The sequence below is a fragment of the Vibrio sp. A1-b2 genome (assembly GCF_021726015.1).
Classification (GTDB): Bacteria; Pseudomonadota; Gammaproteobacteria; order Enterobacterales; family Vibrionaceae; genus Vibrio; species Vibrio diazotrophicus.
Map to the genome: position 1 here is coordinate 807,398 of NZ_JAKKCI010000001.1, position 57,671 is coordinate 865,068.

The following is a 57,671-nucleotide window of genomic DNA, read 5'->3' on the forward strand; positions in this document are numbered from 1 at the left end:
CAAACAGCAAGTTCACTTTGGTTAGTAAAGACGTTCGCTCTGCGCAATATGTTGCTTTAGTCGATAGCGGCCGCAACAACATCGAACCTATTCATGCACGCCAAAACGTTCGTATCGCTTTGGAGAATGCACTTTCAAGCCAATTTGATTCTCAAGGCTTCACTATCACAGTTAACAGCGAAAACATGCTGACGCTTGAAATCCAAGAAGCCTTAGTGACTGTGACTCATACCATCATGGAAAATGAGATGAACGGTAAAGTTCTGCTACAACTGACCGCAGAAACACCAAAAGGTAAGTTAGTGAAGAGCTATACAGGTACTGCAAAACGTACTGGTGCCCTAAGCGCTTCAAATGAAGATATTGAACAAGTTCTGAATGATGTTGTGAACCTTGTTCTTAAAGAAATCGCAGCAGACACAGAACTACAAAACTACATGAAGGAGCGTTTCCATGGTTAAAACTCTATCCATGGTGAAAAGAATGTCCATGGTGAAAGGCTCTTTGGCAGCGCTCGCTATTGCAGCGAGCAGCTATGTTTGGGCAGGGCCTCAAGTGGAAGTTGAAACCACTTTAGGCACTTTCACCATTGAATTGAATGAAGAACAAGCACCAATCAGTGTTGCTAACTTCCTTCGCTACGTTGAAGACGGCAGTTATGTCGGTACTATCTTCCACCGCATCATCCCGGGCTTTATGGCACAAGGTGGCGGTTTCGATACCGACATGAAGCAAGTCAGCACCTATGCTCCAATTCAAAATGAAGCGAGCAACGGTTTACGCAATGACACCGCGACAATTGCTATGGCTCGTACCAACGATCCAAATTCAGCCACGCGTCAGTTCTATATCAACCTCGTTGATAACGATTTTCTGAACTACGGCCAACGCCCACCGGGCTACGCTGTGTTTGGTCAAGTCACTAAAGGTTTTGAAGTCATTCAAAAGATGGCTCAACAACCTACTCGATCAATTGGCTACATGAAGGATGTTCCTGTAACACCTATCATCATCACCAACGCCACTCTGATTAAATAACACCTAAAGCTCCGATTTATTCGGAGCTCTTTTTCCGACAAGGAAAGGTCCATGCAACAAGAAAATCAATCTCTCACTTGGGTTGAAACTATCCGTAGCTACTTCGATAAACGTCTGCTTTGGGTATTGATGCTCGGATGCTCCAGCGGTTTCCCTTGGGTGTTGATTGGCTCAAACATGTCTGGCTGGTTAAAAGATGCAGGACTGACTCGCAGTGCCATTGGCTATTTCGGCAGTGTGTTTGCGGTTTACGCGATTAACTTTCTATGGGCACCCGCGGTTGACCGAGTCCGCTTACCGGTTCTGCACTCTCTGCTTGGGCAGCGCCGCAGTTGGATACTCCTTTGTCAGGTTCTGATTTTAATCTGTACGCTGTTTATTGCTGGCGTAAACCCAGCGACAAACCTGATGCTGACATCCATGCTCGCCCTAGGTATTGCGATAGCTTCTGCAACTCAGGATATTGCGGTTGATGCGTTTCGTATTGATACCTTTCCGAAATCGGAATCCAGTAAACTGCCACAAGCTTCTGCTATGGCAGTGATTGGTTGGTGGACAGGCTATTCGGTTCCCGGCTATCTGGCATTTATCAATGCTGATTCAATGGGCTGGAATGGTGTGTACTACGGCATGGCTGCCATCGTGGGCGTGTTGATTCTGTTTACCCTGCTGGTTGGCGAGCCTAACACCAACCGTGAAGCGCTACAGAAACAGGCTGAGCAACGACACAACAAAGTAGTTAATTCAAAGATATTGGCCTGGTTGAGTGTAACTGTACTGGAGCCATTCATTGATTTCTTCCGCCGCAACGGCACTTCGGTAGCTATCACACTGCTGTTGTTCGTTTTCCTATTTAAGATTGGTGAAGCGTTCCTCGGTCGAATGTCTATCGCGTTTTACAAAGAAATCGGCTTCAGCAACGAGCAGATTGGTTACTACTCCAAATTGATTGGCTGGGGTATTACTATGCTGTTTACCCTGCTTGGCAGTATGGTCAACGTACGCTTTGGTATTGTCCGCGGATTGATGATTGGTGGTATCGCCATGTCAGCAAGTAACTTAATGTTCTCTTGGATTGCTCAGGTTGGTCCAAATGAACATCTTTTCCTTGCCACTATTATTGTCGATAACTTCACCACGGCATTTTCTACAGTCGCCTTCGTCTCCTTCTTAACAGTGATGACGGGGCAAGCCTTCTCTGCAACTCAGTACGCCTTGCTAGCCTCATTAGGTAACTTCGGCCGCACTACACTGGCCTCATTCAGTGGCGAGCTGGCAGACTACTTAAATGACTGGTCGCTGTTCTTTATTCTGACCGCTTTGATGGTTATTCCAAGTTTGATCATGCTGTATACGCTGCGTCATTACTTTACTGACCTGTTAAACAAAGCAAGAGATCACAAAGAAGAACTGGTAGAAGATAAAATAGTGAAATAAAAACAAGAGGGAACCTAAGGTTCCCTCTTGTTTACCCACTGAGTTATTCGTAGTCATCCAAATGAATGCGCGGTGCTCTTGCGGCATTCACCGCGCAGATAAGAGCAAGAGTCCCTGCGAGCAAAAAACCCGTCTGGAAAGCATTAGAAATCACAGGCTGCGGTGTATTGAGTAACTCACTGAGTGAGCCTTCTGCACTGAAATTCGGAATCAGTGAGTAAATTAATGTACCAAACACCGCTGTCCCTACAGAAGCACCGACAGAACGGCTTAGCGATCCCATTGATGTGATTCGGCCTAAATTTTCTTTTCCAGCAATGGTCTGAATTTGCAGTTGAGTCGACGGCATAACCGTTCCGAAACCCAATCCACATAAGCAACCAAATAAACTCACAACATAAGGCCCGAAATCAAACATCGCCAATGAGAAAAATGCCAGACAGCTTAACGACATGCCCATCACCGGCATCCATTTAGGGATACCCGTTTTGGCGATAACCTTACCTGTAATATAAGAACCACTAATCATTCCCGCAGACAACGGCATCAACAGTAGTCCAGCAGTCGCAGCCGAAGTGTTAAGACCCACCTGAAGATAAATTGGTAAGAAGAACACTAATGAAAACAAGCACGCTGCAAATAAGAAGGTGGAAGTCAGTGGAATATAGATTTCTTTTTGCACTAATAGCCGCAAAGGAAGAAACGAGTGAGAAACCCTTTTCTGTTGCACGACAAGCACAACTAGCAAGACAGCGAAAGTGGCCAACAACGTAATGCTGGTTGAGGAACTCCACGAGAAGTAATGTCCACCAGCAGACAACCAATAAATAATTGCAGTCATCATGCTTGGAAATAGTATTAATCCAAAGAAATCTATTGGCTTTTTCTCGGCTTTACGGCTGACTTGCTCCAGTTTTGCTAAACGATACAGTGCAAATCCAATTAGGGGTAAGTTAAACCAAAACAACCAATGCCAAGTTAAATAGGTCACCACAACGCCGCCAAGCACGGGGCCACAGATACTGGATAAAGCAAACAAAGAGGCAAAATAACCTTGGAACTTTGCTCTTTGTCTGGGCGGAACATATTCACTAATCAAAGCTTGAGACAGACTCATTAAGCCGCCACTCCCTAGCCCCTGAACAATTCGGCCAAACACTAAACCATGCATACTCACTGCTAACGCACAAACTACAGAGCCAACAGCGAAAATGCAGAGCGCAATCATCAACATCTTTTTACGACCATACTGATCACCAAGCCAACCATACACAGGTACGGAAGCCGCACCCGCAAGCATATAACCAATTGCAATCCACGATGAAAGCTGAATATTACCCAAATCTCTGACCATGACGGGTGTTGCGGTTGCTAGCAGTGTTTGATCGATAGCCGCCAAAAACATCGGCAAAAAGACTGTGGTAAAGATGGTAAGAAAGGTTTTCTTATCTATCGGCTCCGCCATGGTATTCCTTCATTGATAACCAGAGCCAACATCATACACTGAAATAGTGTTTTATTAATCTTATAGCCTCCAATAGGTCCACTTCGATACTTGATATAAGCCACTGTATAAAAAGATTAAACCAACACATTTAATAAAAATAACTTGCACAAATTATTTTTAAATGAACAAAACAAACCTTTCATTTCCTGCCTAGATTGACCACAAAAAAAAGCTGAATAAAGTCGATCACGAAGACAGACAAAAGCCCCAAAACTTATATAAAACAAGGCTTACAAAACAAGTTTAATACCAAATATAAACCAACTGAATATTTAGCAATACATCATCTCCCAAGCTTTATTAACAAAAAGTGTTGGTTAATCGATCTGCTTCAAAAACAACAATTGGAAAAACTTGAGTGACACAAATCACATTAAAAATGCAATAAAATGAAATATGAATTTAGTTCACTTTTTATTTAAATTAATTAGATCTAACTCACAATGTTTATCTACTTTTGCAACTTTTCTCACTTTCAATTGAGATTTAAATCGCTATCATGCACCCAAATTGGACAGGCGGTAATCAAGCCGCTCCTGAATTGATACAAAACATAGAGAGTTACCCTTATGCGTAAATCACTTCTTACTCTTGGCCTATTAGCAGCAACTTCTGCTCCAGTTATGGCTGCGGATTACTCAGATGGCGACATCCACAAAAACGATTACAAGTGGATGCAATTCAACCTAATGGGTGCATTTGATGAGCTTCCTGGTAAATCTAGCCATGATTACCTAGAGATGGAATTTGGCGGCCGCTCAGGAATCTTCGACCTTTACGGTTACGTTGACGTTTTCAACCTAGCAAGTAACCCAGGTAGCGATAAAAACGGTAAAGAAAAAATCTTTATGAAGTTCGCGCCTCGTATGTCTCTAGACGCGCTTACTGGCAAAGACCTATCTTTCGGTCCAGTACAAGAGCTATACCTAGCAACTCTTATGGAATGGGGCGGTAACTCTGGTGTTAACTCTCAAAAAGTTGGCCTAGGTTCTGATGTTATGGTTCCTTGGTTAGGTAAAGTAGGTATGAACCTGTACGGTACTTACGACTCTAACAAGAAAGACTGGAACGGTTACCAATTCTCTATGAACTGGTTCAAACCTTTCTACTTCTTCGAGAACGGTTCATTCATCTCTTACCAAGGTTACATTGATTACCAATTTGCAATGGAAGACAAATACTCTTCTGCTAGCAACGGTGGTGCAATGTTCAACGGTATCTACTGGCACTCAGACCGCTTCGCTCTAGGTTACGGTCTTAAAGGTTACAAAGATATCTACGGTATTAAAGATACTGATGGCTTCAAGTCAACTGGCTTTGGTCACTACATCTCAGCAACTTACAAATTCTAATATTTGAAGTCTAAATTGCTCGAAAGGCGCCGATTGGCGCCTTTTTTATTGCTTTCCCAGTCCTGCTCATTATCCTTAGCCGCAGAGATTATTTAGCGGTGATTCTGGGGAAATATGAATATCGTCATTGTTGGTCCGGGTGCAATTGGCAGCCTATGGGCGTATAAGCTGCATCAGGCTGGACACAAGGTTTCCTTGTGGGGCACTAAACAAAGTCAGCAATGGATGTTGGCAGCGGATGATTCCCCTGAAATTCTATTTAGCTATAACCAACCACAGACTCTTATCGATGCGGATCTCTTACTGGTCACAGTAAAAGCATGGCAGGTTGAAGCCGCCATAACTCCACTCCTCCCCCATGTGAACAAAGATGCCATTTTGCTTTTTATGCATAATGGTATGGGGGCTGCTGATAACATCGCAGAGCTGATATCCGAATATCCGGTCGTCATCGCCACCACGACCCACGGCGCACTTAAAGTAGACGCTCACCATGTAAAACACACGGGAATTGGCCAAACTCAGCTTGGCGCTTTCAACCTAAAAGGCAGCCAGTGTACCTTTCTGGTTGACGTGTTGAACCACGCTTTACCGACAGTATCGTGGAACCCAAACATACAGTTTGCTCTGTGGAATAAATTAGCCATCAACTGCGCAATCAATCCCCTGACAGCCATTCACCAATGTCTGAATGGTGCACTAGCAGAAGAGAAGTTTCGTCCAACACTGGACGCTGTAATTGACGAGTTAGCATCCGTGATGCAGGCAGAAAAGATTCCCGTCGACAGGAACCAACTGACAACCACCATCGACAATGTCATTCGCGCCACAGCAGCGAATAAATCATCAATGCATCAAGATATTTTCTATCGTCGTCAAACCGAGATAGACTTCATTACAGGCTACCTTGTACGTAAAGCTCAACAACATGGCATAGAAGTGCCAGCCAATAGTGAGTTGTACAAGCAAATCCAATTATTAGGAAAAAACGGAAAACATCATGACTAAACGCATACTTGTTCCTATCGCTCCGGGTACGGAGGAAATGGAAGCGGTAACCATCATTGATATTCTGGTACGTGCTGGCTATCAGGTCGTGGTTGCGAGTGCCGATTTTGAAGGCAAACTCACCATGAAGGCGTCTCGTGGCGTGACCTTAACAGCCGACTGCAAGTTGGTTGATATCGCAGATGAAGAGTTCGACGCTGTTGTTCTACCGGGCGGCGTACAAGGCTCCGAGAACTTCCGTGACAGCACCGTTTTGGTTGAAATCATCAAGCAACAAAAATACGACGGACGCTTAGTTGCTGCTATCTGCGCAGCACCTGCAGTCGTTCTAATTCATCATGATCTTTTCCCAGGTGCGTTAATGACAGGCCACCCGAATTTTAAAGACCATATTCCTGAAGATTTATGGCGCAACCGTCGCGTCACTTACGATGTGAACAACAACCTTCTCACCAGCCAAGGTCCAGGTTCAGCGTTAGAGTTTTCTATTGAAATTATTGCCCTGCTTTCTGGCAAAGCGTTAGCTCGTGAAATTGCACTGCCTATGGTTCCAGTACCACAGCTGAACTATGAAAAATACGGTGAGGCATAAATGCTGGATATCAACGGCATTCGTGCGCAATTTCCAGCCCTGTCTCAGAACATCAATAATGAACCCTTGGTGTATCTCGATAGCTCAGCAACCACTCAGAAACCTCAAGTCGTCATTGATGCGATTACTCATTACTACAGCGCGCAGAATGCCAATGTGCATCGCGGCAGTCATAGCTTAACCGCGCACGCCACCAGCCAGTTTGAAGCAGCAAGAGATAATGTCGCTCAATTTATTGGTGCGAAGAGCAGTAAGAGTATTATCTGGACTCGCGGCGCGACTGAAGCGCTCAATCTTATCGCTCAAACTTACGCAAGAAATACGCTCAAAATTGGTGACGAAATACTGATTAGTGAGATGGAACATCACGCGAACATCGTGCCTTGGCAAATCGTCGCCCAGCAAACGGGTGCAACGATTGTAAAAGTACCAATGACGCAAAATGGCGAATTCGATTTAGCGGCGTTTCATCAGTTGCTGACCACTAACACCAAGATCGTCGCATTAGCTCATATCACTAACGTGACTGGCTGCCGTCAACCGATTGAGGAAGTGATTCAAGCGGCTCACGATAAAGGGGCGGTTGTCGTTGTCGATGGCGCTCAAGGCATAGTGCATGAAAAAGTGGATGTCTCTGCATTAGACGCGGACTTCTACGTATTCTCTGGCCACAAACTCTATGCTCCAGCGGGGATTGGGGTTCTTTACGGAAAGTTAGCTCTGCTAGAGGCGATGCCACCTTGGCACGGCGGCGGAAAAATGGTCGAGAAAGTATCATTCTCTGGCACCACTTTCTCAGGCTTACCTGGCAAATTTGAAGCGGGTACTCCAAACGTAGCCGGAGCGATTGCTTTAAGCTGTGCAATTGACTGGTATGAGAGCTTTGATAGAAATGACATCGAAGATCATATTCATCGGCTCCAACAGAAAACTTATCAGGCGTTAAGTGCGATTGATGACATTCGTGTATTGGGCTACCAAAGTAACGCCAGCGTCTTGAGTATTGTTATGGATGGTGTTCATCATCAGGACTTAGCGACTTTGCTTGATCAACAAGGTATTGCGGTTCGCGCAGGACATCATTGCGCCCATCCTTTGATGGAAGCGTTTGGTGTAAAAGGAACCGTGAGAGTTTCGTTTGGTATCTACAATACGGATGAAGATGTCGAACGCTTAATTGCCGCCATAGAAAAAGCTGTCGACATGTTGTAAGTCCGCCGCTTTTAGCTGTTTCTTTGCCTTATTCCTCCATTCAATTGGAACTATGTTCAGCTATTGCCAGACAGGACGTCTGGCAAAGTGTTGACGGACACAGGATGTGGCCTTCAACACGGTAGCTCGAAACAGAGTGGAAATTGGATGAAAGAGAGGAATATCGGCAAACGGGCTTTTTGGTGACTTTTTTGCCTGTAGAAAAAAGTCACATAGCCACGACAGTGGCTATCAATAAATGAAACCTAAACAGCGATCTCTTTTACTTTATCGATGATAGCCTTCAACCCATTCCCTCTGGAAGGACTCAAATGCGTGATGAGTCCGAGCTGTTCGAAATATCCATCCACATCAAAATCTTGGATCTGTTGAGACGTTTTGCCTTCAAAAGCGGCCATCACTAGGGCAATCAAACCACGAACGATACGTGCATCGGAATCGGCGCAGAAATGCCAGATACACTCTTCTTGCTGACTAACCAACCAGACTAAGCTTTCACATCCCGAAACCGTTACTTGTTCACTTTTCAGTTCTTCTGGCATCACAGGTAGCTTTTTGCCCCACTGAATCACCTGACGGTAGCGGTCTTCCCAGCCTTTAAATTGTTGCATGGTCTGTACTATATCTTCGCTGGTGATTTCTGTGCCAAAAGGTGAGGCTGGAAAAGCAGTCATGAACAATACTCCAGTGATTACTTACTGTGTTTCTGAATGATTTTTTCTACGATACGCGCAACAGCAACAAAACCGAATGTTGCGGTAACGACGGTAGCAGCACCAAAACCAGACGCACAATCCATACGTTTAGGACCTTCTGCGGTCGATTTGGTCGCACAGACTGAACCATCCGCTTGTGGATACTTGAGATGTTCTGTTGAGAAAACACAGTCGATACCAAACTTGCGCGCCGGATTGGTCGGGAAATTATGGTGCTGACGCAGACGATCTTTGATCTTCTTCGCCAGAGGATCTTGAATGGTTTTAGTCAGATCAGCCACTTTGATTTGCGTAGGGTCGGTTTGACCACCAGCGCCACCAATCGTAATCACTTTGATCTTGTTGCTGCGACAATAAGCAAGCAAAGAGGCTTTCGCTTTCACACTGTCAATCGCATCCAACACATAGTCATAATCTTTGGTCAGATACTCATGCTGGTTGTCAGGCGTGATGAAATCATCAATCAAATTAACTTTGCACTCAGGGTTAATTAGCTTAACGCGTTCTGCCATCACTTCAATCTTGCTCTGACCAACAGTGCCAGACATAGCATGAATTTGACGGTTAATGTTGGTCACACAAACATCATCCATATCAATCAGCGTCAATTCACCAATACCTGTTCTTGCCAACGCTTCAACAGCCCATGAACCCACACCGCCAATACCAATAACACATACGTGCGCCGCACGTAGGATATCTACTTCGCTATTGCCATACAGTCGACGAGTACCGCCGAATCGTTGGTTATAGCTATCTGAGGCTGGAGTATCGAGTTCACGCATGACAACAATCCAAATTAAAGAGGGTTCAAAAAGAAAGAGTGCGATTTATACGCACTCTTAATATAAATGTCCAGACCATCACATCCAAACTCCGCAAAAGTGATTGGCGTTGCAGGCAGACGATAACTAGCAGGCTGAAAAGTTATTCCAATTTTTCGGGTGGTAATGCCCAAGGCGCCTGCAGTGGCGAGTTCTCAAGACCTAACTTCCAAACTCGGCCAAAGTGTTTGTAGTGCCCCGCTTCGGTACCCGCTCTTGGTCCCATACCATGATAAAGGTCGAGATGGTTCTGTTTTACCGCGCCACCTGTGTCTAACACAATCAGCAAACGTAATTGGTGAGCGCCAGACCAAGTGCCATCCGCATTCAACAAAGGCACTTCCGCCAAAATAGGTGTGCCCATCGGAAACAGAGTGCGATCGCCCGCTACCGATGCCATTGGTAATAAAGGAATACCTGCCGTCCCCGTTACAGGTGCAGCCGCTCTTGGTTGGAAAAAGACATAAGAAGGGTTCTGTTCCAGAAGCTCTTTCACTGTTGCTTCATCATTCGAGTGAGCCCACTCATTGATGGCTTTGAGTGACATCTTTTCCCGTTCAACCAATCCTCGCTCAATCAGCACTTTGCCAATGCTCACGTAAGCTTTATTATTCTTACCAGCATACGCAAAGTACTCTAACGTATCGTCATCACCGAAATGCACAAAGCCACTGCCCTGCACTTCCATAATAAAAGGATCAATTCGGTTGGCCGCATATCCTAGCTCAAGCCCTTGTCCATCAAGTGCGCCATCATAGATTTGCGCTCGTGTCGGACACTCAATCTCACACTTAGGCATGCTGTGAACGGGATACTTAAAGGTTTCGTCAGGAGTATGACGCAGCTCTATCACCGGAGAAAAATACCCTGTGAACAAGACATTGCCTTTACTATCACCGCCGCCTAACTGAGCAGACTGGATACCAAACTGAGAGAGCTGAGTAGTATCGCCACTTTCTATTACCCACTCGTTGAGCTTCTCATAGAGAGGGCCAAAGGTTTTAGCCATAGAAGGAGAATTGACAACCACTTGCTCACTTTGCTTGGCAAATTCAGTAAAGTCGCGCGGTTTATTGGATTCCACCACATCCACTTTATTCAGTGTTCTGGTAAAAGGTTCATCTAAGTATTGTTGCGCTCTGTCAGTCGGTTGAGCACAACCAAACAGAAGCACTAAGCTGGCAAGAGAAAGAAGGCGTTTGTTCACTGAAGGCATCCCATATTGAATTCGACCGAAAGGATGACAAACTAACTACCGAAGCGCAATTGCGAAATTGTTAAATTAGTTTTTTCCTGACATTCGGAAAATGGGTTTGTAATGAGCACTGGTTATCTGCTTCATTTCCGTGTTCTCAGGGTTCGTCATTTGAAACTTGTATTCCTGCCCCGCAACCTCGAAGGTTAAATAGTGTCCGTCGAAATCATACCGCGTGGTATAAACACGCCCTTCCATCGTAATACCGTCAGGACCAATTTCCAGCCTACGAGTTGAGTAATAAGCCACATCTTGCTCCACCCAGACTCCGTAAATCTCTTGTTTCGGCGCAAGAGTGCCTTTTATTCGGTCAATCACATTTCCGTAAAGAATCGCCGCTACAATACTTCCCAAAACCAAGAGTAAGATTAGGAAGAGTTCCAACCGTTTTCTATTTTTCACACCACTGCCATTCGCGGCAGTGTCTTGTTGTGAATTATTAAACATTTGGTCTCGATTTAATTTAGCTGCTTTAGGCATCGTATCTCTTACTTAGAACTTATTTAAATCAACACTGCCAATACAGCGTTACAAAAAAATAGTCGCGTTAACCTACTAAAAACCACTTGCTCACAGATGAATAAAAAGTCATTATTCAGACATATTTAAACAACCATAAACATAAAGAGTGCCATCAGTGAAAATTCGTAGTACCGCTCTTGTTAAAGGCTTTAGACAATCAGCTCCGTATGTTAATGCTCACCGTGGAAAAACCATGGTTGTTATGGTGGGCGGTGAAGCGATTGCCGATAAAAATTTCGCGAATATTATTAGTGATCTGGCTCTGCTACATAGTCTCGGTGTCAAAGTAGTGCTTGTTCACGGCGCACGCCCACAGATAAATCAGATTTTAGAGACAAACAACCGCACCACTCCTTATCACAAAGGCATTCGAATCACTGATGAAGAAGCGCTGGGCTTGGTTATGCAAGCAGCAGGTCAGCTTCAACACGCGATAACCGCACGCCTTTCAATGAGCCTAAACAATACGCCAATGGCCGGAACACAACTCAATGTGGTCAGCGGAAATTTTGTTATCTCTCAACCACTAGGTATAGATGATGGTGTCGATTATTGCCACAGCGGGAAAATTCGTCGAATTGATATCGATGGCATTAACCGTATGCTCGACCAAGGTTCTATTGTACTGTTAGGTCCCATAGCTAGCTCAGTGACTGGCGAATGTTTCAACCTGCTTTCAGAAGAAGTTGCGACACAAGTTGCGATAAGATTAAAAGCTGAAAAGCTGATCGGCTTCTGTTCTGAACAAGGCATAATGGACAGCGAAGGTAATTCAATTGCAGAACTGTACCCTGCTGAAGTGAATAACCTGATTGAGAAAATGGAAGCTGAAGATAATTCCAATGGTGAGGAGAGGTCGGGAACCCTGCGTTTCTTAAAAGCAGCCGTAGCCGCTTGCCGAGCTGGCGTTCCTCGTAGCCATTTAGTCAGTTACAAGGAAGACGGAGCGTTAATCCAAGAACTGTTTTCTTTTGATGGTATCGGTACACAAATTGTAAAAGCGAGTACCGAGCAACTTCGCCAGGCACAGATCGATGATATCGGCGGTATTTTTGATCTGATTCGCCCACTGGAAGAACAAGGCATATTGGTGCGTCGTTCACGTGAGCAATTAGAGCAAGAGGTTCACAAATTCACCATTATTGAAAAAGATGGTCTGATCATTGGCTGTGCGGCACTTTATCCTTATCCAGAAGAGGATATGGCTGAGATGGCGTGTGTGGCTATTCACACCGAATACCGCGATGGTGACCGTGGTGCTTTACTGCTTCGCCATATGAAACAACAAGCTAAACTCATGAATATAAATAAGTTATTTGTATTAACCACCCACAGCTTGCACTGGTTCAGAGAGCAGGGCTTCATCGAGTACGGTGTCGATGCACTGCCAATGTCAAAACGTCAGCTTTACAACTATCAACGTCGCTCAAAAATACTCATTCTTAAGCTTTAGTCACATAAACATAATCAATCAATAGCAGATGCAATATTTATATCTGCTATTGATTGAATAATTAGTATATTAATTTGTATTTTAGATGTTCATTAATTAATCACTTTTCATACAACACAGAGCTGTGTAAAATCTCGCCACTCGTGACATAGATCACCTTATTGCATTGAGTTGGAATTCTACCTAAGGGCTTAACTTAGGGAGAGCACGGATTGCTTCAACGATAAATAACTTATTGAAGAGCAAACTAATTTATATGAAAACCGTAATTTGTAATTCGCTACAAAGCTTCTGGGATATGGCAGATCATAACTTCCTAGAAGGTCTAGATGTACATTGCGTGTTTCCCGTCAGTGACTACCTAAAAAGCTTTATCTTAGGCTCACAAACGCGCTATAAGATCCGCAATATCACTTTTTCAAAAGCTGTTTGCTAACACCTTTTGTGGATTCGCTAGGCAGCCAAGGAAGGTTGCCAGAATCTCTGCCTACGTCCTTATTAACTAAACATTAGTAACGACTCATTGTCTCAACCAGAACCGTGAAATTACCCTTTTAAGCGTTCAACCAATCCACTCGCTCGTTCAGTCTTAAACTGAATACCTCGTTTCAGCACACCAATATCACAATACAAAGCCAGACGCTCTTTTGCTCGGGTAATACCTGTATAGATCAGTTCACGCGTCACTATCGGACTGTACTCTGGCGGCAAAATCATCGCGGTGAATTCAAACTCACTGCCCTGTGATTTATGAATCGTCATCGCAAACGCGGTTTCATGTTGAGGAACTCGGCTTGGCAATACAGCTTTTACGCTACCATCAGGAAGCTCGAAATAGACCTTCAGCCTTTGCTCGGCATCCTCTTCATCTCGCATACATATGCCTATGTCACCGTTATACAGACCAAGGGCGTGATCGTTCAGTGTCACCATCACAGGGCGACCGTGATACCAAAGCTCCTGTTGAGTCTTGATCAAATTACGCGCCGCCAAAGCACGCTCAATACGATGATTCAGCCCCACCACACCAAAGTCACCCTCGCGCACAGCACACAATAAACGGCTTTGACTGAATGCTTTTAATACCGCTTTGGCTTTACTCGCCATCGTTTCAAGTTGCAAGCTTTCAACAGCATCAGTTGTAACATCAGCTTTGGTGCGCTTACCTGCCCGTTGAAGATAAACAGAATAAGCATCCACCAAAGATTTGATCATCTGGTTATAGTTGTCACTGCTTAACGGGTAGTGGTTAATATCCGAGAAATCTTGATTCCAGACTTCATCCACCTTCGCGGCTCTGCCGCTGTTTATCGCTTTAGCCAATTGCCCAATACCGGATCGGGCATCAAAACGGTAGCTTTTTTGCAGCATACACAAGCTATCTGCAACGCTGCTGTGCGAAGCCTTGGAGTGGGTAGATGAAACTGAATTGCCCAAGGTGTGGAAGCCGGTCAGTACAGAGAGCAACTTGCCTTGCGCGGCGCTGTATCCGTTATCAATAAATGAGCAGATATCACCCAACACTGCGCCCGCTTCAACGGAAGCAAGCTGGTCTTTATCACCAAGTAAAATCAAACGTGCATGGCTAGGCAGTGCATCGACCAGTTTGACCATCATGGATAGATCCACCATGGAAGCTTCATCCACCACCAGCACATCTAAGTGCAGCAGGTTTTTGTTGTGATGACGAAACTCAGCGCTGCCCGGAATGGCCCCAAGCAGGCGATGAATGGTGCTGGATGAAGTTGGAATAGCAGACTTTAACTCCGGCTCTACAGCTAAACTTTCTACCGCTTTACCGATAGATTCAGTTAAACGAGCGGCTGCCTTACCCGTTGGTGCGACCAACTTAATGTTCGGTGTATGACCTTGCTGCTGCGATTGGCGAATTAAAGCTGCAAGCAATTTGGTGACCGTCGTGGTTTTACCGGTTCCCGGTCCTCCGGAAATGACCGCAAAACGACGAGTCAAAGCCACTGCGGCTGCTACTTTCTGCCAGTTTAAACAACAGCTCGCAGGAACGAGCGTATCCAGCGGCTGAAGATCTTCCATTCGCTGAACGCTAATAAGCACGGCATCAATTGCAGTCCAGTCCAGTTGGCCATCGTCGACCACATCAAGGAAATCACACACCATTCGCTGACGACTGACCTGAGAAGTCTCAATGCTTTTCAAAGCTTTAAAAAGAAAGCGGTAGTCGCGTTCAAATAACACATCGAGCAGCTCCCTGAGTTTTTGAACTTGAATAGGCTTTTGTACATCAGTAGGCTTTAAGATCATCGGTGACCCAAAGCTCTGTAATCTGTCTGCCAGAGTCACTTCATAATGCCAGTAACGATGCAAATAGAGCCTCTGCCCATCAAACATCAGCGGAACAGCTTCCCCTTGCAAGCCAACCAGCTTTGAGTTTGGCAGAATTCGATTCCAATCCGCATTTACCCAAAGAGGATTCACCGCTAAAGCCGCTTCGCCATACAAACCCAGTTTGGCAGACAGATCAACGCTGCTGCCGTGACTGTCCCACAGAGCTAGACAAATATTGCCTTTGCCCAGTTCCGCGCTGACGGCTGCCACCAATAAAAGAAAGGCACTTTTTTCCTCTGCACTCAACTCGTCGCTAGACAAAAGCGAAGCGACAAAACGAGCAAACTGGTAATCAAGCTGGCGAATACTGCCCTGCTTAGCCAAACGCGCTAACACATCCAAAGCTTGTGTGCTCATAATCCTAGCTCCATTTGCCCAGCAGAGTTTGTTCGTTCATCCGGCTCTTTACCTTGTATCAATAAATCCAGTTCTTCTAACATTGTTTGGCTTGGTTTTGCATTGAAAATACCGTGCTGCGCTTTGCCATCCATACCGCGCAGGAACAGATAGTAAACACCACCGAAGTGTTTGTTGTAGTCATAATCCGCTAAGCGACTTTGTAAAAAGCGGTGCAGCGCTAATGCATACAACTGATATTGCAGATCGTATCTGTGTTCTGCCATTGCTGAAGCCAAGCGTTCACCGTGGTAAGCCTCGACTTCATTGCCTAAATGATTCGATTTCCAATCCAGAACATAGTATTTGCCTTCATGCTCAAACACTAAGTCGATAAAGCCTTTCAGCATCCCCTGAACGGTGTAGAACCCCAGATCACCCGCCTTAGCAGAAAGAGGATCATGGCGTTGAACCACACGGTTTAACGCTGGTGCGTTGAGAACTTCAATTGGCAACAAAAATTCCATCTCAACCAATCTCTGATGAGGCTGTTTTTGGTTAAGCAGTAACTTTTTACCATCTAGCGGAGTCGCCAACACATCGTTTACCAGCTTTTGGATCACAGGTAACCATTCCATCTCTAACTGTTCAAGTTCCAGCAGATGACTGATGATTCTCGTGTTGTGCTCGCTGGTTGCAGATTCAGTGAACTCAACCTCTTCAAACACGGTGTGCAAGAAAGTACCAGGGCGGGCACCACGCGGAAAAGTGAAAATAGTTCGTTCTATTTCCGTCTCTGTCAGGTCATCGTGTTCATCCGCAGAATCCACATCGAAACCCGCAATCTCAATTGTTGCGTCATGTTCTTTTTGATGACTGCCCTGCTTCACCAAACCCGAGTAACTGGTAATACGCCAAAAACGGTCAATCTCACTTCGCAGCTCCTTGGCTTTAAGAGCAGGCAGTGTTTGTTCTGACGGCGTAAATACGGTGTCATGTGCTTCTGGAGGCGAAGTAACAGAGACAGAAGATAAGTGTTTTGCATGGGTTTGAACGGACTGGGTCAGGAGATCAATCCCCCCTTCCTGCCCGTTTTGCAGCAGATAGCCGATAGCGCTGTGATGAACACCTGTTGGCTCTTTGGTTGAGCGCCCATTACGTAAAGGGGCAACACCGATAAAACAGCCATAAACCGAGCGGGTTAATGCCACATAAATCAAACGCAAATCTTCCGCCAAACGTTCTTTGTCTGCCTGTTGCAGAGCCTGTTTATCACCAGTGATATCCAGCAGGGTTTCACCGCTGGCAGTGTCGTAAAACTTACCTTCGCTCGCTTCTCGATAGCTGACCACAAACGGCAAAAACACCAAATCATATTCCAAACCTTTGGATTTGTGGATGGTAACGATCTGCACCAGATTTCTTTCTGACTCCAAACGCTGAATCGCATCGTCATTCCCCCCCATTCCTTGCTCGGCATCGGTGATCGTTTGAGCCAACCAACGTAACAAGCCGTGGTCACTATCGATATCTTGAGTGGCTTGTTGCAACAGTTCGCTGATGTGCATGAAATCGGTAAGATTTCGCTCTCCATCTGGCTCTTCCAACCAACGTTCTGCAATATGACGAAGGCTTAAAACAGATCGAAGCATTGGCAGCACGCCACGCTCAAGCCAAAGCTGTCGGTACTGCTTAAACTCGTTAACGGCTTTTTCCCACTCGTTTTCATCGTTATTGAGTGCATCAAGCTGCTTCGAATTCAGCGCAAACAATGGCGATGCTAAAGCCGCGCGTAGCGCTCTGTCATTCTCGGGAGTAAGCACGGCTTGCAGTAAACGTTGAATATCTTGAGCAATAGAACTGGTAAACACGCTATCACGGTTAGACAGATACACACTGGCAATACCCTGTTTCGCCAGTGCTTCTTTAATCATTCGCCCTTCATTACCTGTGCGAACCAGTACGGCGATGTCACCTGCTTGAATCGCTTTGTCTTTGCCACTACTAAAGTGGGCTTGACCTTGCTGCGCCGCCGTTAAAATGGTTTGAATCTGGCTCGCTGTAGCCTGCGCCATAACATCCAAATAACTCCCTTTGGTAACTGGCGAACCTTCCGTTTCTTGCAACCAATAAGTCAATGCGGGTTGTTTCTCGCCGTTTAACAGCCACTCTTTTTTAGCGGCGTACGGGTTTGGTTTAACAGGTAAGAAAGGAATATCTGCATCATAAATAAACGGGCTGTCAGCCAGCTCAAATACTTGGTTAACCGCCTCTACCATATCGGCGCTTGAACGCCAGTTGGTTCCCAAGGTGTAATGGGCAGCGACCTGATTACGCGCTTTAATGTAGGTAAAAATGTCAGCGCCGCGGAAGGCGTAAATCGCCTGTTTAGGGTCACCGATCATAAACAAGCCACACTCAGGATTGTTCAGATAAATGCGGCTAAAAATGCTGTATTGCAGCGGATCGGTATCTTGGAATTCATCGATCATTGCCACCGGATAAAGATGGCGAATGCGCTCTGCTAGCAAGCCTTGCTCATCGCCGTCGATAGACGCAGAGAGTTGACTCAACAGATCATCAAACGACAACCACTGTTTGCTCGCTTTGGCTTTCGCCAACATAGCGCGGCAATGATGAATGGCGTGAGCAACTAAAGGTGCTTCAATCGTTATTGGCTCTGCTAAGAACTGTTCAATAACGTTAAAAATCTCAAGTTGAGGCGGATTACCTTTCTTAGATTTCTCTGCCAGTTTGCTTTGAGCAAACTCAGATAACGCTTCAGGCACCAACAAATCATGAGTGGCGGAGCTCGCCCACTGAGTCAGACTTTCGATACGTCTCAATAATGCATTTTGAGAATTCTTATGCAGGTCGGAGCCAGTAATACTTGGCTCAATATCCTCCAGCGCAGCAAGCCATTGCTTTTTGATAGCATCAATTTTCAGCAGATTGTTTTTATGCAGTTCCGCTAGATCGCCGTCCATCATCGGAGTGGTCAGTGACAATGGAATACCCGATAAATAGCCACCAATTTTTTCTAACAATGCAGCGGGGGACGACCACAAGCGTCGAACTTCGGCCGCCAAATTTAATGGCAAAGGATAGAACTGACGACGCCAGTAGTCGGCGACGACTTGTGCTTTCAGATGACTTTCATCGGTGACAAATTCATTGTTAAAGCGGCTGCCTGATTCAAAAGCATTTTGCGTCAGCATTCGTTGACAGAAACCATGAATGGTATAAACCGCCGCTTCATCCATCTGGCGTTCAGCATCTAGCAGAAGCTTGGCTGCGTATGCGTGATCCGCAAAATCGTTGAGTAAAGGTTCAATCACGGGGTCGTCGCTGTGACCACGAGAGAAGGCTAAGCGGGCATCATGAATACGCGCTCGAATACGGTCGCGTAGTTCAGCGGTCGCCGCTTCAGTAAAGGTCACCACTAAGATTTGCTCAACGGTTAAAGGTACTTGATGGCGACTTTCTTCACTTCCATGTCCCAACAACAGGCGCAAATAGAGCCCGGCTATGGTGAAAGTTTTACCTGTACCCGCAGAAGCTTCTATCAAACGCGCGCCATGCAGTGGAAACGTCATGGTCTCTAGTGGCGTTGCTACGATACTGGAAGGAAGATTCATTCGTTATTATGCCTTTCGTTAAACCAATAATTGTGTCGCAAAATTTATGTGATCTTGTTTAAGAATTTATATGTTGGTGAATGCAAGCGTCAGCGCTCAGATAGTTATGCGAGCAGCTTCACAGAACGCACCAACTTGGAACATTACACTGCACCCACTTAATGCAAACTTAGTTTATAAAATAACCACTTATAGGTTATACAAACTATCCGTTTTAAAACGCTGCCTGCATTAACACCGAATTATGGTCCCTCTGACCTGTGGCCGTACAGCGAACGCCCTACACCAATAATGATTTTCTGGCGGCCACTTATTCCTGTACTTCTGTTACTCATTTGCACTACCCACCGCATCAGCACTCTCCACTAACTGCAACCTAGGTGCTTGTAGCACTAAGCAGGAAAGCAGCCGTGCCTGCTGAGCAAGTTCGTCATTCCAAGTTGGCCAGATTCGTGCGATATACGCGTTATTACCTTCACCAGTTGTGGCGTATCCGTCGTTAAAACATTCGGACATTTTTTTCAAAGATTTCTCTTCATCTTCTACCCATTTTCCACGGCTGAATCCGGCTTCAATACAGGCTAATGCCGTTTTCGGGAAATAGGCGATGGGTGATGTCATTCCCTGATAAAACAGACGGATAAGCTCATCCAGCAACTGTTTAGCCTGCTCGCTGCTTTCAACCGGAGGCAGAATCTGGTGCACAACACCTTCTTTGCGATCATAACCAACCAAGTGAGTTTTGCTGACAATCCCCATAGCAGCGTGGCACAGGTGATCTATCCAAGCTGCCAGCAAATCTTGTGACCGAATGGAACCACTGCGATAACGAACTAAACCGGATTGAAAGCGCTTAGTTAACCATCCGGTTAACTGAACTGGCTTAGATTCTCCCAGTACCTGACTGGTGATATTGACTTCAAAATCATCCAGCGGTGACTGACATAAGAAGTGGATTTTCTCTAACACCTCTTCGGTTTGAACTCGGTTTGCTTCAAACTCCAGTTCACCAAAAGCACCGACAGGCAATTTGCCCTGAGCACGTTGCTGTTGAATAAACTGCTGTAACCTTGCTTCTTTATCCGCCTGAACATCAACACTGAGCAACACATCAAGCAAACTATCGCGCAGCTGATAGCTGTTCAAACCATCCAACGCAAAAGGTTCATCATCTTCCATCACCGCTAATGGCGGTTCAAAAACCACTTTTAAGCGACGATTGAAAAAATACTGCACCGGAAGTCGCCAAAAACGTTGTAACTCAACCAAATCAAGTTCTAACGGATAACTCACATCCAGTAAATAATCATCCAGCGGCAAATTAAATTCACCACTTGGCGTGCCCAGACGCAACGCTGCTGGCAGCCATTCTTTGGCGTAACTGCCCGCTTCACTTAAGAAAGTTTGTGGACTAAACGGCACCATAGTGTGAACAGTGGATATCTTATCCACCAGCTTTTTGCCTGAATCGTCACTTGGCAGCGCTTCATCACCCGCTAAACAATAGTTTTGCTGACAGTATTCCAATAACTCACTCACCAGCACTGACGGTACGCGCTCAGTGTTATCTTGAATTGAGCGACCAACATAGCTGATATACAGACTTTGCTGCGCAGAGAGCATAGCTTCCAGAAACAGGTATCTGTCGTCGTCTCGACGTGAACGGTCGCCTCGTCGAGTCCGTCCATTCATCAAATCGAAACCTTCAGGCGGCATAGAACGCGGATATACGCCGTCGTTCATTCCCAACAAACACACCGCTTTGAAAGGAATCGATCGCATTGGCATCAGGGTACAGAAGTTCACTTGTCCGGCGAGGAAACGCTGACTCACGCGTGTACCCGACAGCTTGTTGGTCAGGTATTCACTGATGATTGCTGGCGCGATGTCTTCGTGATAACCGGCATCGGCCAATTGCTCTTTAAGGGAAACCAAAGTATCGCGAATGGATTTCAGCGCCATTTCACCATCCAGATCGACAGCAAAGAAATCATCAAGCAAGTTGCTGAGTACTTCGCGCCACTCATCAATCGCTTGAGTTTGAGCCAGCAACGTTCGGTAACGACTGACCGTTTCAACAAAGTGCGCCAGTTTACCTACCAGCTCAGCGTTCATCCCTTGCACCTCGTTATAAGGTGCGTAAGTATGTTCGCCATGTTCAAACAGTGTTGTCGAAGCGGGCATCGCATAGCCCAATAGCATACGAGAAAGACCAAATTGCCAGGTGTTCTGCTCTGTCTCTGGCAGTTCAAATTCTTGAGCGGTAGTGCCATTCAGGCCCCAGCGTATACCAGACTCTTCCACCCAGCGTTTCGTCAGTTCAAACTCGCTGTCATCCAGTTCAAATCGGCTCATCATGGCAGGCGTTTCCAGTAGCTCTAGCAGCTCAGACGCCAAACAACGTGAGTGCGGCAAATTCACCAACTGGATGAATGCATTTAAGATTGGGCTCTCTTGGTTCGCGGTTCGGTCAGAAATCGAATACGGAATAAAACGTTCACCGGGCGCATTACCAAACACAGCTTGAATATAGGGACTGTAAGCGTTGATGTCCGCCACCATTACAATGACATCACGCGGCTTAAGCGTTGGATCGCGGTCAAACATGGCTAACAGCTCATCATGCAATACTTCCACTTCACGCATTGGGCTATGGCAAGCATGAATGGTTAGAGAGCGATCTTGGCTGTTGATGGTCGGTTTATGAGTGCTGCTATCAAGAATGTGATCATCTTGATGCTCTTCCAGATGCAAAATGTCGGCTTGCAGTTGTTGTAACAACGTCTCACGTGGAATATCGATAAACAGCTCATGCTCTTCATTATCATCTTGAGCCAGCAAAAAAAGGTTATCGCGCCCCAATTTTCCCATTGAAGCCAGCAAGCTATTGCCTACCGCGCTGTTGATATGCAGTTCATCTTCGGCAACATTGCTTTCAATATCGCCTTTGAGTGGCGAAATTTCGCCCGTCACTGAAAGTGTATGTTCGTTCAGCGCTAGCTGTTTGCGGCGCTGGTTTTCTATTCGAGCCAGATATTTGCGATCTCGAATATCTCCCCAGTAATGCTGACAAGGATTGGTGAACATCAGATGCACATCGATGTGCTCGCCTAATGCTTTTAAAGCATCCATATAACGCGGAGGCAAAGAGGAGATACCAAAGATAAACAGCCGTTTGGGTAATTTCTCTAAAGGGACATGACCGTTCGCAAGAGCTTCAATAAAGCGTTGATATAAGTTTGCGCGGTGATAATGCGATTGCTGCTGATGAATGACGGTGTAGTCGTAAAGCTGTTTCCACAATATCGGTTGCCACGGGTGCTCTTCACCAATCTCGTCAACCGTTTCGCCTTTCTCCCAAGATTCAATCCAATCTGGTCGGTAAACCAGATAGCCATCAAAAATATCAGCGATTTTTTCAGCCAGCTGATAGAGCTTAGACTGGTCTGCATCATCTTTGAGATAACTTTTCAGTGGTGAGAAAGCGTCCAACTCCAACTGAGTCGGTAACAACTCCATCAGTTTCCAGATCATTGCCTCTTTGTTAAAGGCACTGCGCTTGGGAACATCCGGTAAAACATGGGTGAACATTTCCCAAATAAAGGTCGCTGGCAGCGGAAAATCGATGTTTGCCGCAACCCCGAGTTCCTGTGCCAAAGCCATTTTCAGCCACTGCGACATACCCGGACTTTGAACCAAGATTTGTTCTTTCTCAAATGGGTTTTCCAGAGGTGCAGCTTTGATTAAATGCACCAACAAGATTTTTAACGTATCGACTTTATTGGAATGGTAAACAGTAAACACAATTCACTCATGCAGTTCTCACCTAATAGCCGTTGAGATTAGCACAACTACCTGAACATTTATCTAAGCCAATATTCAAAAGGTTAACTATTCCTCACTCTCGCTTTTTACTTCATCAATAAGGTTTTTACTTCATCAGTGTTTAGCAGTAAGTTAAGTTTATTCAGTAGCGTTCAGTTTAGTTAAACAAAATCATGAGCAATATTTCTCTTAAGCAACTCAAAGTGTTTACCACTATTACTCAGCACAAAACCTTAACCACGGCGGCTGAAGCGCTGTTTTTGTCCAAGGCAGCGGTGAGTATGGCGCTGTCGGAACTGGAGAAACATATTGGTCATGCGCTGTTTGACCGAGTGAATAACCGACTGGTGCTTAATCAAGAAGGTCAAAAGCTCTTACCGCTTGCCGATGAGTTGCTCAGCCGCTCTAACGCTATTGACCAGCTTTTCGATGGTGATAACTCTTTATCAGGGCAATTGCGTATTGGTGCTAGTGACACCATAGGCAACCAAGTCGCGCCCTACCTGCTCAGCCACTTTCGCCAAAAATATCAACACCAGCAACAGAGCCTGTTCATTTCTAACTCTGCGCTGATTTGCGAAAAACTGGTCGACTACGAACTGGATATCGCTCTGATCGAAGGCAAAACACTTCACCCACAACTGATTTCTACTCAGTTCAGCCAAGATGAAATGTGCATTGTCTGCTCTCCTAATCACCCATTGGCACTGCAAGAAAAAGTCACCTTACGAGATTTTGAACAGAGTGAATGGATGTTGCGCGAAGCAGGTTCGGGCTCAAGAGAGTTCTTTTTAAGGGCCGTTGCGCCACGTATTGAACATTGGCAAGAAGCCTTTCAGCTAAACACGACCGAAGCGATTATCAACTGTGTTTCAGCAGGATTAGGCTTTGGTTGTTTATCTAAACTGGCGGCGCAAACTGCGGTCAATGATGGTCGAATCAAGATACTGAATGTACCTCTGGATATGAAGCGACGTTTCTGGCTACTGGTCCACAAAGAGAAATACCAAAGCCCGCTGCTCAAACATTTCATTGAGTTCTGTCATCAGTGGCATAAGAGTTCGGACATAGAAAACAACAGCAGAAAACCGCTTGATTGATGTATCAGCTTTGTTGTCCTCGTCTGGACATTTCATTATTAAAACTGTATAAACAGACAGTAATTCAAACACCAATTTAGAGGAAGGACCATGGCTGTCATCGTTAAGTACGTGGTGGAACGCAACGGAGAAGAGAAAATGACTTTTACCTCGAAAGCCGAAGCTGACGCTTATGACAAAATGCTGGATATGGCGGACGAGCTGTTCGAACTAATCGGTAAAAGTGAACTGATTGAAGATGAAGCGAAAACCGAAGAACTGGCTATGTTCTTAGCTCAGAACAAAGAAGACGTTTTGATCGCTTTAGGTGCAAAACGCAAACCAACACCACCGACAAAGAAACCAAAAGCAGTGAAAACGGAAGATGCCGTTGACGACGCTGCCTAAGCTTCCCTTGGAAGCTCGGTTGTTTAAGTTTGGTTTGAGAACCGCTGCCTAGTCAGCGGTTTTTTATTCCATTTAGAGAGATATATCTCCCAAAAGACAAAAGGTATCGTTCTACAGACTTATTGCTTTTTTGCTCTTTTATCACTGAAAAACTCTCTTTATGATGACCATCAACAGATTATTAATGCAGCGACTTAGCTCAGCAGGTTGTCTGCTATACCCCATTGAAAATAATACGGAGAGCAAACATGGCGTATTTTGCACTTGGCTTTGGTACGGCAACAAAAAACCGTGATGGAAAAATTATCGAAGCATACTTCCCTGCACCGATTCTAAACCCTAGCGATGCATTAGTGGCTGGCGTAGCAGCTATCGCAGGTTACACAGACGGTAACCAAGCAATTGAAATTACGGCTGAGCAAAGCGCGCAGCTAGCAAAAGCATTTGCTGACAACGACCAAGCCGTTAACGCTTCATTTGCAGAAAAAGCGGCTAACTCAGCACAACCTCTTGTACTAGTAGTACTCGCCGCAGATGAAAAACCTCAATCTGTATCTGAAGGTTTCCTTAAACTGCAACTTATTTCAAACCGCCTAGTGAAGCCACATGGCACTGTGCTTGATGGTATTTTCGGTCTGCTGCACAACATCGCATGGACCAATGAAGGTCCGATTGACCTACCAGAACTGACTGAGCGCCAAATCGAAGCTCGCCTAGCAGGCCGTGCTCTTACTGTCGATTGTGTAGATAAGTTCCCTAAAATGGTCGACTACGTGGTTCCAGCGGGTATCCGTATTGCTGATACTTCTCGTGTACGTCTTGGCGCACACGTGGGTGAAGGTACAACGGTTATGCACGAAGGCTTCATCAACTTCAACGCGGGTACAACAGGCGTGAGCATGGTTGAAGGCCGTATCTCTGCGGGTGTTCTAGTCGGTAACGGTTCTGACATCGGTGGCGGCGCATCTATCATGGGTACACTGTCTGGTGGCGGTACTGTGGTTGTTTCTATCGGTGAAAACTCACTACTAGGCGCAAACTCAGGTCTTGGTTTCCCATTAGGTGATCGTTGTACTGTTGAATCTGGCCTATACGTAACAGCGGGTACCAAAGTACGTATGCTGGATAAAGAAGGTAACGAAGTAGAGATCGTTAAAGCGCGTGATCTTGCAGGCGTATCGGATCTTCTATTCCGTCGCAACTCGCAAACCGGTCAGGTTGAGTGTCTGGCTAACAAGTCAGCGGTTGAGCTGAACAGCGAACTTCACAGCAACAACTAATCCGTTGTTCTGAGATCGAAAAAGGCGCATTAAGCGCCTTTTTTAATACCCAAACTACTTGAAGTTGCAGGTAGGCGGCAAGTGAATGAATCCCCATGAGCATAGATAACTATGTGATTGGGGTGAACGAACGTAGCCAACACCGCTGCAGCTTTAAGTAGGAAGGGGATCGTTATTTAAACCGAAAACGGATACTGAATTGGGTCATGGAACTCGTAACCCGTCACTTCGAAGTCATCCAAAGTTACCCACGTTTCCAAATCTTCCAGTGATTTAATCTCTGGATTGATATGGAATTTAGGTGCAGCAAGAGGCTCACGCTTTAACTGAACGTCTCGCATCAAGGCTAATTGGTCTTCATAGATGTGAGCATTCACAATCTTATGGAACGCCTGCCCCGGTTTCTTACCGGTAATTTGTGCCATCACAGCGAGGAAGACATAAACCTGAACCATGTTGAAGTTCAGACCAAGCGGGACATCGCATGAACGTTGTGTACTATTCAGATACAGAGTGTCACCTAGCAAAGAGAAGTGATGACTGTACATACAAGGGCGCAAGCAGCCCATATGGAACTCACCAGGGTTGTAGAAATTCAGAATTTCACCGCGATCATCCACACCACGAGTTAAGTCATCCACGATTTTCTTAAGCTGGTCAATATGACCACCATCCGGCTTTGCCCACGCACGACCTTGTACGCCATAGACTCGTCCCATGTCATCTTCACCTTTACGATAAGGATTGTTGAGCCAAGCTTCGTTCAGGTTTGCATTTGCATCCCAAGTTTTAGTGCCTAACTTGCGGAAATCTTCTGCGTTATCATAACCACGGATATAGCCAAGCAGTTCAGCAACAGCGGCTTTCCAGAAACTCTTACGCGTAGTGACCAGCGGGAACTGATTGTTGGCAACGTCATAAGTTAAGTCAGCATTAATAACGGTAAGACAACGTTTACCAGTGCGTTCATTTTCAATCCAAACGCCTTCATCAACGATTCTCTGGCAGAGATCCAAATACTGTTTCACAAAATACCCTTACTTTAATTTTTTAACTTACTTATTCGCAACGCTGTCTTTGTATAGGCCACGCTTGTACGCCCACACCATCATCAGTACACCCAGAATCACCATCGGAAGTGATAGCAACTGCCCCATTGAGATAACACCACCTAGCAGAAGGCCAAGCTGTGCATCGGGTTCACGAACATACTCAACAAGGAAACGGAATGTACCATATCCAGCTAAGAATAACCCTGAAACAGAGCCAAGAGGACGAGGTTTCTTGATAAACCAGTTAAGGATAAAGAACAGAACCACACCTTCAAGAGCCATCTCATAAAGCTGCGAAGGATGACGAGGTAATGGACCACCATTAGGGAAAACAAACGCCCAAGGCACATCTGTCACTCGGCCCCAAAGTTCGCTGTTCATAAAGTTACCTAAACGTCCCATACCCAAACCAAAAGGTACAAGTGGGGCAACAAAGTCAGCGACGCCAAAGAAGGTACGCCCGTTCTTTCGCGCATACCAAATCATGGCTGAGATAACACCGAGCAAGCCGCCATGGAAAGACATACCGCCTGTCCAGACTTTAAATAGGTAAAGAGGATCGGCTAAGAACATGTCGAAGTTGTAGAACACAACGTAGCCCACACGGCCACCGATAACAACCCCTAAGAATCCTGCAAACAATAAATCAGATACTTGCTCACGGTTCCAAACACCATCAGAACGATCTGCTCGACGATTGGCAAGCCACATTGCAAACAAGAAACCGACCAGATACATCATTCCATACCAGCGTATAGAAATAGGGCCAATGGCGACCAGAACGGGGTCAATATTTGGGAACTGAAGATAACCCTGAGACATAAAATACGTTCTCTTCTACTTAATGAAAAAAGGAATTACTGAACCAGCATGGTTACAGCAACAAACATAAGAAATACAGCAAAAATTCGTTTCAGCGATGCCGTTGGGAGTTGTGTCGATAATTTCGCACCAATACGCGTGGTCATCATTGAAGTTGCCGCGATGGCAACCAAAGCAGGCAAATACACATAGCCCCAGCTGTACTCAGGCAAATCAACCACCTGATATCCGCTGACAACAAAACCGAGCATACCGGATACCGCGATACCAAAACCGCACACGGCGGAAGAACCCACCGCTTTTCGCATTTCCACCCCGTGACGATTTAAAAACGGCACTGAAAGTGAACCGCCACCCACGCCAACAAGGCTAGAGACAATGCCAATTCCACCACCACACAACGCCGTGATCACTGCATTCGGCATGGGATGATGAGAGAGAACTTTAATCGAACGAAACATCTGCCAAGCCAGCATCATCACAATGATACTGAATACTTTGGGAAGATATTGATTGGGAATCCAATCAGCGACCGTTGCGCCGAAATAGCCACCAAACAAGACACCCGGCATTAACCATTTCACAGCGAACATGTCTACGTTACCGAGCTTAAGGTGGCTCAGCGCAGAAGAAAATGAAGTAAGAATAATGGTAGCTAAAGAGGTGGCTAATGCCATATGCATTAATATTTCGGAAGAAATGCCCGCCTTAGGTAACAGAAAAACCAACGCAGGAACAACAACTAAACCGCCACCAATTCCCAGTAGACCTGCAAGCACGCCAACAACAGACCCTAACACCAGTAATAGAGCCAGTAATTCGAAATTCACATTTAATTCCTATTTCTTGCCAGCGCGGACAAAACCTGCAAGCCCTTGTTCTTCAATATAACCTAGCATCATATTATAAATATCTTTGCCGTAAGGCTGCATCAACGCTTTGTCAGCAAGTTCAACTAATTGTGACATTTTTGCATTTCGTACAAGGTATTTGACCTTAGCTACATTGGAGGTGTTCATACTCAGTGTGGTATAGCCTAAACCGATAAGCAGCATAGAGCCTATCGGGTCACCGGCTAATTCCCCACAAACACACACCGGAATATTGTGTGTGGTACAAATTTGCTGAATTTGCTTAAGCGCCATAACAACAGCCGGATGCATTGATTCATAGACATCAGCAACGCGCGAATTGTTCCGATCTACGGCCAATAAATATTGAGTCAAATCGTTGGTACCGACTGAAACAAAATCAATTTTATCGGCAATCAGAGGAAGCAGATAGAGCATCGATGGCACTTCTACCATGATGCCGATTTCAGGCATCACTATACTCGGGTCTAACTTCACCGCTTCACTATATGCTTGATGAATCAACTTGAGTGAATCATCTAACTCAGTGGTGCTAGAAATCATCGGCAGCAAAATGCTGAGGTTATTGTGCGCTTTACTGGCGCGCATCATTGCCCTCAATTGGATAAGGAAAATATCAGGATGATCTAAGGTAAAGCGAATACCGCGCCAGCCAAGGAACGGGTTGTCTTCCTCTATTGGTAGATAAGGAAGCGGCTTATCTCCACCGACATCTAATGTACGCATGACTACCCGTTTATCTGGGTAGGCATTGAGCACACTGCCGTATTGCTGAATTTGCTCTTCTTCTGAAGGAAAGCGGTGTTGCAGCAAAAATGAAAACTCGGTTCGGTATAACCCGACGCCATCGACCCCTTTATTGATCGCAATATTGGTATCGGCGCTGAGCCCCGAGTTCAACATCAGCTCAATGTGAGAACCATCTTGAGTAATCGCAGGTTGATCAATGACTTCATTGACCATTTTAGACAGTTCAGTCTCTTCGTTCGCCAACGCTCGATATTCAGAGAGAATCGACTTCGCTGGTGAAATAAAGATCTTGCCACTGTAACCATCAACAATGCCGGTTTTGCCGTTGATATCTTTAAGGTTTAAAGACACCCCCATAACAGCGGGAATGCCTAACGCCCGTGACAAAATAGCCGCGTGCGAGTTAGCTGCCCCTTCAATAGAAACGACGGCTAATAATTTGTCTTTAGGTAGCGCAGCCAAAATGGTGGCGGTTAGCTCACGAACCACCAAGATGATGGGTTTTTCTAACTGATGTTGTTCTTGCTCTGTATTGTGTAAAAAGAACAATAGACGCTGGCCAAGCTCGCGAATGTCTTGCGCTCGTTCACGTAGATACACATCTGACATGCGAGCAAACCGGTTGGAATAACTTTCCACCACTTGTCGCAAAGCCCAATCCGCTCTATCACCTTTTTGAATCTGAGTTTTCAGATCCTTGCGCAGCATAGGGTCATTCAAAAGGTGAGTAAACAGATCGAAGATCGCCAGTGCTTCTTTGTTAATGTCACTGTCGAGCTTTTTGCGCATTTTGCGAAAATCGCCTAATGCACTCTCAATCGCCAGCGCTAACCACTCTTGTTCACGATCGATATCTAACGTCGATGCAGGGTAAACTTCAGAGAGCTGAGGTTGAGTGTCATCCCACCAAAACTCGCCAATCGCAACCCCTGAAGAGGCCGCGACACCTGAGATCGAATGTTGCTTCTTCTTTGATAGCAACCATTGTCCCTGAGTTTGAGCGTGCGCGACAATGACCGCAAGCTGAGCTGCTAATGTTACGAGGAAAGAAACTTCCATCTCGCTAAAAGAGCGAGGAGACTTTTGCTGAACAACCAGTACGCCGAGTACTTGTTTACGGTAAATAATTGGAGTGCCAAGGAAAGAGTGGTAAACCTCTTCCCCTAGTTGTTTGAAGTATTTGAAATTTGGGTGCTTAGACGCTTCTGCTAAGTTAATCGGTTCCGCTGAACGTTTGACTAAACCCACCAGACCTTCTTCGAAGCCGATATGAATTTTATCGCCTTTGAACTTCAAACCTTGAGTTGCCATCAGTTCTAAACGTTGCATTTCCTCATTAGCAAGATAGACAGTGCAGCACTCTGTTGCCATAGCGCTGCACGTTTGCTTTACAAAGATATCTAATGCCTGATTGACATTCTCTACCTTTGAAACCTGTTCAACTATCTCCCTTAGCTGAGAAAGCATGTCTATCCTCTTCGATTTTTGCGTTTACCTTTAACTTTCCGCTCTCTAAACGGCATCGCTAATGAAGCAAATTCCTTCATTGCACGACGATAAACATCACGCTTAAAAGACACCACTTGTCTCACTGGGTACCAGTAACTCACCCAGCGCCAACCATCAAATTCAGGGGAACTGCCACGTTGCATGTTAATCTTCGATTCATCACTTTCCAAACGTAGCAAGAACCATTTCTGTTTTTGTCCAATACAGACAGGTTGAGAATCCCAACGAACTAGGCGCTTTGGCAATTTATATCTTAACCAATGACGGCTTGTCGCAATGATTTTCACATCTTTCTTTGTTAACCCAACCTCTTCGTAAAGCTCTCTGAACAACGCTTGCTCAGGAGTCTCACCTTCATCGATTCCCCCTTGAGGAAACTGCCATGAATGTTGTCCGTATCGTTTCGCCCAGAATACCTGACCATGGTTGTTACAAATCACAATACCTACATTGAGTCGGTAACCATCGCCATCTATCACTGGCAAACCTCTAGTAAAATCTGTAATTGTTCTGATTTTTCCACATATCCCCAATATGAGCAAACTTACTAGTGTGATTCACACGAGATTTATCGTCGACAACCCCTTAATAGAATAGTTTTTAATCAAAAAATAAGTTATCAACAAAAGAGTGGGAGCTAGACCACATTTATTCACGTTTTCTGTGAATAACCATGTGAAGAAGACAGTGAACTGTGTAAAAAAAACATAAGGCCAATAAATACCTAGCAGACAAATAATATAGAAAAACCAATTTAACCCTTAATAAACATAAAGTTAAAATTAAATTTCTGATAACCAACTTAAAACAATAGTCATTCTATTTTTTGATCACTTAGGCAGGTTAAAGATCAACCAATATCACTGTTATCCACACTACCAAAAAAAAATAGCTGAAAATAACGCCAACATAGTGGTAAATGACTGTACAAACCCCTGTTTATTCATACATGAAGGTATTATTTCATCTGCTTTAATGTATTTTTTGTGGATAACTTGAGAAAAGATCATAATTTACTCACTATGTTCATTCTGTCACCAAGATCCTTTATCACCATATTTTTGCTACAATCGCCGTTTTCGTCATCAAAATTAGATTATTTAAACTCAGGCTATGAAACCAGAACCGAAAAGCGAACAAGAGCTATTAGAAAGAGCTTGGCAAATAGCAGGAATGAGCTATCAACAGTTAGCAGATGAAGCCAACATGATCGTTCCGCCTGATCTTAAAAAAGACAAAGGTTGGGTTGGTCAGTTACTGGAGTGGCATCTAGGTGCAAGTGCGGGTAGTAAACCCCAACAAGACTTTGAAGATCTTGGCATTGAACTGAAAAGTATCCCAATCAGCTATAATGGCAAACCATTGGAGACAACCTTCGTTTGCGTTGCTCCCTTAACCGGAGTTCACGGGCTCACTTGGGAGAGTAGCCATGTGAGAAACAAGTTGTCGCGCGTGCTTTGGATTCCTGTCGAAGGAGAGCGCGAAATCCCATTGGCACAGAGACGAGTAGGTTCTCCGCTAATTTGGAGTCCGTCTTTGGAAGAGGAAGCGCAGCTTAAAGCCGACTGGGAAGAATTAATGGAATTTATTGTGCTGGGCAATGTTTCGCAAATCACCGCTAAGCACGGTGAAGTTCTGCAACTTCGCCCAAAGGCAGCCAACGGCAGAGTATTAACTGAAGCTTACGGCGCGAATGGAAAGCCAATTCGCACGCTTCCACGTGGATTCTATCTTCGCACCCAATTTACCGCCAAAATCCTACAAAACTACTACGCGTAGTGTTAATTCAGCCAAACTCTATTATTCGGGTTTTCAGAAAGTTACCTTGTTCATAGCTGTCATTGCCCTTATGTGAAGAAGTGGCTTGTTCTGTCTGCTTCTTCCCTATTGAGTTAAGTGATAAATAAAATTCATTTCCGTTTCGACTCATTATTCGCTTATAGTAAAAATCATCTTATAAAAAGCTGTTTTAAATTCAGAGCTCTATACCACTCATCGTGGTTAACAGAGAACAAAGAAACAGTGAGTCTCGAGTTAAACAAGGAAGTGCTATGCAATATACCAAACTGCCACACTCAACCTTAGAAGTGAGTAAACTCTGTTTAGGTACAATGACATTTGGCGAACAGAACACTCAAGCAGAAGCGTTTAGTCAACTAGACTATGCTCTGGAACGTGGTATTAACTTTATTGATACCGCTGAAATGTATCCCGTTCCGGCAACGCTGGAAACTCAGGGAAAAACCGAAGAATTCATTGGCAACTGGATTGAAAAATCAGGCAAGCGTGAAAAAATCGTGCTTGCCTCGAAAGTATCTGGTCCAAATAGAAACGCACCGATTCGCGAGAATATGGCGCTCGATCATCGCAATATTCATCAAGCCATTAACGACAGCCTTTCTCGCCTAAAAACCGATTATATCGATTTATACCAACTGCATTGGCCTCAACGCCAAACCAATATGTTTGGTCAACTCAACTACCCTTATCCCGATAGTCAGGAAGAAGTCACGCTAATTGAGAGCCTAGAAGCGTTGAATGACTTAGTGCGTATGGGGAAAGTGCGTTATATCGGTGTATCTAATGAGACGCCATGGGGATTGATGACCTACCTGCGCTTGGCAGAAAAGCACGATTTACCTCGTATGGTCACCATACAGAACCCTTACAGCCTCCTAAACCGTTCGTTTGAAGTGGGCCTTTCTGAAATCAGTCACTTTGAAGGTGTTAAGCTGCTGGCGTATTCGCCATTAGCCTTTGGCGCTCTGAGCGGAAAATATTTGAACGGCGCACGACCAGAAGGGGCTCGTTGTAGCCTGTTTGAACGTTTCCAACGCTACTTCACTCCTCAAGGTGTCAAAGCAACGGAAGCTTACGTGAACTTGGCTCGAGAATTTGGTTTAGATCCGGCACAAATGGCACTAGCGTTTGTTAATCAGCGTCCATTTGTCGCTTCGACAATTCTCGGAGCGACAAACTTGGAACAATTAAAAGCAAATATTGATAGTTTGGATATTGAACTAAGCGAAGAACTGCTGCTTAAAATTCAAGAGATTGGTACTACCTACTCCAATCCATGTCCTTAACAAGTTATAGGGGCTAGAGCAGTCACTAGCCCCTAGTATCACGTCGGTATTCGCAAACTTAAAACACGACGGATATGACGTACATGGCGCTTAGCTTTGGCTTCAATAGGAACACTCACACCAATCGGACGACCGTCTGGTTGTAAACCAATATCTTTCAAAAGATGAGCATTATGCCAAGGTAAGTCATAGCGGCTACGGCGTATTTTTCGCTTCCACTCTCTTTCTTCTCGGCGTAAATCAGCACGAATTAAAAGTGTTGCTAGTTTTATATAAAATGAGTGACTCATGGTATTTCTCCAATTGATTAAACTACTTGATTTAACAAGTAAGCTGAGAGAAATAGCGACTAAGTTAGAAAGCATCGTTAAGACGCAATAAGGGTAGGATTACCTCTAAACTTCGCTGCTATTTCCGCAGCCTGATTTAGAGGTTACGGATTAACTAGATATCTTTGTCTTGTTTGCTGATTTTTCGATCAGCCATGGACGCGGCCATACCCGCAGCAATAAAGGCGGTATTGGACGCATTACGGGCGCAAACAGTATGAACAGATACGAAATGTTTCATGATGCGCCTCCAAGCAAAATAGTTAATCCAAAAGTTAGTGATTTCAGTAAGCTAGGCTTACGGTTAAATAGTATGCAACTCAGATAATAATTCAACCCCAAAAGATTAAAAAAGACAAAATAAAACCATTCATCTATTCACCATATAAATACAACAAGAGAAGTGAAACATTTCAATAACATTGGTCTAATGTGAAGAATTATTAACCAAAAAAAGAGGCCACCTATTGGTGACCTCTCATTTGTTCATTGATTACCGACCGATTATCCCGTGATTGAGATGCTGAATACGGGGGTTTCCTCCTAAATAAGAAGGAAAAAACGATCAATAAGTGCTGTCTGTGATTAAGTTGTGCTTATTGAGCAGACGATACATAGTGGCTCGCGATACTCCCAGCTCCTTAGCGGCAACAGATACTTGTCCTGAATACGATTCCAACACAAGTAACAATGCGTCGCGTTCTGAACGTTCTCGAATGCTTTTCAGGCTGCGTTTTCCGTCACTGCGCTTAGGAAGCTCTAGATGAGACTCTTCAAGCACCACTGTATCGGACATCAATACCACGCGTTTTATCTGGTTCATCAGTTCACGAACGTTACCCGGCCAATGATAACGAGTTAACGCACGTGTCGCGTCTTCTGAGAAGCTTCTGGCTTGCGCATTGTACTCTTTCGAATACAGTTGTAAGAAATGACGAGCCAAAATGGCAATATCCCCTGCTCGCTCCTTCAAACTCGGCACATTGATACGGAGAACATTAATGTAGTGGTAAAGCTCCTCATTAAAGTTGCCATCTATCAATGCTTTTTCAATATCCGATGAGTTAGCAGACAGAATGCGAACATCCACTTCTTTCACTCCATCCGGAGTTTCAACCGTACCTTCTTGTAAAAAGCGCAACAGATTCAATTGCTGACTCTTTGGCAATGTCAGAATGTCATTAAGCAATACAGTTCCGCCGTCAGCCTGCAACAAGATAGGCATTTCGCTGCCATCATTACCGATACCAAACAGTTCGCTTTCAATTCTATTCTCAGGCATCGCACGGCAGTTTACTGACAAAAACGGTTTCTGCGCACGAGCTGACGTTTTATGGATTGCTTTCGCCACAGTCTCTTTACCTGTGCCGCTTTCTCCATAAATCAAAATGCTGACATCAGTTGGACCAATTCGCTTAATTTGGTCACGTAGACGCTTAACTGGAATAGAATCACCAATCAGTCCCATATCGCTATTCGAGCCATAGTGAGGCCAAACTTTTTTCTCCAGCTTCAACATACCAAGCTGGTGACCAATCGTGCTTAACAGTTGAGTATCAGGAATTGGAGCAGTAAAAAAGTCGATACAGAAGTTCACAATAAACTGGCAGATGGTGTCAGAGCTGAGCTGAGATTCTCGAATAAATGCCAACCAACGAACTTGCTTATGGTTACTCACTAAGTTTGCTATGCCATTTAGACTGAACTCATCATGACACAGGTCAACAATACCAATACAAGGCCCTGTTTCCGCAAACAGCGTATCAGCCTGACGAAGATCCGCGCACTGCGTACATCTCCACCCTACTTGCTCTAAAACAGAAAGCCATGGTTCGTATGTGCCACCGACAACTATCAACGACCCCGGTACAGAGTCCATACGGAACTGATTAGCCATGAACTTATCCTTATTATTTAAATTCTTGATTTGCCACTGCTGTTTTACGCTCAGGCAACTGACGATACAGTAACGAGACTTAAGACTTTAGTCTGTCTCATATATAAGACTAGTAAGGAAATGGAAATATTTCTAATTAAAACCTTAATGTTGATCGAAAAACTCGATTAAGAAGTTGATCATTAAAACGAATATGCGATCTAACCAAGCATCATTTCTAACGCTAAAAATACGCAGATATAAAAAAACCGCCCTAAGGCGGTTTTTATTAAACGACAATTTCAAGCAACAAATTATTGCTGTGGACGCATTGCTGGGAACAGAATAACGTCGCGAATCGTGTGTGCGTTTGCAAACAGCATAGCTAGGCGGTCAATACCGATACCTTGACCAGCTGTTGGCGGAAGACCGTGCTCAAGAGCAGTAATGTAGTCTGCGTCGTAGAACATCGCTTCGTCATCACCAGACTCTTTCGCATCAACCTGTGCTTTAAAGCGAGCATCTTGGTCTTCAGCATCGTTAAGCTCAGAGAAACCATTCGCAACTTCACGACCACCGATGAAGAACTCAAAGCGGTCAGTGAAGAATGGATTGCTATCACTGCGACGAGCAAGTGGAGAGATATCCGCTGGGTAGCCAGTGATGAAAGTCGGCTGGATCAGTTTTGGTTCAGCTGTTTCACCAAAGATCTCTTCAAGTAGCTGACCACAAGTCCAGAAATCTTCAACTTCAACGTGAACAGATTTCGCGATAGAAATCATTAGGTCACGGTTTTGTAGATCTTCTTCAGTCAACGCTTGGATTTGAGCGTGGTTTGGATTGTAGTGCTTAATCGCTTCAAACATGCTCATACGAGCATATTTGCCACCAAATTCAACCATTTCGTCGCCATAAGGCATTGCTGTCGCACCAAGAACATTAATGGCTACGGTGCTTAGCATCTCTTCAGTCAGATCCATTAGATCATTGTAGTCAGAGTACGCTTGGTAGAATTCCATCATAGTGAATTCTGGGTTATGACGAGGAGAAAGACCTTCGTTACGGAAGTTACGGTTGATCTCAAACACACGATCAAAACCACCTACAACTAGGCGTTTTAGGTATAGCTCAGGTGCGATACGAAGATACATATCGATATCTAATGCATTGTGGTGAGTCACGAACGGACGAGCTGTAGCACCGCCAGGGATCACATGCATCATCGGAGTTTCAACTTCTAAGTAACCTTTAGAAGTCATGAAAGCACGAATTGCACTTACTAGCTTAGAACGGATGATAAACGTCTTACGTGAATCTTCGTTAACGATCAGGTCAACGTAACGCTGACGGTAACGCATCTCTTGGTCAGTCAGACCGTGGAATTTTTCTGGAAGTGGACGAAGTGCCTTAGTTAGCAACTCGTACTCATCCATGTTCACGTAAAGATCGCCTTTACCTGATTTGTGTAGCGCGCCTTTCACACCGATGATGTCACCGATATCTAGACCTTGGTATTTCTCTTTCAGCTCTTTTTGTACATCTTTAGATGCGTAAGCTTGAATACGGCCTGAAGTCTCTTGAATAACAAGGAATGGACCACGTTTTGCCATTACACGACCAGCAATAGCAACGATATGGTTTAGCTCTTCTAGCTCTTCTTTTGTCTTTTCACCGAACTCAGCTTGTAGATCACCAGCTAGGCTGTCACGACGGAAATCATTTGGATGACCATTCGCTTTGCAGCTCTTACGGATGTGCTCTAACTTGCTACGACGCTCTGCAATCAGCTTGTTTTCTTCTTGCGCGATTTGTTCTTGATTCATTTCGTTTTGAACAGCATCAGTCATTTTGCATGTACCCTGTATTGTCGGTAAAAAGCTTAAAGGCCAGATTTCAGGCTAGCTTCAATAAATTTGTCTAAGTCACCGTCTAGAACCGCTTGAGTGTTGCGGTTTTCTACGCCAGTGCGTAAATCTTTAATTCTAGAATCATCTAGTACGTATGAGCGAATTTGGCTACCCCAGCCGATGTCAGATTTCGCATCTTCATTCGCTTGCTTCTCAGCGTTTTGCTTCTGCAATTCAAGCTCAAACAGTTTCGCACGAAGCTGCTTCATCGCCTGATCTTTGTTTTTATGCTGAGAACGGTCATTCTGACACTGTACAACCGTGTTGGTTGGAATATGGGTAATACGTACCGCAGATTCAGTGGTGTTAACGTGCTGACCACCAGCACCCGATGCACGATATACATCAATACGTAGATCGGCTGGGTTGATATCAATCGCAATATTTTCATCAACTTCAGGATAGATAAACGCAGAAGCAAACGAAGTATGACGACGACCGCCTGAATCGAATGGTGATTTACGAACTAAACGGTGAACGCCCGTTTCTGTACGTAACCAACCGTAGGCGTAGTCACCAATGATACGAACCGTTGCTGACTTTAGACCCGCAACTTCACCTTCAGATACTTCAATCACTTCTGTTTTGAAGCCTTTAGCTTCAGCCCAACGCAAGTACATGCGCAGCATCATTGAAGTCCAGTCTTGCGCTTCTGTACCGCCAGAACCTGATTGAAGGTCGATATAGCAGTCAGATGAATCGTGGTCACCAGAAAACATTCGACGAAACTCAAGTTGCTCTAACTTAGTTTCTAGTTCAGCCAATTCTGGCTCAATCTCATCAAATGTTTCTTGGTCTTCGGCTTCTACAGCAAGCTCAAGAAGTCCTTCAACATCGTCGACACCTTGATCAAGCTGGTTAATCGTTTCAACAACCGCTTCTAATGCTGAACGCTCTTTACCAAGCGCTTGTGCACGCTCAGGTTCGTTCCATACATCCGGTTGTTCAAGTTCTGCGTTTACTTCTTCTAGACGCTCTTTCTTAGCGTCGTAGTCAAAGGTACCCCCTCAGGATATTAGTGCGCTCTGACACATCCTGAATACGGTTTTTAATTGGATTGATTTCAAACATTTTTGCTTAAGCTTTATGAGTAGAATTTAACCGGAGAATTCTACTTAAAAATGTGATGAAGATACAGGAAAAAATGGGGATATTTTGATTGGAGGATAAGCAGGGATTCTAGGTAGTCAGGCTCAATCTCTACCAATAAAAAAGGCGCTGAAGCTGTTTAAGAACAGTCTCAAGCGCCTCTTCAAAGCAAAATAACAGTTACACCGCTTTTTGTTCTAACTCTGTTTTCGTTGAACCACCAACAAATGTCATCACAATCATCGCTGCAAATGTAGGTAGCAACCAGCCCATACCAATTTCAAACAATGGTAGGAAGTTAAAGAACGAAACGTCTAAGCCAGACACTTTTGCCGCATCAATCAGAGCAAACAGTAGTGACACTAGAATCACCACACGGTATGCAGCTTGAGGATTCGCAAGCTTAGTGCGAATGAAAGTCAACGCAACCAACGCAATCGCTACAGGATATAGTGCAAACAGTACTGGTACTGAAAGTGCAATCAATTGTGCTAGACCTACGTTCGCCACTACCGCGCACGCAACACCATTAATGACTACCCATGCTTTGTATGAGATAGGCGTGTGTGTGCTAAAGAAATCAGAACAAGCTGAGATAAGACCAATAGCTGTAGTTAAACATGCTAGTAGTACGATCACTGACAATACTAACTGACCTTTATCGCCAAATAGAGCAATAACGTATTGACTTAATACCACACCACCATTGTCGGCGTCAGCAGCAACAGAGGCACTGGTTGCACCTAGGTAGAACAGTGAAATATAAACAAAAGCCAGACCAGCAGCGGCAATGACTGCTGCACTGATTAGGTATTTGGTTGTCGCTTTTTCTTCAGTTATACCTTTCGCTCTCAGAGCATCCACAATAAGGATACCGAACATCAGAGCACCAAAGGTGTCCATCGTGTTGTAGCCTTCCAAGAAGCCTTTTGTTAGCGGCTGTGTAGCGTACTCACCTTGCGCAGCAAGCATTTGTCCTTGTGGATCAATGAAAACCCCCAAAGCCAACACAATCAAACCGATGAATAACGCAGGAGTCAGCACTTTACCGATCACGTCAATCAATTTGCCTTGAGACCATGAGAAGAACATAGCCACAGCGAAGAATAAAATTGAGAAAACCGTCAGGTTAAGATCAGCAAACAGTGGTTTTACCGCCATTTCATAAGCAACGAGACCTGTACGAGGTGCTGCAAATGCAGGGCCGATAATAATAAAGATAAGAGCTGCCATCACCAAAGACGCTTTCGCAGGAAGGTGTTTGGTTAAGTGTTCCCAGCTACCACCTGAAATGGCAACGGCAATAATTGTCACTAACGGTAGGCCTACCGCAGTTACTAAGAACCCGCTCATTGCTGGAAATATATGGTCACCCGCTAATTGACCTGCCAGAGGAGGGAAAATGATGTTACCAGCGCCCAAAAAGAACGCAAAAAGCATAAAGCCTAAAGCTATAATATCTGTTAATTTCAAAGTCTGTTTCACAGATACCCCTTAATAATTATTTGTTAATGTAATACATCCTTCGCTTGAAAAACGGCTTTCCAAAGCTCAAGAGAGGTGGCGAATAATGACGAAACTATCATCACTTAGCAACCCGTGAGCCAAAAACGCCACATAAAACCATATTGAAAGCAAAAAACCAGTTCATAACACTAGATACAAAAACAAAACCAGAACAATTAACTATAATTTTAAGACATAAAATGAACACCAAATAGAACAAAAATCTATACATTTATGCAACACCAGCGTTAGTCACTTAAATTTCAACAAATACCGATATTTTCATGAAAAGTAGCACATTAAACACTAAAGGCTTTAAATTTAAGCAATTTTCGATTGAAGGTGGTCAAAGTGGCATGCCTGTCAGCACGGACGGAGTTCTTCTAGGATCGTGGGCTTTCCAAGATTCTAATTCTGCCAAAATGGCCCCATTGCATATCCTTGATATTGGAACTGGCACAGGACTACTGGCACTCATGTGTGCACAGCGCTTTCTCAATGCTGAAATACATGCGATTGATATCGATCAGAACGCTTACCATGCCGCGAAAATCAATATCAGCCATTCTCCATGGGCTAAGCGAATTGTTGTTGAACAGGCCGATATTTTAAATCTCACACAGAGTAAAACCTTCGATGCAATTATCTGTAATCCGCCTTACTTTAACGACGGTGAACACTCACAACATGCTCAACGGGCGACAGCCAGACACACTAAAACCTTAAAGCATAAGCAACTGATTCAGATCAGCTATCAGTTGCTCTCTGAGCATGGAATCGCCAGTTTTATTCTTCCCATAACGGAAGGTGAACAGTTTATAGCGTTAGCGAAAGAGTCAGGCTTTCACCTCTCACGGTTATGCAGAGTTCAGCCGACCGCCAATAAGCCTGTCAGCCGTCTTTTATTTGAGCTGCAAAAACAAGAAACGGACACAGAGCATTCAGAGCTGATCATTCGTGATGAATTAGGCTACACTCAAGCCTTCACAGAGCTAACACGATCTTTTTATTTAAAGATGTAGAATTAAAGATGTGATCTAAGTGACGATCCATCTATAATGTGCGCCCCTAATTTTTACTGGTCAGCGGTTGCTGATCGGCTTTGACTGCTCAGTCCGAGCGCTTGCGGAGTATTAACAGTGATCAAATCTTTTGCTGACTTAGAACTGGATCCAAACCTCATTGAGGCTATTGAAGAGATGGGTTTCGAACGCCCTACTCAAGTTCAAGCTGAAGCAATTCCTCAAGCCCTCGACGGAAAAGATGTGTTTGCATCAGCCCCAACAGGGACAGGCAAAACAGCTGCGTTTATTATTCCAACGCTGCAATACCTACAAGATTTCCCTCGTAAGAAAGCTGGCCCAGCTCGCGTTCTGATTCTGACGCCGACTCGTGAACTGGCACTGCAAATCACCGAGCAAGCGAAAGCTCTAGCGAAATACACTCGCATGAATATCTTCAGTATTACTGGTGGTGTTCAGTACCAAGAGCATGCTGACGTTTTAGCAACTACTCAAGATATCGTGGTTGCAACACCAGGCCGTTTATTGGAATACATTGACGCAGAACGTTTTGACTGTCGTGCAATTGAGTGGCTGATTCTTGATGAAGCTGACCGTATGCTTGATATGGGCTTTGGCCCTGTTGTTGATCGCCTATCGGCAGAATGTCGCTGGCGTAAACAGACCCTTTTGTTTTCAGCAACACTAGAAGGCAAAGGTGTCGATGGATTCACCGCTGATCTGCTAAATGAACCTGCGATTGTCAATGCCGAGCCACCACGTCGTGAACGTAAGAAAATCACTCAGTGGTATCACCGTGCAGACGACATGACACACAAGCTTGATCTGCTGAAAAACATCTTAACTGAGCAGTCAGAACGCGCGATCGTATTCTTAAAAACCCGTGAACGCCTAGCAGAACTTCGTACAGAATTAGAACGTGCGCAGATCCCATGTGTTTGGATCCAAGGTGAAATGCCACAGGATCGCCGTAACAACGCGATTGCTCGCTTCCGTGACGGTTCAGTCAACATTCTACTGGCGACGGACGTTGCCGCTCGTGGTATCGACATTCCAGACGTAAGCCATGTGATCAACTTTGATATGCCACGTACTGCGGATGTTTATCTTCACCGTATCGGCCGCACCGCTCGTGCGGGTAAAAAAGGTAACGCGATTTCTCTGGTTGAAGCGCACGATCAACCAATGATTGAGCGCGTTGCCCGTTACATCAAAGAAGAGATTAAAGAGCGATACATTGAAGGAATGCGTCCTAAACACAAAAAACCAGTGTTTAAGAAGAAGAAACCTGCAACGGTGAAAAAGAAAAAAGACACAGTGAAAAAGAAAACTACGGCTAAGAAGAAAAAGTAATTCTTAGCTGTTAAAAACAAAAAAAACCGATGCAAATGCATCGGTTTTTTTATATGCCAAACTTTCACAGACGTCATTCCAGCGAAAGCTGGAATCTAACCACCAAGAACACTGGAGCAAGAACCTGAATAAATGCTATGCATTTTTCAGGATGACGAAAAATAGTTTAGTGCTCACGGGTTGCGCGGAACTCAACTTCTGGTGAACGCTCTTGAGCCAAGTTCAGGTTAACCATAGTAGGCGCGATGTAAGTTAAGTTGTCACCGCCATCTAACGCTAGGTTACTTTGGTTCTTGCGCTTGAATTCTTCAAACTTCTTAACGTCTGAACACTCAACCCAACGAGCCGTTGCTACGTTCACGCCTTCGTAAATCGCTTCAACGTTATATTCAGATTTCAGACGAGCAACAACCACATCAAACTGAAGCACACCAACAGCACCAACGATCAAATCGTTGTTCTGCAATGGACGGAATACCTGAACAGCACCTTCTTCTGAAAGCTGAACCAAGCCTTTAAGCAGCTGTTTCTGTTTAAGTGGATCTCTCAAACGAATACGACGGAACAGCTCAGGAGCAAAGTTGGGAATACCTGAGAACTTCAGTTTTTCACCTTGAGTGAAGGTATCACCAATTTGAATCGTTCCGTGGTTGTGAAGACCGATAATATCGCCCGCATAAGCTTCTTCTGCACGAGAGCGGTCACCCGCCATAAACGTCACAGCGTCAGAGATGCTCACCTGCTTACCGATGCGTACGTGGTTCATCTTCATACCTTGCTTATAAGTACCCGATACGATACGCATAAACGCGATACGGTCACGGTGTTTAGGATCCATGTTCGCTTGGATCTTAAATACGAAACCAGTGAAGGAATCTTCCTCGGCTTCCACAATGCGCTCGTTTGATTGGCGCGGTTGTGGTGCTGGAGCCCACTCCGTCAGACCATCAAGCATATGGTCAACACCAAAGTTACCTAATGCAGTACCGAAGAAAACAGGGGTTAGTTCACCTTTAAGGAACAACTCAGAATCAAACGCATGAGAAGCGCCTAGCACAAGTTCAAGTTCTTCACGCAGTTGCATTGCCAGATCTTCACCAATTGAAACATCCAACTCAGAATTGTCGAGGCCTTTGATGATGCGCTCTTCTTGAATGGTGTGACCGTGACCTGTTGAGTACAGAATCGTTTCATCACGGTGAATATGATAAACACCCTTGAACTCTTTACCACAGCCGATCGGCCAGCTCACAGGAGCACAAGCGATGTTTAGCTCATTCTCAACTTCATCTAACAGTTCCATTGGGTCACGAATATCGCGGTCCAACTTGTTCATGAAGGTGATGATCGGAGTATCACGCAGGCGAGTAACTTCCATCAGCTTACGCGTACGGTCTTCGACACCTTTTGCTGCATCAATAACCATCAAACATGAGTCAACGGCAGTCAATGTACGATAAGTATCTTCCGAGAAGTCTTCGTGTCCTGGGGTATCCAGTAAGTTCACCAACGCATCACGGTAAGGGAACTGCATTACAGAAGTTGTTACCGAGATACCACGTTCTTTTTCCATCTCCATCCAGTCTGATTTAGCATGCTGAGATGAGCCACGGCCTTTTACAGAGCCTGCGGTTTGGATTGCACGTCCGAATAACAACACCTTTTCAGTGATGGTTGTTTTACCAGCATCTGGGTGAGAGATAATCGCGAAAGTCCTACGTTTGTTGACTTCGCTTAGAAAAATCGGGTCTGCCATTTGATCATTCTTTTCGTTTGAGCACGGATTCAGGGTACAAACAGCCACCTGCAAGGTGTTACTCGCACAAATCCGTTAGTTAATCGTGATTGGCGGGTATTTTCGCTGATTCTGCCTCCATAAACAATCAAAGCTTATATAAAGTAGTATCCACTGGCGGATTGGACTAGAAATGAGAACAAAAACATCATTAATTTCAGTCAACTAAGACAAAAACACAAACCCCCCCCTAGCCCGTCAATTAACTAAAAACATCAATATCAGATAATCACACTATTTCTATTGAGAAGATTAGCTAATTAACTTACTGTAAATTTTAATCTTATTCGTGCGACACAGGGATAGCACAGCGAAATGGCAAGTCCTGTAGGATTTCAAGATAAGCCACCATTCAAAAGTTAAACAAACACTCATTATTGGGGATTAATTTTCAGCCAAGATGGGCTATAACTTTAGAAGAATAAAAGGACTTTTGGGCGCAATGGCTAAAACTAGACAGCTAAATTCATTGGCATTTAAACAAGCCAAAACTGTTTTCTTGGTATCAGTGATACTGGGGATATGTTTTAGTTTTTATCAAATTCTTATCGACCTTCATCAAGAGCAGAAAAAAGTAGAAGAAAGCTACCATTTCAAGCTCATGCAAAGTTATGCCAATGCTAGCCTTGCTGCCTATCACTTAAACAACCTTCTAGCTGGACAAGTTGCCACCAGCTTAATGGCGGATCCCGCTATTTATCGTGTAGAAATTATTGATGATTTCGGTGATACGTTAATCGTGCAGCAGCGCCCTATCCCGGATATGAACGAGTTTGTCAAACTGCTCTCTCACTACTTCACTCCGAATATCCCAAGCTTCACGACCGATCTGCACAAACCGGAATCAAATGTATTGGTTGGCCGCTTAAGTTTCTCTGTTGACGGTACTTCTCTAGCGACAGAATTCATCAACAAAACGACTCAGGTGCTTCTGTTTGATCTGTTGAGAAATGTTCTGTTGACCAGCATCTTGCTACTTTTCTTTTATCGGAAGCTCTCCTTACCCATAATCAACTTAAACAAATGGGTTCGCTCGCTCAAACACAAGCAGCACATCACACTTCCTCCAGTCCGAGAACATAAAGATGAGATCAGCGAACTGGCTTTTACTTTCCACAAGTTGTGGAAGGACAGAGAAGAAGCAGAGGCAAAACTTAATCAACTTGCTTATTACGATAGTCTGACTGGGTTAGCAAACCGTAGCTTATTATTGCAAAACCTATCAGAAGCGATTGATAAAGCGCGACTTCTCAAAACAACGGGGGTGCTTTTTTATATCGACATTGACCGCTTTAAAACCATCAATGATTCATTAGGCCACACTATCGGTGACAAGTTGATCAAAGCGATTGCTCTGCGGATGGAAGGGTGGGCTAAAAAAGGCTACATGCCAGCACGAATTGGCGGTGACGAGTTTGCTATTCTTAATCACGATGTCGCCGCTAGAGATATCGAGAGCGCTGCCAAGCAGCTACTTGCTTTAATTTCAAACCCCTATTTAATCGATGGTCACCAGCTCTACTGCACCGTTAGTCTTGGTATCACAACCTTTCCAGAGAACATCACCACCAACATTGACCTTCTGCGTCAGGCTGACACGGCTTTATACCGAGCCAAAGTGGGCGGACGAAATAATTATGTTTTTTACAGACCCGAGATGCAGGCGCAAATTGAATCGTTCTTAGCCATAGAAAAAGGGCTGCATGAGGCGCTTTCAAACAACCAGCTTGAGCTTTATTACCAGCCTCAAGTCGACATTCACCATAATATAGTCGGTGTTGAAGCATTGATTCGCTGGAATCATCCTCAAAAAGGTCTGTTACCACCGGGATTATTTATGCCTATCGCAGAAGAAACTGGGCAAATCCTTCAAATTGGCAACTGGATTATAGAACAAGCTTGCTATCAGTATGCACAGTGGAAAAAAGCCGGAGTGCTTCCGCCACATTTCCGCCGCTTAGCTATCAACATCAGTCCTTTACAGTTTGCTCAAGACAGTTTCGTTGAGTTTATCAATGACATTTTGCAACAAGTGGAAATCTCAGGGGAACATATAGAACTTGAGATAACCGAAGGTCTGCTGCTAGAGAATGTTGAAAGCTCTATGGAGAAAATGGCAAAGCTCAAGCAGAACCACATCAATATCTCTATCGACGATTTTGGTACAGGCTACTCGTCACTTCGCTACTTAAAGCATCTCTCTGTCGATATGTTGAAAATCGACCGTTCTTTTGTGACTCAGCTTCATTTGGATGAAAGTGATCAAGCGATTGTCGATACGATCCTCATGATGGCTCGAAGACTCAATTTGGAAGTGCTCGCGGAAGGGGTGGAAAATATTGATGAACTCAACGCGTTAAAAGAACTAGGATGTGAGCAATTCCAAGGATATCTATTTGATAAACCACTGCCAGTAAATGACATTGAGCAGCGCTTTCAAGACAATCACTATAAAGATATAGCCAACCATAGCCACGTTATTCGCCTTGGCAACAAATAGCCACCAGCCGCGGCGACTAATCGTTACGAGAAGAAGTAGTAGCTCATAATAATGGCGTCTTCTTTACCTTTTTCTGTCGGATAGTAGTTCACACGGCGGTCTATCTCGTTGAAACCGAGATTTTGGTATAGATCAAACGCGCGAGTATTACTTTCTCGAACTTCAAGCCAGGCACTCTCCGCTTTGACGTCTTCACAATGAGTTAAGAAAAATTCAGCCAGTTGCTTACCATAGCCCTTCCCCTGCACCGCTGGATCAATCGCGATATTAAGCAAAGAGACTTCACCTACGATGTTTTGCGCGTAGAAGTAGCCAATCACTTTATCGTCTAGCAGCATACAAAAGTGGCAAGCACCTCGGCTGTCTAGCTGACGAACCATTGACTCTTTCCAAGGATGGCTGTGAGCCTGCTGCTCGATTTTCCACACATAATCCAGATGTTGTTCTTCTATCGGTAAAAACTGAATCGACATAAAATTATTTCGCCTTGTAAGAACATATCTGTTGCCATAAATCGCGGCGGTGTTGGGTGTTACCATCCACTTCGGACAATGGTGGTGTGTGGAGTTTTTTGATGCCGGAAATACTTGTATCATCGCAACCTGCAAACCAGATCCACTCTAGGCTTGAGAGATCTAAACTCGCCAGATTGTACAAATAAACATGCTGAGCTTGCTGCAAATCCACATTGAAGCTCTTCAACACTCTTTCAAACAGTGTCACTTCGCTTGGGGTTGGATAGCTTTCACTGACCAGCAACAATTTACACTCTTTGTCTAACCCGACTTTCGAAGCTTGATAACCTTGTAAACGCTCAGGATGAACCAGCTCCCAGCTTTGAATTCCCATCGCTTGTAAGTATTGTTGCTCTTGATTAGGCATAGTAATGATCAGTTCAGGCCTGTTGGCTAAGTAGTACATGATGATGTAAGCGAATGCTAACAAACTTCCTATGGAATCACCACAGCTCATAGAGAGCGTAAAGCTATTAAGCCATCAGACGAAATTGCTTGTTCAACAGGTGATAACTCGAATAGAAATATCTAGATAAATCAACAAAGGTAAAAAGTAAGAAGAAGCGGACGCTTCTTCTTAATGGAACGATTTAAGCGAGTTCATTAAACTCTGGGCAATATTCAATTAGCCCTTGGCGGTTATCGAGTTCGTTTTCCCACAATGCGACAATTTGAAATGCGTCCGCAGGTACTTCCCACTGGCATGTAAAGCCGAATTGATTGGCTGGTTTAAATCCAAAACGCTGATAGTAATCAGGGTTACCAAGAACAACGCAGGCTGGATAGCCCAGTTCACCAAGAGAAGCCAAACCTTCGTTAACTAACTCTGCACCAATGCCCTGTTTACGGTACTCTGCTTTTACGGCTAAAGGAGCTAAACCTTGCCAATTGAGGTGTTCACCAGCCAATGATACTGGGCTAAACATCGCGAACCCCACCACTTCGCCATCATCTTCACAGGCAACCAGTGACAGCGTGCGATTACTATTCTCGCGCAGAGCCATTACTAAGTTTGCTTCCGCTTCGGTATCAAATACCGATTTCAGTAATTGGTCTACAACCAGAATATCGGCTGGAGCCTCAGTTCGAATAAGCATTCACTACCTCTTTATGTGCGTTAGGTGCTTGCATGCCTTTATGCACAAAATCGGCCAGTTGGTGAAGTAAAATTTGCAAAGCTTTCGGTAATTGTTCCAAATCCACACTGTCCATCAAGTTTTTGACTTCTAGGCCAAGCTCTGTATCGCCTTCAATTGACAGTCTACGCTGGAAAAATAACGTGTCCGGATCTTCTTTGCGACCTGCAATCAGAACCAGATCATTCAAGTTGCCGCTGAAACTCACATCTTCATCTTTAATGTTGTCTGCAACCACAAGCTTGTCGTCTTCATAGCTGACATACCAACACAAGTTCATATCGCGAATTTCAACTTTTAACCACTTGCCTTCGAGGAACTCAAAATCACCATCTTCAAGCGCTTCATGGAAGACCATTTTCATGCCATCGAGCAAGGCTTTTTTTTGCACAAACTTAGGCAATAACTGGACTGGAGATCTCAAAATTGATGCTGCATTTTGAACTAGTTGAATACGAATGTTGTTAATCACGCCCTTTATCCGTTACCTTTGTCTTTGGAAAACTCATCATACGGGATGTGATAGTGGCGAACCCTGTTATGCATCAAGAAATTGTGCAACGCAGAGAAGCTTTTCTAACCGTGAAATCAACGTTATAGTTAGTACGTATCGCTCTTAAATAATTCTTATTGAACAAATAAGCGCTTAAACACAGTTGGTAGTTTCTTAATGCCGTCGCAAATGCCTTCGCAACATTTACAGCACTGGTTCGCAAAAATAACGTCTAACAGTCCGTTCTTTTTTGCCATATTAGATGACCAACATAATTATGTCATGGTCAACGAAAGGTATTGTGATGTCTCGGGTTTAACCGCGACTCAACTGGTTGGTATGAATGACTCGCAAATTCTTGGCGAGCGATTTTATAACCACCTCAAAGGCTATTACCAAAGAGCATTCGATGGCGAAACTCTAGAAGCTGAAATGACACTCCATGACATCGACATGGAAATGAGTCTTCACTTCTCACTCTCTCCCATTTTCAGTGACAAAAAAGACGTGGAATACATTGTTTTCCATGCCATTGATACCTCTGAGAAACAAATCCTCATCCGCTCTCTGGAAGATTCTGAAAACAAATTTTCGACCCTGACCACTTTATTGCCGGATGGCTTACTGTTAGTCGAAGATGATTTCATTATTTCAGCCAACCCTTCAGCAGCGCGCTTGCTGGGATTTGAAGATACCTCAGATTTGCTGGATGAAGAGCTGTCACGCTTATTTGTCGATGAAAAAACCAAAGGCGTGTTTAACGCTAAACTGGGTGAACTTTTAACAGATAACCCACTGGTATGTTTAACTGGCCCTCGTTGTGGTTTTGAGCGCCGAGTACAGCTGCATGCTGGTACAACTCAAATACTGGGCAGCAACTCCCAGTTAATTCTGATTCAGGATGCTTCTCAAGCGACGAAACAGCTTTCCGCTACCAGTCATACAGATATCCATGTAGACGCATTAACGGGGTTGTACAACCGATTAGGTTTTACTAAACGCCTAGAGCATTTAATTCAAAACGACACGCCATTGGTGATGTTGTATTTGGATATCGATAACTTTAAGAATATCAACGACTCTCTGGGTCATCACATCGGTGACAAAGTCATTCAGGAAGTGTCGTCACGTCTGAAACGTTTGCTGCCACAACAAGCAATTTTAGGCCATTTAGGCGGTGACGAATTTGGTCTAATTTTGCCAGAGCCAGAGCACAACCGCTCTGCGGAAATGTTGGCTGAACGCATAATCTCTTTGATCAACCAACCGTTTGATTTGCACCACTTCAGCAAGCGCCTAGCCTGTTCGATTGGTAGTGTGCAATATCCGGGTGACGGTAACGACGCACGTATTTTGCTGCAAAATGCCGATACCGCGATGTATGAAGCGAAAGATCGTGGCCGTAACCGCCTTATCAAGTTCCACGATCAGATGAACAAAGAAGCGCGCATGCGCTTATGGCTTGAGATCGAACTGCAAAAAGCCCTTCAACAAAATGGCTTAGAGGTGTGGTATCAGCCAAAAGTGAATGCTCGTGATTTCAGCGTCAACGGCGCAGAAGCTCTGGTTCGCTGGAAACACCCTGTTGAAGGCTACATCAGCCCTGCGGCATTCATTCCTGTCGCGGAAAAAGCAGGTTTGATTGAACACCTTGGCCGCGTGGTCATGCGTGATGTCTTCGCCACGGTGAAACGTTGGAAACAGCAAGGTATTCTTCCGGGACGAGTAGCGATCAACATCTCTCCAGAGCAATTTGGTAACCCACAATTAATCGACTATCTCGAGAAGCTGCTGCGTACGACATCGCTTGATCCTAGCTGTATTACTTTCGAGCTAACGGAAAGTGCCGTGATGAGCGATAGCGAACACACGTTGCAAATGCTGAACGCAATCAAGAAGTTAGGCTTTAACCTCTCTATCGACGATTTCGGTACGGGCTACTCATCGCTGGCGTATCTAGCACGTTTCCCAATTGATGAACTTAAGATTGACCGTGCTTTCATTACTGATATCGATACGCTACCTAAGCAGATAACCGTAATCGAAAACATCATAAACCTTGGTCGCTCACTGAACTTATCTGTGGTTGCAGAAGGTGTTGAAACACAACAACAAGCAACCCTGCTCTCCAACCTGAATTGTCATTCAATTCAAGGGTTCCATTTCCATCGCCCACAGCCTAAACATGAAGTGGAAGAACTGTTCGCTAAGCACCGTCGCCACCGTAAATCACTCTAAGTGAGTAAATTTTTCCTTATTCACTGAAACCTGCCTTACATCAAATTGATATCCATTGTTTATTCTTAAAATATGGTCACTTTTTCATAAAAATAAGTAACCGAGCAATGGAACTTCTCTGTCCAGCTGGTAATTTACCCGCTCTAAAAACAGCCATTGATTGTGGTGCAGATGCCGTTTATATCGGCTTCAAAGACGACACCAATGCCCGCCACTTTGCAGGGTTAAATTTCACAGGCAACAAACTGAACAAAGCTGTTCAATATACTCACGATCATGGAAAGAAAATCCATGTCGCATTAAACACTTTCGCCCATCCAGATGGTTTTGAACGATGGACTAACGCTGTCGATCAGGCTGCGGATCTTGGTATTGATGCCTTGATCGTGGCTGACGTTGCGATTCTTGATTACGCTGCGAACAAATACCCTGATTTAGAACTACACCTTTCTGTTCAAGCGTCAGCAACCAACGTCAAAGCCGTGGAGTTTTACCACAATAACTTCAACGTTAGACGAGTGGTATTGCCTCGCGTACTCTCTATTCATCAGGTAAAACAGCTTTCACGTAACATTCCTGAAGGGGTTGATCTTGAAGTGTTTGCATTTGGTAGCTTATGCATTATGTCGGAAGGTCGATGTTATCTCTCCTCTTACATGACAGGTGAATCGCCAAATACGGTCGGCGCGTGTTCTCCTGCTAAATATGTCCGTTGGCAAGAAACTGAGTCAGGTTTAGAGTCGCGTCTGAATGAAATTCTTATCGACAAATATGCTGCTGGCGAAAATGCGGGTTATCCAACCTTATGTAAAGGTCGCTTTATGGCGAGCATTGATGGTGAAGAAAAACGCTACCATGCATTAGAAGAACCAACCAGTCTGAATACGCTTTCGCTGTTACCTGAGCTTTTCGCAGCGAATGTTGCCTCGGTAAAAATTGAAGGCCGTCAGCGTAGCCCTGCTTATGTAGAACAAGTGACGCGCACTTGGCGCGCAGCGATTGATCGCTACCTTGCTAATCCTCAAAGCTATCACGTAGAAAGTGCTTGGGATGCCACACTTGCAAACGTATCTGAAGGCACGCAAACCACGCTCGGTGCATATCACCGAAAATGGCAGTAATCAGTAGTAAGGGGAAATTATGAAATACGCACTAGGCCCGCTACTTTATTTCTGGCCAAAACAAGATGTCGAAAACTTTTACCAACAAGCTAAAGAGAGCAGCGCTGATATTATTTATCTGGGCGAAACGGTTTGTTCCAAACGTCGTGAGATGAAACCACAACACTGGTTTGATATTGCTAAAGAGCTCTCTTCTGCTGGTAAACAAGTGGTTCTTTCGACAATGGCTCTATTTGAAGCGCCAAGCGAAATCAACGTACTAAAGAAGTATATTGATAATGGTGACTTCGCGATTGAAGCCAATGACGTTTCTGCTATTCAGATGGCTCATGAGAAAGGAATACCTTTCATTGTGGGGCCTGCCGTAAATACCTATAACGCGTACGCATTGCAGATCTTTCTAAAGCAAGGTATGACTCGCTGGTGTATGCCTGTTGAACTATCTCGCGATTGGCTTAACAACGTTTTGCTTCAGTGTGAAAAGATCGGTATTCGCAATCAATTTGAAGTGGAAGTCTTTAGTCACGGCTATCTCCCTCTCGCCTATTCAGCTCGCTGTTTTACTGCTCGTGCAGAGAACAGAGCGAAAGATGAATGCGAAACTTGCTGTATTAAGTATCCAACCGGTATTCAAGTCAGCAGTCAGGAAGGTCAATCCGTTTTCAACTTAAACGGTATCCAAACTCAGTCTGGCTATTGTTATAACCTGATGAACGACTTACCGAGCATGGAAGGTTTAGTGGATGTGGTTCGTTTAAGTCCACTGGGTGTCGAAACCTTCCAGCACTTAAACAACTTCAAACAAAACGAACATGGTGGTCATCCAACCAAGTTAGAGAGTCAGCAATGTAATGGTTACTGGCATCAACTGGCAGGTCTGGAAGTAAAAAACATCTAGTTGAGTGACATTAAAAAAGCGAGGTTTCAACCTCGCTTTTCTGTATTTCAAATTAGACTCAGACAAACCCTTACGGCTTACTTTGCCAGCTAATTTTCTGATGCTTAACCAAACCAGCAGAAAGAATACACAGCACACCACCAAGACCAGCGTAACGCACTGCAGTTTGCGCTTTAGCTTCAACTTTAGGTTTGGCATGGAAAGCAACGCCAAGACCAGCAGCTTCCATCATCACAAGGTCATTTGCGCCGTCACCAACAGCAACAGTATTGTGCATTTCAATATCAAACTGAGTCGCGAGTTCCTCTACGATATCCGCTTTGGTTTGAGCAGTCACAACATCGCCAAGCACCTTACCAGTCAGCTTGCCATCGATAATTTCTAAGGTATTTGATTGAGCATGATCTAAGTTGAGCATCGCTTTCAAATGATCAGAGAAGTAGGTAAAACCGCCAGAGGCAATCGCTGTTTTCCAGCCAAATGCTTGTAGCGTTTCAACCAGTTCTTGCAGCTCTTCCATCAAAGGTAGTGTTGAACGAACTGACTCTAAAATCGATTCATCGGCACCACTCAGTTTTCCAACACGCTGACGCAGGCTTTGTTCGAAATCGAGTTCGCCTTGCATCGCACGTTCTGTCACTTCAGCGACTTCATCACCGACACCCGCAAGCTTGGCGATTTCATCAATACACTCAATCTTAATTGCTGTAGAGTCCATATCCATCACAATCAAACCCGGTTTTGATAAATCAGGTACTTCATTGATGCGAGCGTAATCTAGGCCTAAGCCCTGTAAGATTTTCTCATGTTCCCCCGTCAGCTCACCGGACATCAAAGCGACTTCATAAGGACCGACTTTCCACGCATCTATAATGGCGTTGAAATAACCGGTAAAGAAATCAATATCGTCAAACTGTTGCGCTGTTAAAAAGTGGCCAAAAACAATCCAGTTGGCTTTGCTTTTGTCTAGTTGACGAGATAAACGAGTTTCAGGCAGACGATTGATAAGAGACGTATGTTTTTTGATAGCTAGCATAATAGTTAAGGCATCCATGTCTTCGTATAAGCAGACGTTACCCTATTGCAATTTAAAAACGCAAGTCTCAATATGTGCAAAGTCTGATTTTCTTTGGATTAACTCGATTATGGACGGTTCTTTGTTCTCGTTTCGTATGGTTATTCGCCTACTAACCTTACTGCTGTTGATTGGCATGTTCGTTATCACAATTAAAAATAGTGTTGTGATCAGTAAAGGTAACGAACGTATTCAAGCAAACCAGCTAGAAACACTCACGAAGGTATTGATTACTCAAGCCTCGCTAACCGCAGGCAGAAGTATCGCAGAGCAGGATCAAGAACGTCTGCTTAATCTCACCAATCAACTTGCCCAAGACCGATTAGTATTTGATGCAACGATTTATGATTCTGAAGGTGTAAAACTCGCCTCCAGTGATTCAGCGCTAAGCGTAAGAGAAGTGCTTGGTTTGGATACACCTTTGCAAACGGCAAGTATTGGTCGCCAGCAACTTGTAGAGCCAGTGATGCATGATGGCAACCTGATCGGTTTTGTTCGTATTACGTTTGAGACTGGTAAGGTGACTGCAATTTCCGATCATCACTATCGTAAAAGTGATCGCTACATGTACCTAATGGTTATCATGAGCTTTATCAGTGGCGTATTGTTCACTCTGCTACTGAAACGTAAGCCGAAGTCGAAAGGTGAAAACCTGCTGCTGCAGAACGCGGAATAGCGTTCAGTTGAGGACGTTAGCTAAAACGCATCATATAAACAAAAACCTCAGCCAAAGCTGAGGTTTTTTCTTTTATTAAGAATCAATAAGCGAATAGATAAGAAAGCTTAGTAACCTTCTTGATCGCCAATCAATACTGAATCTAATGCGATAAGCATCATATCGTTGAACGTGGTTTGACGCTCTTCAGACGTGGTCGCTTCGCCTGTTTTGATGTGGTCAGATACAGTACAGATAGTCAGCGCTTTTGCACCGTATTCAGCTGCAACACCGTAGATACCCGCCGCTTCCATTTCAACACCAACGATACCGTATTTGTCCATTACGTCGAACATAGATGGGTCTGGCGTGTAGAACAGTTCAGCAGAGAAAAGGTTACCCACTTTAACGTCGATGCCGCGAGCTTTTGCTGCTTCTTCTGCCGCTTTCACCATTTTGTAGTCTGCAATTGCAGCAAAGTCGTGGTCTTTGAAGCGAATACGGTTCACTTTAGAATCCGTACATGCGCCCATGCCGATAACGACATCACGTACTTTGATATCTTCGTTAACAGCACCACAGCTGCCCACGCGAATCACTTTCTTCACGCCGTAATCTTTGATTAGCTCAGTTACGTAGATAGAACATGATGGGATACCCATACCGTGGCCCATAACAGAGATTTTACGGCCTTTGTAAGTACCAGTGAAACCAAACATATTACGTACGTCACACACTTGAACAACGTCTTCTAAGAAGGTTTCAGCGATGTATTTCGCACGTAGTGGATCACCCGGCATCAGTACAACGTCTGCGAATGCACCCATTTCAGCATTAATATGAGGAGTAGCCATTATCTTGTTCCTTATGATGTTAAGTGCTCGAATTGCACCTTTACCAAACTGATAATTGGGGCTCAATGCTATCCTATTCACTAAGACAGAGACTAAGCCCCTAAGAAATTACAAAAAGTTCTTACCGTAATCCATTGGTGAAATACCAAAGTAGCTTGCTAGGCTTTGACCGATATCAGCGAATGTTTCGCGACGGCCTAATGAACCCGGAGCCACTTTCTTACCGTAAACAATCACTGGGATGTGTTCACGAGTATGGTCAGTACCTTGCCATGTTGGGTCACAACCATGGTCAGCCGTCAGGATCAGTACATCATCTTCTTGCATTAATTCTAGAACTTCAGGCAGACGCTTATCGAAATATTCGAGTGCTGCGGCATAACCTGCTACATCACGACGGTGACCGTAAGCTGAGTCAAAATCAACAAAGTTAGTGAAGACGATAGTGTCATCACCCGCTTGTTGAATCTGCTCTAGTGTTGCTTCAAACAACGCAGGAATACCCGTTGCTTTCACTTTCTTAGTGATACCGCAGTTTGCGTAGATGTCTGCGATCTTACCGATAGACACTACGTTGCCCTGCTTCTCTTCAACCAGCTTTTGCAGCACTGTTGCTGAAGGTGGCTCAACAGAAAGGTCGCGGCGGTTACCCGTACGCTCAAATTGGCCTTTACCAGCACCAACGAATGGACGCGCAATAACACGACCAATGTTGTAATCCGCCAGTTCTTCACGGGCAATTTGGCAAAGCTCAAGTAAACGATCTAGACCAAAGGTCTCTTCATGACACGCGATTTGGAATACTGAGTCAGCAGAAGTATAGAAGATAGGCTTGCCAGTCTTCATATGTTCTTCACCTAGATCATCCAGAACCTGCGTACCAGAAGCGTGGCAGTTACCTAGGAAATCATCCAGACCTGCGCGAGCAAGAATGCGATCAGTCAGCTCTTTAGGGAAACTGTTTTGTTTGTCGGTGAAATAGCCCCATTCAAACAGAACAGGAACACCAGCAATTTCCCAGTGACCAGACGGAGTATCTTTACCAGAAGACAGCTCAGCCGCATGACCATAAGCACCTATGATGTCTGCTTTATCATCCAATCCCGGAGCAAAACGACCAGTAGACTCTTTGTGCGCCATTGCAAGACCAAGCTTGGACAGGTTTGGCAATGTTAGTGGACCTTTACGATCAGCGTTGTCCGCTAAAGCTTGTGCACATTGATCAGCAATGTGCCCAAGTGTATCTGCGCCAACGTCACCAAAATCTTTAGCATCCGCGGTTTCGCCGATACCGAATGAATCTAAAACTAAAATAAATGCTCTTTTCATAACTCTTTCCTCACCAATCTTTCCTGAACGAACTACACGTCTT

The 57,671-nt window shown here is 44.6% G+C and carries 49 protein-coding genes (2 of these 49 running past the window's edge); 21 read left to right on the top strand and 28 right to left on the bottom strand.

Features of this window, described 5'->3' with window-relative positions; genetic code table 11:
- The 3 genes in view from L3V23_RS03725 to L3V23_RS03735 are tightly spaced (at most 51 nt apart) and all read left to right on the top strand, a layout consistent with a single transcriptional unit that may run on beyond the window.
- Positions 1–461: the 3' portion of a YajG family lipoprotein gene (locus L3V23_RS03725; protein WP_102940392.1), read on the top strand. It extends 115 nt beyond the left edge of the window; the window shows 461 of its 576 coding nt (coding positions 116–576); its start codon lies off the left edge, out of view; its stop codon occupies positions 459–461.
- 28 nt (positions 462–489) lie between these two features.
- Positions 490–1,038, top strand: a complete 549-nt coding sequence (locus L3V23_RS03730) for a peptidylprolyl isomerase (RefSeq protein ID WP_102986806.1) — start codon at positions 490–492, stop codon at positions 1,036–1,038.
- 51 nt (positions 1,039–1,089) lie between these two features.
- Positions 1,090–2,475 (top strand): MFS transporter, encoded by a 1,386-nt coding sequence (locus L3V23_RS03735; protein ID WP_237291918.1) that lies wholly within the window; start codon positions 1,090–1,092, stop codon positions 2,473–2,475.
- Between the two features lie 43 nt (positions 2,476–2,518).
- Here L3V23_RS03735 and L3V23_RS03740 read toward each other — a convergent pair whose 3' ends face one another.
- Entirely contained in the window at positions 2,519–3,940 is a 1,422-nt protein-coding gene (locus L3V23_RS03740) for an MDR family MFS transporter (protein ID WP_102963543.1), read from the bottom strand.
- 611 nt (positions 3,941–4,551) lie between these two features.
- On the opposite strand from L3V23_RS03740, the gene L3V23_RS03745 reads away from it, so the two are divergent.
- The 4 genes from L3V23_RS03745 (at position 4,552) to csdA (ending at position 8,146) form a co-directional block, all read left to right on the top strand.
- Complete coding sequence (locus tag L3V23_RS03745) at positions 4,552–5,334, top strand: outer membrane protein OmpK (RefSeq protein ID WP_102966120.1); 783 nt, start codon at positions 4,552–4,554, stop codon at positions 5,332–5,334.
- Between the two features lie 114 nt (positions 5,335–5,448).
- Positions 5,449–6,342, top strand: coding sequence for a 2-dehydropantoate 2-reductase (panE, locus tag L3V23_RS03750; RefSeq protein WP_237291919.1), 894 nt, complete (start codon positions 5,449–5,451; stop codon positions 6,340–6,342).
- Positions 6,335–6,934 carry a DJ-1 family glyoxalase III gene (locus tag L3V23_RS03755; RefSeq protein ID WP_102940401.1) on the top strand — a complete coding sequence of 200 codons (600 nt, stop codon included), beginning with the start codon at positions 6,335–6,337 and terminating at the stop codon, positions 6,932–6,934. The genes panE and L3V23_RS03755 overlap by 8 nt, the downstream gene beginning before the upstream one ends.
- Entirely contained in the window at positions 6,935–8,146 is a 1,212-nt protein-coding gene (gene csdA, locus L3V23_RS03760; RefSeq protein WP_237291920.1) for a cysteine desulfurase CsdA, read from the top strand.
- 245 nt (positions 8,147–8,391) lie between these two features.
- Here csdA and csdE read toward each other — a convergent pair whose 3' ends face one another.
- The 4 genes from csdE to L3V23_RS03780 all read right to left on the bottom strand — a co-directional run bounded on the left by csdE (position 8,392) and on the right by L3V23_RS03780 (position 11,388).
- On the bottom strand, positions 8,392–8,820 hold the full coding sequence (gene csdE / locus L3V23_RS03765; protein ID WP_237291921.1) for a cysteine desulfurase sulfur acceptor subunit CsdE: 429 nt from the start codon (positions 8,818–8,820) through the stop codon (positions 8,392–8,394).
- Positions 8,821–8,837: 17 nt separating this feature from the next.
- A complete protein-coding gene (gene tcdA / locus L3V23_RS03770; RefSeq protein WP_102940404.1) occupies positions 8,838–9,647 on the bottom strand; it encodes a tRNA cyclic N6-threonylcarbamoyladenosine(37) synthase TcdA in 810 nt (269 codons plus the stop codon).
- A 142-nt stretch (positions 9,648–9,789) separates the two neighbouring features.
- Positions 9,790–10,893: a murein transglycosylase A gene (mltA, locus tag L3V23_RS03775; RefSeq protein WP_237291922.1), complete on the bottom strand. Its 1,104-nt coding sequence runs from the start codon at positions 10,891–10,893 to the stop codon at positions 9,790–9,792.
- A gap of 75 nt (positions 10,894–10,968) precedes the next feature.
- Positions 10,969–11,388 carry a DUF2850 domain-containing protein gene (locus L3V23_RS03780; RefSeq protein WP_237291923.1) on the bottom strand — a complete coding sequence of 140 codons (420 nt, stop codon included), beginning with the start codon at positions 11,386–11,388 and terminating at the stop codon, positions 10,969–10,971.
- A 190-nt stretch (positions 11,389–11,578) separates the two neighbouring features.
- On the opposite strand from L3V23_RS03780, the gene argA reads away from it, so the two are divergent.
- Positions 11,579–12,916 (top strand): amino-acid N-acetyltransferase, encoded by a 1,338-nt coding sequence (gene argA, locus L3V23_RS03785; RefSeq protein ID WP_102954371.1) that lies wholly within the window; start codon positions 11,579–11,581, stop codon positions 12,914–12,916.
- Between the two features lie 256 nt (positions 12,917–13,172).
- On the top strand, positions 13,173–13,352 hold the full coding sequence (locus L3V23_RS03790; RefSeq protein WP_081878637.1) for a hypothetical protein: 180 nt from the start codon (positions 13,173–13,175) through the stop codon (positions 13,350–13,352).
- Between the two features lie 110 nt (positions 13,353–13,462).
- On the opposite strand, the gene recD is transcribed toward L3V23_RS03790, so the two are convergent.
- From recD to recC, 3 genes are all read right to left on the bottom strand, one after another.
- On the bottom strand, positions 13,463–15,637 hold the full coding sequence (recD, locus tag L3V23_RS03795; RefSeq protein WP_237291924.1) for an exodeoxyribonuclease V subunit alpha: 2,175 nt from the start codon (positions 15,635–15,637) through the stop codon (positions 13,463–13,465).
- Complete coding sequence (recB, locus tag L3V23_RS03800; protein WP_237291925.1) at positions 15,634–19,254, bottom strand: exodeoxyribonuclease V subunit beta; 3,621 nt, start codon at positions 19,252–19,254, stop codon at positions 15,634–15,636. The genes recD and recB overlap by 4 nt, the downstream gene beginning before the upstream one ends.
- A gap of 327 nt (positions 19,255–19,581) precedes the next feature.
- Positions 19,582–23,058, bottom strand: coding sequence for an exodeoxyribonuclease V subunit gamma (recC, locus tag L3V23_RS03805; protein WP_102966111.1), 3,477 nt, complete (start codon positions 23,056–23,058; stop codon positions 19,582–19,584).
- Between the two features lie 191 nt (positions 23,059–23,249).
- Here recC and L3V23_RS03810 point away from each other — a divergent pair, with 191 nt between their 5' ends.
- The 3 genes from L3V23_RS03810 to dapD all read left to right on the top strand — a co-directional run bounded on the left by L3V23_RS03810 (position 23,250) and on the right by dapD (position 25,846).
- Positions 23,250–24,179, top strand: a complete 930-nt coding sequence (locus tag L3V23_RS03810) for a LysR family transcriptional regulator (protein WP_102966110.1) — start codon at positions 23,250–23,252, stop codon at positions 24,177–24,179.
- A gap of 90 nt (positions 24,180–24,269) precedes the next feature.
- Positions 24,270–24,566, top strand: coding sequence for a YebG family protein (locus tag L3V23_RS03815; protein WP_102940412.1), 297 nt, complete (start codon positions 24,270–24,272; stop codon positions 24,564–24,566).
- 248 nt (positions 24,567–24,814) lie between these two features.
- The gene (dapD, locus tag L3V23_RS03820) at positions 24,815–25,846 is read left to right on the top strand and encodes a 2,3,4,5-tetrahydropyridine-2,6-dicarboxylate N-succinyltransferase (protein WP_102966109.1); all 1,032 of its coding nucleotides are present in this window, start codon (positions 24,815–24,817) and stop codon (positions 25,844–25,846) included.
- Between the two features lie 176 nt (positions 25,847–26,022).
- Here the strand turns inward: dapD and L3V23_RS03825 are convergent, their stop codons facing one another.
- The 5 genes from L3V23_RS03825 to rppH are packed head-to-tail and all read right to left on the bottom strand — an operon-like array spanning position 26,023 to position 31,330.
- On the bottom strand, positions 26,023–26,874 hold the full coding sequence (locus tag L3V23_RS03825) for a thymidylate synthase (protein ID WP_042480275.1): 852 nt from the start codon (positions 26,872–26,874) through the stop codon (positions 26,023–26,025).
- Between the two features lie 27 nt (positions 26,875–26,901).
- Positions 26,902–27,720 carry a prolipoprotein diacylglyceryl transferase gene (lgt, locus tag L3V23_RS03830; RefSeq protein WP_042480278.1) on the bottom strand — a complete coding sequence of 273 codons (819 nt, stop codon included), beginning with the start codon at positions 27,718–27,720 and terminating at the stop codon, positions 26,902–26,904.
- Positions 27,721–27,755: 35 nt separating this feature from the next.
- Positions 27,756–28,550: a sulfite exporter TauE/SafE family protein gene (locus L3V23_RS03835; protein WP_102963557.1), complete on the bottom strand. Its 795-nt coding sequence runs from the start codon at positions 28,548–28,550 to the stop codon at positions 27,756–27,758.
- Between the two features lie 9 nt (positions 28,551–28,559).
- Positions 28,560–30,809 carry a phosphoenolpyruvate--protein phosphotransferase gene (gene ptsP / locus L3V23_RS03840; protein WP_102954387.1) on the bottom strand — a complete coding sequence of 750 codons (2,250 nt, stop codon included), beginning with the start codon at positions 30,807–30,809 and terminating at the stop codon, positions 28,560–28,562.
- Between the two features lie 2 nt (positions 30,810–30,811).
- Entirely contained in the window at positions 30,812–31,330 is a 519-nt protein-coding gene (gene rppH / locus L3V23_RS03845; protein ID WP_042480286.1) for an RNA pyrophosphohydrolase, read from the bottom strand.
- A 634-nt stretch (positions 31,331–31,964) separates the two neighbouring features.
- On the opposite strand from rppH, the gene mutH reads away from it, so the two are divergent.
- Positions 31,965–32,630, top strand: a complete 666-nt coding sequence (gene mutH / locus L3V23_RS03850) for a DNA mismatch repair endonuclease MutH (RefSeq protein ID WP_102966108.1) — start codon at positions 31,965–31,967, stop codon at positions 32,628–32,630.
- A 272-nt stretch (positions 32,631–32,902) separates the two neighbouring features.
- Positions 32,903–33,937 carry an NADP(H)-dependent aldo-keto reductase gene (locus L3V23_RS03855; RefSeq protein WP_102966107.1) on the top strand — a complete coding sequence of 345 codons (1,035 nt, stop codon included), beginning with the start codon at positions 32,903–32,905 and terminating at the stop codon, positions 33,935–33,937.
- 38 nt (positions 33,938–33,975) lie between these two features.
- Here L3V23_RS03855 and L3V23_RS03860 read toward each other — a convergent pair whose 3' ends face one another.
- From L3V23_RS03860 to brnQ, 6 genes are all read right to left on the bottom strand, one after another.
- Positions 33,976–34,227, bottom strand: coding sequence for a hypothetical protein (locus tag L3V23_RS03860; protein ID WP_042480291.1), 252 nt, complete (start codon positions 34,225–34,227; stop codon positions 33,976–33,978).
- A gap of 154 nt (positions 34,228–34,381) precedes the next feature.
- Positions 34,382–34,507, bottom strand: coding sequence for a hypothetical protein (locus L3V23_RS21310; RefSeq protein ID WP_255209347.1), 126 nt, complete (start codon positions 34,505–34,507; stop codon positions 34,382–34,384).
- A gap of 324 nt (positions 34,508–34,831) precedes the next feature.
- Positions 34,832–36,163 carry a cyclic-di-GMP-binding transcriptional regulator VpsR gene (gene vpsR, locus L3V23_RS03865; protein WP_042480294.1) on the bottom strand — a complete coding sequence of 444 codons (1,332 nt, stop codon included), beginning with the start codon at positions 36,161–36,163 and terminating at the stop codon, positions 34,832–34,834.
- Positions 36,164–36,456: 293 nt separating this feature from the next.
- Positions 36,457–37,989 carry a lysine--tRNA ligase gene (gene lysS / locus L3V23_RS03870; protein WP_042480297.1) on the bottom strand — a complete coding sequence of 511 codons (1,533 nt, stop codon included), beginning with the start codon at positions 37,987–37,989 and terminating at the stop codon, positions 36,457–36,459.
- 32 nt (positions 37,990–38,021) lie between these two features.
- Positions 38,022–39,120, bottom strand: a protein-coding gene (gene prfB / locus L3V23_RS03875) for a peptide chain release factor 2 (RefSeq protein ID WP_102954389.1) whose coding sequence is annotated in 2 segments (ribosomal slippage) — positions 38,022–39,044 and positions 39,046–39,120 — 1,098 coding nt in all. Because the reading frame shifts where the segments join, the coding sequence is not laid out codon by codon here.
- Positions 39,121–39,318: 198 nt separating this feature from the next.
- Positions 39,319–40,623 carry a branched-chain amino acid transport system II carrier protein gene (gene brnQ / locus L3V23_RS03880; RefSeq protein WP_102963561.1) on the bottom strand — a complete coding sequence of 435 codons (1,305 nt, stop codon included), beginning with the start codon at positions 40,621–40,623 and terminating at the stop codon, positions 39,319–39,321.
- 305 nt (positions 40,624–40,928) lie between these two features.
- Here brnQ and L3V23_RS03885 point away from each other — a divergent pair, with 305 nt between their 5' ends.
- Both L3V23_RS03885 and srmB read left to right on the top strand, forming a co-directional pair.
- Positions 40,929–41,666, top strand: coding sequence for a methyltransferase (locus L3V23_RS03885; RefSeq protein ID WP_237291926.1), 738 nt, complete (start codon positions 40,929–40,931; stop codon positions 41,664–41,666).
- Between the two features lie 117 nt (positions 41,667–41,783).
- Complete coding sequence (gene srmB, locus L3V23_RS03890) at positions 41,784–43,019, top strand: ATP-dependent RNA helicase SrmB (RefSeq protein ID WP_237291927.1); 1,236 nt, start codon at positions 41,784–41,786, stop codon at positions 43,017–43,019.
- Positions 43,020–43,185: 166 nt separating this feature from the next.
- On the opposite strand, the gene prfC is transcribed toward srmB, so the two are convergent.
- The gene (gene prfC, locus L3V23_RS03895) at positions 43,186–44,775 is read right to left on the bottom strand and encodes a peptide chain release factor 3 (protein WP_237291928.1); all 1,590 of its coding nucleotides are present in this window, start codon (positions 44,773–44,775) and stop codon (positions 43,186–43,188) included.
- A gap of 481 nt (positions 44,776–45,256) precedes the next feature.
- On the opposite strand from prfC, the gene L3V23_RS03900 reads away from it, so the two are divergent.
- Positions 45,257–47,314, top strand: a complete 2,058-nt coding sequence (locus L3V23_RS03900) for an EAL domain-containing protein (RefSeq protein ID WP_237291929.1) — start codon at positions 45,257–45,259, stop codon at positions 47,312–47,314.
- Between the two features lie 23 nt (positions 47,315–47,337).
- Here L3V23_RS03900 and rimI read toward each other — a convergent pair whose 3' ends face one another.
- The 4 genes from rimI to L3V23_RS03920 all read right to left on the bottom strand — a co-directional run bounded on the left by rimI (position 47,338) and on the right by L3V23_RS03920 (position 49,437).
- On the bottom strand, positions 47,338–47,787 hold the full coding sequence (rimI, locus tag L3V23_RS03905) for a ribosomal protein S18-alanine N-acetyltransferase (protein WP_237291930.1): 450 nt from the start codon (positions 47,785–47,787) through the stop codon (positions 47,338–47,340).
- Between the two features lie 4 nt (positions 47,788–47,791).
- The gene (locus tag L3V23_RS03910) at positions 47,792–48,196 is read right to left on the bottom strand and encodes a DNA polymerase III subunit psi (RefSeq protein WP_237291960.1); all 405 of its coding nucleotides are present in this window, start codon (positions 48,194–48,196) and stop codon (positions 47,792–47,794) included.
- Between the two features lie 223 nt (positions 48,197–48,419).
- Complete coding sequence (locus tag L3V23_RS03915) at positions 48,420–48,926, bottom strand: N-acetyltransferase (RefSeq protein WP_102963566.1); 507 nt, start codon at positions 48,924–48,926, stop codon at positions 48,420–48,422.
- Positions 48,910–49,437, bottom strand: a complete 528-nt coding sequence (locus L3V23_RS03920) for an SCP2 domain-containing protein (protein ID WP_237291931.1) — start codon at positions 49,435–49,437, stop codon at positions 48,910–48,912. Before L3V23_RS03920 ends, L3V23_RS03915 begins: the two co-directional genes overlap by 17 nt.
- A 198-nt stretch (positions 49,438–49,635) precedes the next feature.
- Between L3V23_RS03920 and L3V23_RS03925 the strand changes: the two genes are divergently transcribed.
- The 3 genes from L3V23_RS03925 to L3V23_RS03935 all read left to right on the top strand — a co-directional run bounded on the left by L3V23_RS03925 (position 49,636) and on the right by L3V23_RS03935 (position 53,715).
- The gene (locus L3V23_RS03925; protein ID WP_237291932.1) at positions 49,636–51,696 is read left to right on the top strand and encodes an EAL domain-containing protein; all 2,061 of its coding nucleotides are present in this window, start codon (positions 49,636–49,638) and stop codon (positions 51,694–51,696) included.
- Positions 51,697–51,803: 107 nt separating this feature from the next.
- Complete coding sequence (locus L3V23_RS03930; protein ID WP_237291933.1) at positions 51,804–52,817, top strand: peptidase U32 family protein; 1,014 nt, start codon at positions 51,804–51,806, stop codon at positions 52,815–52,817.
- A 19-nt stretch (positions 52,818–52,836) separates the two neighbouring features.
- The gene (locus L3V23_RS03935; protein ID WP_102940433.1) at positions 52,837–53,715 is read left to right on the top strand and encodes a U32 family peptidase; all 879 of its coding nucleotides are present in this window, start codon (positions 52,837–52,839) and stop codon (positions 53,713–53,715) included.
- 70 nt (positions 53,716–53,785) lie between these two features.
- Here the strand turns inward: L3V23_RS03935 and serB are convergent, their stop codons facing one another.
- Complete coding sequence (gene serB, locus L3V23_RS03940) at positions 53,786–54,769, bottom strand: phosphoserine phosphatase (RefSeq protein ID WP_102954396.1); 984 nt, start codon at positions 54,767–54,769, stop codon at positions 53,786–53,788.
- Positions 54,770–54,860: 91 nt separating this feature from the next.
- Here serB and L3V23_RS03945 point away from each other — a divergent pair, with 91 nt between their 5' ends.
- Positions 54,861–55,466, top strand: a complete 606-nt coding sequence (locus tag L3V23_RS03945; protein ID WP_042480329.1) for a YtjB family periplasmic protein — start codon at positions 54,861–54,863, stop codon at positions 55,464–55,466.
- A 107-nt stretch (positions 55,467–55,573) separates the two neighbouring features.
- On the opposite strand, the gene deoD is transcribed toward L3V23_RS03945, so the two are convergent.
- The 3 genes from deoD to deoA form a co-directional block, all read right to left on the bottom strand.
- On the bottom strand, positions 55,574–56,299 hold the full coding sequence (gene deoD / locus L3V23_RS03950; RefSeq protein WP_042480330.1) for a purine-nucleoside phosphorylase: 726 nt from the start codon (positions 56,297–56,299) through the stop codon (positions 55,574–55,576).
- A 108-nt stretch (positions 56,300–56,407) separates the two neighbouring features.
- A complete protein-coding gene (locus tag L3V23_RS03955; RefSeq protein WP_237291934.1) occupies positions 56,408–57,628 on the bottom strand; it encodes a phosphopentomutase in 1,221 nt (406 codons plus the stop codon).
- Positions 57,629–57,660: 32 nt separating this feature from the next.
- Positions 57,661–57,671 carry the end of a thymidine phosphorylase gene (gene deoA, locus L3V23_RS03960; protein ID WP_237291935.1) on the bottom strand. 1,333 nt of this gene lie beyond the right edge of the window, so the window shows 11 of its 1,344 coding nt (coding positions 1,334–1,344); the start codon falls outside the window, past its right edge; its stop codon occupies positions 57,661–57,663.

What these genes read in the sequence shown, in the direction of transcription:
- lysS (WP_042480297.1), bottom strand. Translation starts at nt 37,989, where the DNA reads ATGACTGATGCTGTTCAAAACGAAATGAATCAAGAACAAATCGCGCAA.
- lgt (WP_042480278.1), bottom strand. Translation starts at nt 27,720, where the DNA reads ATGTCTCAGGGTTATCTTCAGTTCCCAAATATTGACCCCGTTCTGGTC.
- L3V23_RS03735 (WP_237291918.1), top strand. Translation starts at nt 1,090, where the DNA reads ATGCAACAAGAAAATCAATCTCTCACTTGGGTTGAAACTATCCGTAGC.
- panE (WP_237291919.1), top strand. Translation starts at nt 5,449, where the DNA reads ATGAATATCGTCATTGTTGGTCCGGGTGCAATTGGCAGCCTATGGGCG.
- L3V23_RS03915 (WP_102963566.1), bottom strand. Translation starts at nt 48,926, where the DNA reads ATGCTTATTCGAACTGAGGCTCCAGCCGATATTCTGGTTGTAGACCAA.
- L3V23_RS03945 (WP_042480329.1), top strand. Translation starts at nt 54,861, where the DNA reads ATGGACGGTTCTTTGTTCTCGTTTCGTATGGTTATTCGCCTACTAACC.
- L3V23_RS03935 (WP_102940433.1), top strand. Translation starts at nt 52,837, where the DNA reads ATGAAATACGCACTAGGCCCGCTACTTTATTTCTGGCCAAAACAAGAT.
- L3V23_RS03925 (WP_237291932.1), top strand. Translation starts at nt 49,636, where the DNA reads ATGCCGTCGCAAATGCCTTCGCAACATTTACAGCACTGGTTCGCAAAA.
- rimI (WP_237291930.1), bottom strand. Translation starts at nt 47,787, where the DNA reads ATGTCGATTCAGTTTTTACCGATAGAAGAACAACATCTGGATTATGTG.
- prfC (WP_237291928.1), bottom strand. Translation starts at nt 44,775, where the DNA reads ATGGCAGACCCGATTTTTCTAAGCGAAGTCAACAAACGTAGGACTTTC.
- ptsP (WP_102954387.1), bottom strand. Translation starts at nt 30,809, where the DNA reads ATGCTTTCTCAGCTAAGGGAGATAGTTGAACAGGTTTCAAAGGTAGAG.
- L3V23_RS21310 (WP_255209347.1), bottom strand. Translation starts at nt 34,507, where the DNA reads ATGAAACATTTCGTATCTGTTCATACTGTTTGCGCCCGTAATGCGTCC.
- deoD (WP_042480330.1), bottom strand. Translation starts at nt 56,299, where the DNA reads ATGGCTACTCCTCATATTAATGCTGAAATGGGTGCATTCGCAGACGTT.
- L3V23_RS03740 (WP_102963543.1), bottom strand. Translation starts at nt 3,940, where the DNA reads ATGGCGGAGCCGATAGATAAGAAAACCTTTCTTACCATCTTTACCACA.
- L3V23_RS03860 (WP_042480291.1), bottom strand. Translation starts at nt 34,227, where the DNA reads ATGAGTCACTCATTTTATATAAAACTAGCAACACTTTTAATTCGTGCT.
- L3V23_RS03745 (WP_102966120.1), top strand. Translation starts at nt 4,552, where the DNA reads ATGCGTAAATCACTTCTTACTCTTGGCCTATTAGCAGCAACTTCTGCT.
- serB (WP_102954396.1), bottom strand. Translation starts at nt 54,769, where the DNA reads ATGGATGCCTTAACTATTATGCTAGCTATCAAAAAACATACGTCTCTT.
- L3V23_RS03955 (WP_237291934.1), bottom strand. Translation starts at nt 57,628, where the DNA reads ATGAAAAGAGCATTTATTTTAGTTTTAGATTCATTCGGTATCGGCGAA.
- L3V23_RS03930 (WP_237291933.1), top strand. Translation starts at nt 51,804, where the DNA reads ATGGAACTTCTCTGTCCAGCTGGTAATTTACCCGCTCTAAAAACAGCC.
- csdE (WP_237291921.1), bottom strand. Translation starts at nt 8,820, where the DNA reads ATGACTGCTTTTCCAGCCTCACCTTTTGGCACAGAAATCACCAGCGAA.
- L3V23_RS03885 (WP_237291926.1), top strand. Translation starts at nt 40,929, where the DNA reads ATGAAAAGTAGCACATTAAACACTAAAGGCTTTAAATTTAAGCAATTT.
- dapD (WP_102966109.1), top strand. Translation starts at nt 24,815, where the DNA reads ATGGCGTATTTTGCACTTGGCTTTGGTACGGCAACAAAAAACCGTGAT.
- L3V23_RS03790 (WP_081878637.1), top strand. Translation starts at nt 13,173, where the DNA reads ATGAAAACCGTAATTTGTAATTCGCTACAAAGCTTCTGGGATATGGCA.
- L3V23_RS03815 (WP_102940412.1), top strand. Translation starts at nt 24,270, where the DNA reads ATGGCTGTCATCGTTAAGTACGTGGTGGAACGCAACGGAGAAGAGAAA.
- L3V23_RS03910 (WP_237291960.1), bottom strand. Translation starts at nt 48,196, where the DNA reads ATGCCTAATCAAGAGCAACAATACTTACAAGCGATGGGAATTCAAAGC.
- L3V23_RS03755 (WP_102940401.1), top strand. Translation starts at nt 6,335, where the DNA reads ATGACTAAACGCATACTTGTTCCTATCGCTCCGGGTACGGAGGAAATG.
- L3V23_RS03900 (WP_237291929.1), top strand. Translation starts at nt 45,257, where the DNA reads ATGGCTAAAACTAGACAGCTAAATTCATTGGCATTTAAACAAGCCAAA.
- L3V23_RS03730 (WP_102986806.1), top strand. Translation starts at nt 490, where the DNA reads ATGGTGAAAGGCTCTTTGGCAGCGCTCGCTATTGCAGCGAGCAGCTAT.
- L3V23_RS03780 (WP_237291923.1), bottom strand. Translation starts at nt 11,388, where the DNA reads ATGTTTAATAATTCACAACAAGACACTGCCGCGAATGGCAGTGGTGTG.
- L3V23_RS03855 (WP_102966107.1), top strand. Translation starts at nt 32,903, where the DNA reads ATGCAATATACCAAACTGCCACACTCAACCTTAGAAGTGAGTAAACTC.
- recB (WP_237291925.1), bottom strand. Translation starts at nt 19,254, where the DNA reads ATGAATCTTCCTTCCAGTATCGTAGCAACGCCACTAGAGACCATGACG.
- recD (WP_237291924.1), bottom strand. Translation starts at nt 15,637, where the DNA reads ATGAGCACACAAGCTTTGGATGTGTTAGCGCGTTTGGCTAAGCAGGGC.
- mutH (WP_102966108.1), top strand. Translation starts at nt 31,965, where the DNA reads ATGAAACCAGAACCGAAAAGCGAACAAGAGCTATTAGAAAGAGCTTGG.
- tcdA (WP_102940404.1), bottom strand. Translation starts at nt 9,647, where the DNA reads ATGCGTGAACTCGATACTCCAGCCTCAGATAGCTATAACCAACGATTC.
- csdA (WP_237291920.1), top strand. Translation starts at nt 6,935, where the DNA reads ATGCTGGATATCAACGGCATTCGTGCGCAATTTCCAGCCCTGTCTCAG.
- vpsR (WP_042480294.1), bottom strand. Translation starts at nt 36,163, where the DNA reads ATGGCTAATCAGTTCCGTATGGACTCTGTACCGGGGTCGTTGATAGTT.